Source organism: Clostridium sp. UBA7503 (assembly GCF_002477055.1).
In the GTDB taxonomy this organism is placed as follows: Bacteria; Bacillota; Clostridia; order Clostridiales; family Clostridiaceae; genus Clostridium_J; species Clostridium_J sulfidigenes.
This window is the reverse complement of sequence record NZ_DLNT01000043.1, coordinates 1-57,671: the sequence shown is the minus strand read 5'-3', so window position 1 is coordinate 57,671 and position 57,671 is coordinate 1. Positions and strand designations below refer to the sequence as shown.

The following is a 57,671-nucleotide window of genomic DNA, read 5'->3' as shown; positions in this document are numbered from 1 at the left end:
CCACTTCACACCCTCATTTTATGTGTAATGCTAAATATTTTGTTCATTAGGTATAATCCATCAATGAACTTTATCCAGTATGTGTAGCCTATTGCTCTATGTTTAAATAACATATTTATAATAAAATATCAGTACAGAATAGTGATATATTTTCATAAAAAAGTTTAATATAACATGAACTTGTATTCCTAATATACACTTGAAATAAAATATATAAGATTTATGAATAATTACTATATAATTATATGATGGTGTGGGTTATAATTTATAGCTAGGCAAGTTTTAAGTTTTTCTAGATTAATCAGGAATAACCTATAATCCTTAAATTAACTCTTAACAAATGTATAATATTTATTACAATAAATGTGCAATATTTACCACAATAAATGAAACATATATTGTTACAAAAATTGTTTCAATTATTGTAATTTAATTTTTACAATAATTGTTTCATTAATTGTTTCATTAATTGACTTATGAACTCTCCTTTCATTGTCTATAACGTCTTTAATACTCTTATTATCTTACCCTTTAGAGTTTCCTTGACTATATTATTAAATTTGAGTTTTGACACCTAAGGATTTAATACATATAATTACCATATGAGTTATATAAGATAGTGTCTTAATTTATATTTAAAAGTACAATGTAAAAACAAAATAAAAATATTTTATAATTACAGGTAGTGAAAATTTGAATATTATTTACTAGTAATTAATGATAATTTTTCATTGACAATAGAAATCTCAAATAATATTAATGAAAAAGTAGGTATTAAACCTGGAGCCATATATAGTCATTTTGAAAGTAAGGATGATATTATTAGGTTGGCCCTGGGTAACGAAATATATAAAAGGAGTGTTTTAAATGAAAACTATACGAGGAAGGCTAATATTAATTTTTACAATGATAATATTCATTGTAACAGGAACACTTGGTTTCATCACAGTTAGAATTGTAAGCAATAATTTAATTAAAGATGCCCATAAAGATTTGCAAGTAATTGCTGAGGAGAAAGCCAAATATATTAGTGCAACAAGGGATGCAGAACTTATGTACATAGAGGGACTTGCCCAAAATAGTATTATTCTTGATACAAAAATCCCTATAAAGGAAAAAATATCTTTTTTAGAAAAAGAAGCAGAAAGAACTGGTTATGATACTTTTGTTTTTGTAGATATGAATGGAAAAGGTCAAACATTAGATGATTCAGGAACAGCTGTAGATATTAGCGATAGAGATTACTTTAAACGAGCTTTAAAAGGTGAGCCTAATGCATCAGATGTTATAATAAGTCAGGTCACTGGAAAACCTGTTGTAATTTATGCAACTCCAATTTATTTAAACGGAAAACAATTAGGAGTCTTTTATGGTAGAAGAGATGGTACAGCATTGAGTGATATATCAAAGAATTTAACTTATGGTAAGACAGGCTATGGATATGTTATCAATAACCAAGGTACAATAGTAGGACATCCTAATACAGATTTTGTTCTAAACCAGTATAATTTTATAGAAGCTGCTAAGAAAGATTCAAAGGTACAATCAGTAGCTCAATTAGTAGAAAAACAAATGTTACTTAGAGAAGCTGGTAGCGGAGATTATTTTTTTGATGGTACAAATAAAATTGTAGGATTTGCACCATTAGAAGGTAGCCCTTGGATTATGGTGGTAGGCGTTGATGAAAATGAAATTCTAGCTGAAGTGACTACTATGAAAAATTTTCTAATTACTTTAATTTTGGGTGCAATCATAGTTGGTGCCATTGTTACATACTTTGTAAGTGTGTCCATTGCAAAACCAATTACTGCTGTTACTAAAAGAATTAATCAATTGGCTGCTCTTAATTTCACTGTAAATGAAAAGGTAGAAGCTACTAAAAACTTAAATCGGAAAGATGAAATAGGTAAAATAACCAGAGCTTTGAGAACTATGAGGGATAATGTAGCTGACTTCATAGCTAAAACCTCTGAATCCGCTGAACAAGTAGCAGCATCTTCACAAGAACTTACAGCTACCTCAGAGCAAGCAGCTACAGCATCAGAAGAGGTAGCTAAAACTATTGAAGAAATTGCAAGAGGGGCAAATGACCAAGCTAAAAATACTGAAAATACTGCCCATAATATTGAAGAATTAGGAAAACTCTTAGATGAAGATGCTCAACATATTAAGAAATTAAATGAAGCAGCAGTAAAAATTCACACTCAAAAAGAAGAAGGGTTTAAAATATTAGAGGAACTTGTTAATAAAACTGAAAAATCAAATGAAGCCACAACAAACATATTTGAGATTATTTTAAGTAACAATGAGAATACAGAAAAAATTGATAGTGCTAGTACTATGATTCAAAGCATAGCAGCCCAAACCAACTTACTTGCACTTAATGCAGCTATAGAAGCAGCAAGAGCTGGAGAAGCAGGTAGAGGATTTGCTGTGGTTGCTGAAGAAATAAGAAAACTTGCTGAGGATTCAAATCGCTTTACTAAAGATATAAAAGCTGTAATTGATGAGTTAAAATCTAAATCTCAACTAGCAGTAAATACCATGGATGAAGTTAAGGAAATTGTCAATGAACAAACTGAGAGTGTAAAAGAGACTGAAACAAAGTTTGAAGGAATAGCAGAGGCTACAGAGCTTGTAATGGATATTGTTGAACAATTAAATCATTCAACAGAACTTATGGAACAAAATAAAGATAATATTTTAGAGCTCGTTCAAAATCTATCAGCTATATCCGAAGAAAATGCAGCTGGAACCCAGGAAGCTTCAGCATCAATGGAAGAACAGGCAGCAACCATTGAAGAAATTGCAAATTCAGGCGAAAGTTTATCCTCTATCGCTGAGGACTTAAATTCATTAATCGAAAAATTTAAGATATAAGTGTTGTATATATTAAATTATAATAAACATGTAATTAAGTAAGTTAAATGCATTACGAAAAAATAGAAGGTTTTAAAGTCTTCAAAAAGTATTCTATAGGGCATATAATTTTAAAAATCTACCCTATAGAATATATATATTGAGATACATTTTACAATATTTTTAATCTATGTATATATCTTAAAATATTACTTACATCTAGGAGCCTTAATGTAAGTAATATCAATGGCTTAAGGGTTGAAGAACATAAAAACATAAAAAGCTAAAAATATGGCACAGGCTAAATTGTTACCTTTACTATTTTCATAAAGGTACGAAAATAAAATAGTTGTATAAATTTAAAGTTTAAAATAAATATTAAATATTTCTTATAGATGAAAGGATGGTATGTGTCATGAAAATCAATTTAAATAACCTTTCTATAACAAACTATGCAAATAAGAGAAAAAAACAAATTTCAGAAGATAAGCTTTTTAAAGTTACAGACAACATAAATTCTAGTAAAAGTGACCTTAATACGCCTGGAAAAAGAAAAATAGAATATATCCTTGAAGGTGGTATGATAAAAGTTTATGTTAGTGATGGTAAGAATCCTCCTAAGTGCATTAAAAGTGTTCCAGTAGAAAGTGCCCCTAAGGAATTATTAGCAAAAGTTAAATGCATAAATATAGCTGATGCTTTATACTTAAATGATTTAATGAGAGCTAAAGATGAGTCTAATAATGATTTACTGAAATGTAAAGATGAGTCTAATAAAGAAGTTGTGGAGAAAACCTCTGATAAAGATATAAATGAAAATGATTCTACTAATAAAAATGAAATATCCAATAACTTTAGCTTATTTGCTAATTTTGAAGATAACTATATATTTGATGATGAGGAATATGATAAGTTCAAGTAAATATATTTTTCACATGCTAAATCACAATAATTGTAACATTAGTTGTTACAATTATTGTGATTTTTAATTTACAAAACATGTATCATCCTATATATTTATTTTCATTTTATTATATTACTTATTAAAATATAAAACTAAATATTAGGTAAATATGGTTCAATTCCATCACTTAGAGGTTATGATATGTAAGGTGAGGAGCATAACAAAACTAAATAGATCTGACAGAAAGTATAAAAGAAATGTTGCTATAAAAGACCCCAAGCCTAGTAATTATCTCATAGTAACTGAAGGTATTGAATCTATATAATAAGTTATAAAATAATACCATCTTTAATTGTCAATATTTTTTTACAATAGTTCGCCACAGTATTATCATGGGTTATCAATATTATAGTGCATCCATTGCTATTCAACTTCGTAAATATATCCATTATTTCTTCAGCAGTTTTAGAATCCAAAGAACCGGTTGGCTCATCTGCAAGAATTATTTTAGGATTATTAATCATAGCTCTTGCTATAGCTACTCGCTGTCTTTGTCCCCCAGATAAATCACATGCTAAATTATATTTTTTATCTTCTAAGCCTAATTCTCTCAATACTTTTTCAATTTTATCTCTTTTTTCTTTTTTTGATATTTTTTGTTCTGAATACGTTAACGGAATTTCAACATTCTGTTCAACTGTATACTTCTCAACCAGTGCAAAATCCTGAACAACAAAACCAAATAGTGAATTTCTCAAATATGCCTTTTCCTTCATTGACATTGACTCAACTAATAGATTATTTAATGTATATATTCCACTTGTAGCTGCATCAAGTAGTCCGATAATATTAAGTAAAGTCGACTTTCCAGATCCTGAAGGTCCCATGATTGCAATCATTTCTCCATTATATACTTTTAGGTTTATATTTTGTAAAGCATTGACCATATTATCTTTTTCACCATAAACCTTTTTTATATTATTTAAATCTATAATTAAATTATCAGCACTCATTACTCACTTCTCCTTACTAGTTCTACTATGTTAGTTTTTTTAATTTTAACATATGGAATATACATAATTAGTGTTAAACATATACAAGCAACTAATATTGTATATAACAGATTAATAGTAAATTTAAAAACGATAATTGTAGGAATTAATGATATTATTAGTGAAATTATTACTTGCCATAAAATTCTATAAACAATAGAATTTATGGTTCCTCCACAAATAAGATGAATTGAGAATTCTCTCATTTTTTTAGAAATCATTGTAGTAAGGTTAAGTACCATACTTATTCCTGCAAAAATTAGAACTATTACTGCTATAAACACTTGATATTCCATCTTTTTCTTAAATGGTCCTAAAAAATCATATACTCGGTCTTGAATTGAAGTGTAATTCATTGAAAATAGTTCCAAGTCAACAGATTTCTTCTCAATAGACTTTAATAATTTCTCGTCCCCAGAAAACACAACAGTGGAACTTATAGCCATATCCATACTTGAAAAGCTATTCATAGAATTTATGTTTAAAGGCCTAAAAAAGGTATAATTTAAATCTAAATTTCTGCCAATATCAATAAGTGATGGATAATATGAATTATTTTCCAATACACCGATTACCTTATATTTAACATCTTTGCTTGTGGCAGAATCTTTTTCAGTATAGATTTCTCCAAGTTTATATTTCTCTTTTAAATTGTATCCTACCAAAATTGGAATTATTTCTGTATCATTGTTAAAATCTGAATCCTCAAAGTTACTGCCCTCAATAACTTTTATATCATAGAAATCAAAAAACATTTTATTCGCTGTTGATTCAATAATTGTTTTTCCATTTATGGAATAAGGTGTCTGATATTCGAATTTTGTATACTTTTCTATATTGTTATTCTCTACAATATAGTTATATAATATTTTTAGTTTTGGAACAGAATTTATCTCATCTGCAATTAATGCATCAATTTTCGCATTTGATGTACCATCTTCATTAACATAAGCTTTACTATTTTTTAGTTTATCTAATCTATTTATACCACTTAAGACTCTTCTACAATCTGTAATTGTAGAACATACTAGCAAAAAAACAATTATCATTTGAAGTAAAAATAGTATACTAACTCTTTTGGAACCTTTAATATCTAATAATGCATATTTTATTTGTTTTAACATTTTAATCATCTCCTAATATGTGCAACATCATTTTTGTAATAAGTAATCAGCATTAATATAGATGAAAGTAAACCGATAAAGATTACTACTATATATGATAAGATTGTAGTTTCAAGAGAAAATTTCATTTTAATAAAACTAATAAAATTAAATTTATAAATAAATGTACAGATCACTAAAACAATAAGATAACTAAAAGTTGAAATAGCCAAATAATCTCGTATTAGCATTGCTGTTATTTTTTTATTTGTACCTCCAACTAATCTTCGTACCAAAATTTCTATCTTTCTATTTTCTAACCAACTAGAAGAAATACTAACTGAATTTATAATAAGAAGAAAAATTATTAATAAAATAGGAAAAAGTGCTAGCCCTTGCGAAGATAGAGTTTTCTGTATTCTTTCTTGAAACCCATTATCAGTTGATCTTCTTAAAATATTTATAGTGCAATAATCATCCAGTTGATTAACTATTTCTAATGTTTTATTTCCAGCATCTATATTAAAATTCCCAAATATATAATTATCATACATTTGGTTTAAACTTTCCATTTTATTTGAATTTAAATTATAGTAAGCTTTTGCATCTTTATTTATAGAATTGTTGCTTGGCTCAAATATCCCTATTACCTCAAAATAATTAGCATCATATTGATAATATTTCTTATTATTTTCACTTATACAACCTTTTTCTAACTCTTTACTAATTATCATTGTATTTGTTCTATTTTCAAAATCGCTTTCTGAAAAATTTCTTCCTGATATTATATTAGGCTTAAATTTATCCCCTAATGAATATACTCCAAATATTTCGCTATCAGATTCCTTTAATAATAAAAAGTCCAAATTTTTATCTCTTAAAAAATTTAGCATGCTACTCAAATCTATTTTATTTTCAACTATTTTATCTCTATATTCTCCAACTGAAAAAGAATAATAATCATTTGTTAATCCATTTGATGGAATTGAGGCCATTTTATATGATTCTATTAAATCTGATAAACACAGTGTTACTAATATTCCAATACATATTGTAACAAAAACGATGCTTTTTGATTTAGATAATAAATATTTCATATTTATTTCCTCCATATATAATCTAGTAATAATATCTTACATGAAAAAGTTTTATTAATTTCTATTACTTAATATAATTATGAAGGTGATTCTGAAAAAGAATCACCTTCGTTCTAACCAACCCTAGATAACTTTTAATAACTTTTGATAACTTTTAAAAATAAATCCATCCATAATTGAATATTGTCTTATTTGCAAATGGATTTAATGTATCCCATGCATGACCTTCTGCAGAATATATTGTGCTCTGACTAGTTGATGAAGCTGTTCCTGTATACAGTCTTCCCCCATTAGTCGTAACACTTTTTCCATCTCGTGTATAGTTTACATAGGCTTGTTTAACATTTTTTCCTTCAGTTAAACTATATCCTGCATCTGATGGAATTTTATAATTTGGTCTAAATTGAATATAACCAGTATAGTATAACTGTACTGTTTCTTTTGACCATGCAATGTTAACATCTTGTGCAAATGCAGTTGTGCCGATTAAAGCACTTAATAACATTCCTGTAGCTATGGCTCTTTTAATTATTTTTTTTCTTTTCATTGGAAGTATCCCCTTTCTAATTGCAGTGCACCGTTTTGAAAATTTTGTAATATTACTATATATTTATAATATGTAATTTTTGTTATAATGTCAATATTTATTAAAATATATTTTTTTATGTAATTTAATACAATAATTTAACTGGAATAACAATTACATTTAATCCATTTAATTTATTAAATGGATTTTATTTTTTTTATTTAATTTTCTTTACTTTCAATATTTTTTTGTGTAATATATTTACATGGATGTATTTATTATAGTCAATTTCAACTTATTGGAGGTGAAGTATTAAAGTGGTTGATACAATGCCAATAGAATATATGAAATCTCAAAATACTGGAGTTAAATTAGAAAATGAAAATGAAAATAAAATTATTCAACCAATTACAGTAAATGACGATAACGAAGATTTAATAACAATTCAAAATATGTACTAATAAAAAGGATTTTCTTAATTTAATATAGTATGGAAATTTCTTCTTTTAAAATTTTGAATATTGTGATATTTCATTTAATTGCAAAGGACCCTACGATAAATAGGTTTTTTATAGGTTTATCATTGATTACAGTGACAGTGAGAACTTTTTATAATAGTTTTGTTCATTGTCTTTCTTTCCTTTCATTGGATATAATTAGTCTTTCGCAAACCTATTATATTTCTAAGGGTTGAGAAATACAATGTTCATATAACTTAACAAAACGTGTATTATTGGAAGGAGGTGGAAACATGAAAAAATATGAAGCTCCAATAGCTAAAGAGATAGCAATTCCTGCAGCATTAGCTGCAGATGTAGGAACTATGACTGCTAAATAGAAAACTTATTAACAGGCAAGCTATTATAGCTTGCCTGTTTCCCAAATATTAAATGAGATGAGGGTTTAAAATGAGTACCATAGAGATTAAACAGAGGGATATTATCATTAATACAGATGAGATATTGGAGATATTAGATTATGAAAATAAAGACCTCATATTTCTTGGAGGTTCATTAATTGAGGGAAGTATTAATAAACTTTCTAAGGGTATGGGTAATAAATTGTCTGATATTGATGCCTTTATACTATCAGACAACATAAATAAAGTGGAAAAATCTTCACAGGACTATGACTGGGAACATTTGAGGGTTAGATTTAAAAGGCTTCATGGCATAAGTGTAGACATTGAAATTTATTCAAAGCAGCTTATTTTAGACTTAATAAAACAGCTTAATGAATATAAATTCAACGATGAAGTAAGAACATTCAATATTTTAAATCTTCCTAGTAACTTTGGTATATTAAATTTTACTTCCTTTATCCATAGATTTTTAAATGGACAACCAATCCATAATGAGAAGCTCTATGATGAAATAAGAAATAATCTTAATGAAGATAATTATTATAAACTGCTTACTAGACTGGCGGTTAATAATGTTGATATAAAATATGAGGATGTTGTTGGAAATATTGAAAGTGGACAAATGGAAGTAGCGGTGACTACTGCAAGAGAAATATTGCTGGAAACCATAAAAGCGTATGTTTTTTATAAGAAGACTTCTTTGGATAGAGACAAATGGATTCCTTTAAAAATAAAAAATCTGGCTGAATATGATGAAGATTCACAGGAAGTATATAGGAAATTTAAAAAGTTATATTTTGAAGAAAAACTGGATAGTGATAAAAGTTTAAGGGCAAATGCTGAAAGAATAATTGACTTTTCTAATGAAATCATAAATAAAATTGGACAGGAAGGTGGAATTTAGCATGAATACTAAGGTGTATAGAAGGAATATTACATTCAGAGTAAGAACTATAAGCAAAAGGAATATATTGTTTGGAGAATCTAAGTGCTTTGAATTAAATCAGATTGCTTTAATGATTTGGAATGAACTTAATGGAGAAAATACCTTTGATGAAATAGTGTGTAAAATTTCCAAAGAATATAATATTGACAAGGATATCGTATCCAAGGATGCTAAAAATTTCATTTATGAAATGGTAGGCAAAGGTGTCATTTTAGAAGGTGAGTAGTTTACATGGAGAATAACTTTGTAATGAAGACAAATGAGCTTTCTTTATGGATCAGTACTGTTATGATAGCATTGCTGGCATATCTACTGGATATAAGGTATGCAGTAGTACTTATTTTCTGGATAGTAGTTATAATTTTTGTCGGAAATGCTAAAAGATTTTATTCTGACTCACACTATGTGGTTTCAACTATTATAAGAAGGAGTATGTATGTAGTACCATTCCTTTTGCCATTACTCACTGATTTCACCATAGATTTTAGGTGTGAATATCTGGTACTATGGTGTTTTCTTGGTATTATGGTAGGAATACTGATGATTTTACCCAAGAAAAGTCATTGGGAAATAATACTTTCCAAAGAAATAATTGAAACCATGGCAAAAAGACCAAAAAGTGATTATTATACCCAGATGTATATGCTCATAGGTGCTGCCATAGGTGAGGAGATTTTTTTTAGGAATTTTGTCATTGGCTACATAGATAACGTACCTTATGTGGTTGCCATATTCCTAAGCTGTGGACTGTTTTTTCTTAATCACTTTGGTGTTAAATGGAACACTTCATTCACGATGTATGACTATATTATTCAGATTGTATTTGCCATTATAAGTTCCATAATTTTTATTACATCAAAGTCAGTTTTACCCAGTATTGCTGTACATATAACATATAACTTTCCATCTATGTTACTGGTTATAAAAAGTTATATTTATCATTACAGTTCTCAATGATATTTCAGAATTCTAAAATGTAAATTTTATTACAATAATTATAATAATTAGAATATAAATGAGGGATTAAAATGCAAGCGATTATATTAGCAGCAGGTATGGGAAAACGTTTTAATGAGTTAACTGATAATTACCCAAAGTGCATGATAGAAGTTGATGGACAACCTTTAATATACCGTATGCTGTCACAGTTGGATGTTTTGGGCTTAAGCAGAATCATTATTGTGACAGGTTACAGTGGAGAGCAGTTAATAAATTATGTTAAGTCACTGGATATCAGGACTCCCATAGTATTTTTAAAAAATAATATGTATTTTAGTACAAATAATATTTATTCACTATATATTGCCAGAAAATTTATGACCAGGGATGATACATTACTTTTAGAATCAGATTTAATTTTCGAGCCGCTAGTGCTTCAGAAGCTAGTTTACAATAAAAATTCCAATGTGGCAGTACTTTCAAAATACGAGTCCTGGATGGATGGAACTGTTGTTAAGCTTAATGATGACAATTCCATAGTAGACTATTCTAATGCACAATACATTCTTGATTATGAGAAACACGAATACTTAAAAACAGTTAATATTTATAAACTAGATAAGGATTACTGCACAAATTATTATGTCCCCTATTTAGAAAAATATCACGAAGCAAAGGGTACTGGTGATTATTATGAACAGGTGTTTAAAACCATACCTATACTTGAAGAAACAAAAATTTACGGATATTGCTTGGTAGAAGAGTTGTGGTATGAAATTGATACTAGACAGGACATGGAAAATGCCAAGAAAATTTTCAAAAATACATCCCTGGATAGAATAATGAAAAGATACGGAGGTTATTGGGAATATAAGGATATTGTAGATTTCTGTTATCTGGTAAATCCATATTTCCCTAAAGACAACCTATTAAGTGAAATGAAAGATAATTTCCAACAGTTGATCTGTTCATATCCCTCAGGAATGAATGTAAACTGCCAGCTTGCAGTTAGATATTTCCCCTTAAGCAGTGATAAAATCTGTATTGGAAACGGGGCAGCTGAGTTAATACGCGTACTATTCAAATGTATTGACGGTAATGTTGGCATACAACTACCTACATTTGATGAATATGTAAGATGTTCAGAACATATTGTAGCCTTTCATATAAATGGTAATTTTACATATGATGAAAAATCCATTATGTCATTTTATGAACACAAACATATTAAAAACCTAGTTATAATCAATCCTGATAATCCCTCTGGAAATTATATTAAAAAGTCAGGAATAATAGCTCTTGCACAGTGGACTTATAAAAGAGACATACGCCTCATTATTGATGAATCTTTTATAGATTTTGTTGATGCTGAAGAAAATGTAACTATGATAGACAGAAATATACTTGAAAAATATCCCAACATTATTGTAATTAAAAGTATATCTAAATCTTATGGAGTACCAGGTCTTCGATTAGGGATTATGGCAAGTGGAGATGTTAATCTTATAAAAAAGATAAAATATGAACTGCCAATATGGAATATAAACTCTTTTGCCCAGTTCTTCCTACAGATATATGAAAAATATGACTCAGATCATAAAGAGGCAATAAGGAAGTTTTATAAAGTGAGACATGACTTTTATAAAGAATTAAGTAAAATTCCACAGTTAAGGCCTCTGTCATCACAGGCCAATTATATTATGTGTGAAGTACTAGAAAAGCATTCCTCAATAAATTTGGCAAGAATATTGCTTAACAAATATAAAATCCTTATTAAAAATTTGTCTGAAAAACAAGGAGTAGATGGAAGACAATTTATAAGACTGGCTATAAGGACACCCGATGAAAACAGAAAATTAATTGATGTTTTAAAGAAAATGCTGATGAGTAAGGAGGAAAATTACTGAAAACATCTAATATTTTTTAGTTTTCAGTAACTATGAATAATAATGAAGGAAACATGGAAACAGATATGGCTAAGAAAAGGAATGGCAGAAGGAAGCATTGAGGATATGCTTGCCTTTGATGGATATGAAAAGACCAAAATTGACATGAAACAGGTGGCTATGAGCATAATAAAGGAACTGGATATAAAAAAAGATGACAGGGTTTTGGAAGTAGGCTGTGGTGCAGGGGCTCTGGCACAGTATCTTCAATGTGATTATGTAGGAGTGGATTATTCTCCAACCTTAGTAAAAAAGCATATTAAGTTTCTTGAAAATTCAGTATTGACTGGTGAAGCTGATAATCTGATTTTTAAAGACAAGACCTTTGACAAGGTAATTGCCTATGGAATATTTATGTATTTTAATGATAAAGAATATGCCCAAAGAGCCATAAGTGAATTCAAGCGTGTTGCCAAAAAGGGAATTTTACTTGGTGATTTACCTATGAAATCTCATAACAGTGATCATCTGCTGTTTTCAAAGGAAGAGTTTGAAGGATGGAAAATTACAGAAGGATTTTATGATCCTTACAGGGATAAACGCTTTAATGCTACCATGCTCATGGAAAGTTTTGAATAAAGGAGTATAAAGTAAACTTTATGTATAATAAAAGTGTTGATAATAAGATAATGGAACTTGCTGAAAAATATAGGGAAATTGAGTATGAAGTTCCCCACAGATTAAAGGATAAGTTAGCTACATTACCTAATATGGGATTTATAATTATTACTCCTGATTCCATAAAAAGAGGTATAACAAAAGACATAATTGAGTATTTAGGAGAAGGACTTCATATAAAGTTTTGTGCTGCAAAGGTAAAAACCTTGACATCAAGAGATATAGAGATCTTATATAAGTATTCATTTAAAAGAAAAATTCTTGAAGGTCAGCCATCTTATTGGTGGCTTATGGATGAATGTCTTCAGATAGGTCCAAGTATGGGGCTTATTTTATATTCAGATGACTTTAAGGGAAAGTTTTTCAGTAATGAAATGGTAAAACTTAAAGGTGAATATGGTGAAAATAATAAAGATAGTCTTACCATACGTGGGAAATTTCAGTCTTTTAGTAGGTTACTTAATGTTATGCACTGTTCTGATGATATTTTTAACGTACTTAGGGAATCATCAATTTTTTTTAATGAAGAAGAAATAGAAAAAATTATGGTACAGTGTCAGAATAAAAAATTTTATGAACCTTCAGTTATCAGTAGTCTGGTAGATGGAAGTGAATCAATTCCTGAGAGTCTGGTGAAAGTTAAAAATAACATTGTAACAAGAATTCATGCTATTAACATCATCAATGGTAATGATATTATTAAAATAAATAATGCAAGACTTATGAACTTAAGTTTTAAGGATTTTAAAATTGAGATTCAGAGCTATGGAAATGAAATTAATAGACAATGTTTAAGCTCCCTGTATTTATTATATATTCTCAATGGCAGGGAAAATATCAATATGGATATAGTTGAATACTGTATAAAAACTTCAAATATATGCCTAAATGATTTTGAAAAGGTAATTATTAAAAATATTTCAACCTTTAAAAAATGGAAACAATATGAAGTATGTGATCATGAAGAGTAAATGCTTCAAAATCATAAAGAACTTAATGGTGATACTATGGAAAATATGAAAAATCTTATTATTATCCATTTGGAGAGTTTGAGTAATATATTATACTTTAAAAATAAAATGCTTTTTAATCACATAAATAAGATATCCAATATATGCATTAATTATAATAACTTTTATGCATCAAGCACATCTACTATAATGAATATTGCCGATTTATTTTTTGGTGATATGAGGCAGTACGAGTCCTCTTCAAGTATAAATAGTCTTTCCAACAGTAATATTGTGTGTGAATCACTGTTTACAGTAATGGACAGGGCAGGATATTCAATAAAAACTATTTTATACCCTCCTTGGAATAAGGAGGATTTAAACAACCTGGAATATATCACTGGAACTGCATCCTATACTAAAACCTATGAGGAATTTAAGAACTTGATATCAGGAAGTATTATTAATGACAATCCCTTTGCATTGTATATTTACAATGGTTTAAGTGGGATTTCTTTCTTAAATCAGGATAAGACAAAGGATTGGTCAGATTGCTGGGATGAGGGATATGTCAGTTGTGATGATACTGTAGGATATATATTTAAATTACTAAATGATAAAAAACTCATGGATCATACTGTAGTTATAATGTTTGGAGATCATGGAGATGATTTCTGGACCCATTCATTTAATTCAGGTTTCTGCCATTGCATAGAACCTTATGCCAGCATGATTCATACTCCGTTATTTGTATACAGTCCAGACATTCCAACAGCATATGTAAATGACATCGTTAGTACCAGTGATATTAGAAACCTTGTACTTTCCATGCTCCCTATAGAATATGATAATTGTTGTGAAAATTATATTTATGACAGGTATAGAAGCAGTAGAAAATATTCACTATCTAGGAACCTGTTTGTAAATCAGGAGGACTGTAGCGCACTGTTAAAAAAAAGCTATTCATTGTCCAATGGGTATTATAATTTACTGGTTTCCAAGGATGGTCTGGAATTTTACTTTGAACCCTGTGATATGACAAACCATTGTAATTTACTATGCTTTTACAATATGAATAAGCAGGGTACCCTTAGTTTTAAAGAAGATTTTATTAAAATGCCCAGTAACCATTTTAATAAAGCCATGGACTGCAGGCGTAAAAAGGAAATAGAACTTGTCTTTTATGAAATGAGAAGACAGCTCATTGCTGAAGTTGTAAGAATGTATAAAACTGTTAGTAATAAAGAACTGAGCTGGCAGAAAGAACTAAACTTTAATGAAATTAATTACTCAGATTTCACACATTAAATTTATAGTATGAAGATAAAAAATATGTGAAATTTGAGGTCATTTAAATAATTATAAATGTAATCAGAAGGGATGTGTAAATTTTGAATAATTGTGAAATTCCCCAGCACATAGGTATACTCATGGATGGAAATAGAAAGTGGGCTACAGCAAGAGGCTTATCTAAAAAGGAAGGGCATTCTACAGGAGCAGAGGTTTTTAAAAAGATAGCGGTTGACTGTGCGAATTTAAATATTAAATATCTTACCACTTATATGTTTTCACTAGAAAACTGGAACAGAAGTAAGGAAGAAGTCAATAACCTTTTAGAAATACTACTAGACATCTTTTATGACTATGAATACTTCGTAAAAAATAATATAAGGGTAAGGATTATCGGTTCAAGGAAGGGTTTGGACAGCAGTATTATTTCCTGTATTAAAACCATAGAGTCAGAAACTTCAGCCTGTAGTAGAATGAATTTAAGCATTGCATTTAATTATGGTGGAAGAAATGAAATTGTGGAAGCCTTAGATTCAATTCTCATGAACATGAAAAAACAAAACATGTACAGAAGTGTGACAGAGAAAATTATTAATCAACATATGCAGTCAAAAGAACTGCCGGAAGTTGACCTGATTATAAGAACTAGTGGAGTTAAAAGATTAAGTACATTCCTTTTATGGAAAACATCCTATTCAGAAATAATATTCATTGATAAGTACTGGCCTGATTTTACTAAAGAAGATTTAATTGACTGTATTTCTGTTTACAATAAAAAGAAAAGAAGATGTGAACGATAAACTGTTATAAGTAATATTTACAATGAGGGAGGAAAATTATAAATGGAGTTGTATGAACATTTCAAAAATTACTATAATAAAAATGAAGAAAAGCTGCATCACTGTGTTTATGATATTGTAAAAGAAAATATACAAAGGTCATTTTTAGGACATACTAAATTACTTCAATACCTTAAGGAGCCATACTTAAATTCATTTTTCGGAGGAAAGCACCTTAGGGGAATACTAGTTTGCATTGGTTTTCAAATGTTTGGAGGAAACATTAATAAGGATGTAATATCAGCTGGGGCTGCCTATGAAGTATTTCAGACATCCATACTGTTACATGATGATATTATTGATAACAGTGATGAGAGGCGGGGAAAGCCTTCCTTACATAAATCCATAGAAAATCTGGGCAATAGCAGGGAAAAAGCAGCAGCAATGACCATATGTCTCGGGGATTATGGCCTGGAGATGGTTTATAAAATAATTATGGAAACTGGCTTTAGCTGTAAGACAAAACTGGATGCCATGGCTAGTCTCAATGAAAATGTAAGTAATACCATAATTGGACAGATGATTGATATTGAACTGGCTGATTACTACCATGAGGACAAAATTGACATTGAAGAGAGAATACTTGAAGTAGCTAAATATAAAACTGCTTATTACACTGTTACAGGTCCAATGACCTTAGGTGCTGTACTTGCAGGTGCAGATCATAAAAGTAGTGAACTTTTACAGAACTTTGGACAATATCTGGGAATAGCCTTTCAAGTACAGGATGACATAATTGGAATTTATGGTGAAGATACCGGAAAGCCTACTGATTCCGATATAAAGGAAAATAAGATAACAGTTTTATTTCATTATGCAATGAAAAATAGTAGTGAATGTTCAAAGAAAACACTTATTTCATTATATGGTAATAAAAATATAACTAGTAATGAAATAGAAGAGGTGAAAAGAATATTTATACAGTGCGGTGCACTAGAATATGCCTGTAATATAAGAGATGAGTATAAGAATAAGGCAATAGATATACTGAATCAAATTACAGTATGCAAAGAAATAAAGGATGTGCTACTGGATACTATTGAGTTTTTAATAAACAGACAGAAATAAAATTGAAAGTGAGATGGATTATATGGAAAATAGTTCTATTATACAGAAACTGCCTAATCATATAGGAATTATTATGGATGGAAATAGAAGATGGGCTTCTGAAAATGGTACATCTTTACTTGAAGCATACAAAATGAGTATAAAAAGGGCCAAAGAAATCTGTCTGGCTTGCATGAAGCTTCATATTAATGAGTTAACCATTTTTGCACTATCATCAGACAACTTGAAAAAAAGTTCTTGTCAGATGAACCTTCTGTTACAGCTATTTAGAAATACATTTGTTGAAGACAGTGAGTTTCTTAATGACAACATAAGGATTAAATTTTATGGCTCTAGGAAAAATCTTGATGATGATATTGGGGAAATCATGGATAAAGTTGAAGAAAGAACAAGCCTATATAATGGCTTAAAACTGTCAATTGCATTTAACTACGGCGGTAAGGATGAAATAGTTGATGGATTTAATTCAATCATTGAAAAGGTAAATAATAATGAACTTCAATATGATGAAATGAACGAGGACACCTTTGAAGGTTTCTTATGGACAAAGGATATGAAGGATCCGGATATGATTATAAGTACAAGTGGGGAGCAAAGGACCAGTGGCTTTTTATTATGGAAAGCTTCATATTCTGAATTGTTTTTTTTAGACAAATACTGGCCGGATTTTATTGAAGAAGACCTTATAGAATGTTTAAGTGAATATGATAAAAGGGATATAAACAGAGGGCGCTAGCCTGTAGTTTGGGAGGAATAAATGGTAATTAATATTTTAGGAACAGATGGGGTGGGAAAGACAACCCATATTTATAGGCTGAGAAATGATATTGAAGAAAGTTTTGGTATAAAAACTAGGGTCATATGCAAATCAGACATGCTTAATACAGATAATTTTCCTGAAAGCCAGTTTGTAGGAGTGTCGTATGAGACACTGGCAGTGGAATGTCTACCAAGGATGAAAGGCTACAGCAGGGCCATGTGGTTAATGTATATGTTTTCTGTTATGCTAGGAAGATATAAGCCACAGGATGATGAAATAATTCTTATGGATGGTTTCTGGCAGAAGCATTATGGAACTGAAAAGGCACTAGGCGTTGACGGAGAGTGGATTAAAAAAACTGCATCCATGTTTCCAAAAACTGATTTCATCCTGTTTCTGGATATGGAGCCTGAGAGAATCATTGAACGTGGTGGCAAGAAAATAAAACCTTATGAATGTGGGCTTGATTTGCAATGTAGCCTAGAATCCTTTTTAAGACATCAAAATAAAGTACGTGAAAACCTGAAGGAATTAATTAAAGGATGTAATTCTGTGACCATTGATGCAGACAATGATAGGGAGTGTATATATCAATGTATAAAAAAAGAAGTTTTTTCTCAAGTTATAAAAAAATTTCCTGACGCCGGTGAAAAATTCAATAAGTGTGTACAACCATTATAATTTACTAAATATGAAAGGAGAAATCTATATTGGAAATTAAAAGAATATTGTTGGTAGAACCCATGAAAGGGAGCAAGCATAATAATTTAATTATCAGGGAAGGTAGCTGTGTTACAAGTGGCAGTCCTATTGTCCTTCGTGAACCAATTGCCATAGAATATTTAGGAGGATATCTTAAAAATAAAGGGTATGAAGTTATAATAATCCAGCAGGGAAATCTGTCTGATGAACAGATGGTAGATAAAATCATAGAATGTAAACCAGATGTGGTTGGAATGTCAGTACATGCTACATACATTCACAATTATTCATTAAATATAGCCAAAAGAATTAAAAAGGCTGATGATAGAATATACATTGTATTTGGAGGAAATCACCCTACAGGAAATCCATATCTCTTAGAAGATAATAATGTGGACTATGTAATTATGGGAGAAGGAGAAGAAGTATTCTATCAGTTATTGTTAAGATTATCTGATAACGGGGATGTTTCAGATCTTAAAGGCATTGCCTGGAGGGATGGAAGTGGAAAAGTCATGGTAAACAATGTAGCCAATCGTCTGGATTTTTCTAAGATACCATGGCCATTAAGAAATCAAGAAATCATAAGTGATTGTAAATGTGGTCCGTTATGTTATCCTACACCTGATAGGCAGACAGGGGCTGCACAAGTAAGTTATTCAAGGGGCTGCTCTGGCGGATGTGAATTTTGTGTTTCCAACTATTTATGGGGTAAGAAGTTAGCCTATAGAAGGATTGAAGATGTCATGGCAGAATTAAAATATCTGAAGGATGAATATAATGTGAATTTTTTCTATCTTACAGACCTAACCTTTAACTCCAATAAGAAAAAAGCCATGGAATTTTGTAATGCAATGATAGAAAGTGGGCTAAATTTATCATGGTTTGCATACTGTAATGTACATTTGGACAAGGAACTAGCTGAACTTATGAAGGCTGCAGGATGCACAAGAATAGGATTCGGACTTGAATCTGTTGTGGACAGCGGACTGGAAAAGATTAAGCCTAATCAGAACTTTGATGCCATGGCTGAGACTCTAAAAATCACCAGTGATTTAGGCATATTTAACAGATGCTATTTAATGATTGGGTTTCCATGGGAGACAGAAGAGTATATTGAGAAAACAAAAGAGGCAATAAAGCATCTTTATATAGATCAGATAAGGGTAGGTTTTGTAGTACCATTTCCCGGCACTAAGATATTTGATGACTGGGAGGATATAAGGGATAAGGATTTATCAAAGTATACAGGGGACATGCCTGTTGTTAAAAATAATAATATATCACCGAAAAGATACCTTGAAATCAGGGACAATATGTTCGAGGAATTCTATGGTAATAAAGCCTATTGGGAGAGATGTGAGAAAAAAATACACAGACATCAGTATCTGAAGGAAAGCTATGAATACTTCTCTAAATACTTAAAGGATAATAGAGTAATTTCTGGGTAACTGTGTGCAAAATGAATGTGGAGTATGAAAATATATTTTTAGGAACGAGTAACACTACAAAAATAATTGAAATAAAGAAGTTCTTTCAGCTTAATAGCAGAAAATATAAGATTCATGGTGATATATTAAAAATGTCTGTTGAAGAATATGGGAATACCTTTACTGAAATATCCCAGTGGAAGGCTGTAAAATATTCTGAAAATTTCTTAAATAAATTGATTATATGCGATGATTCAGGACTGTGCATTGACTGTATCGGAGGGAAACCTGGAATATTTTCAGCCAGATTTCCTTATGATGGAGTTTCAAAGGAAGAACGGTTAAAGGCTATGATAAGACTTTTAAAATCAGAAGGGGATACACAGAGAACGGCAACCTTTTATTCAGCAATATCTTTAGGATTAAGTGGGAAAATACTTTTCAGTGCATTAGGAACCTGTAGTGGAAATGTAATACTTGAAAGCCGTGGGAAAAATGGATTTGGTTTTGATTCCATATTCATTCCTTATAATTGTGGCAAGACCTTTGCTGAAATGTCAGTTGTTGAAAAATTAAATGTGTCCCACAGGGGAAAAGCCTTAAAAAAATTATTATCATGTCTGGAGGTATAGTATATGAAGAACTTAGTTTTTCTAATTGATCCGGTTGAATGTCATAATGAAAAAGACTATCAAAGAATAAATATTAGTACAAACTACAGCGGAACTTCTATAGGTATAAGGGATCCTTTAGGATTAGAATATATTTCATCATATTTAAAAATAAATGGTATCAATACAAGAATTATTGTTAAAAATGACCAGAGTGATGATGATATTCTTAATATGATTAGTAAAGAGAGACCATATATTGTAGCATTTTCAGTATGGAGCTATATGTTTAAAAAGGTAGTAAGTCTATCAGAAAAAATCAAGGCAAGTTTCCCTGAAATATATATAGTTCTTGGCGGTTATCATCCATCATTTAATCCCGATGTTGTAAAGCACTGGTCAATTGATTTTACATCTATAGGTGAAGGAGAAGAAACCATGGTGGAACTTGCAAGCGTTTTAAGTAAAGAGTATACAGAAGAAGATTTAAACATGATTAAAGGAATTTCTTTTTTAAATTCAAAGGGACAGGTAATCGTAACACCTCAAAGACCAAGGTTAAATTTCTCCATTCTGCCTTTTCCTGACAGACCTAAGGAAATTGTCAATTTATCAAAGATAACTGGGCTTACCAATCCTTCAGCAGGTGCCCAGGTAAGTCCTTTACAGATAAGCTATTCAAGGGGATGTCCACAAAATTGTGACTTCTGTCCTTCAAGTAAACTATGGCAGAAGAAAGTTGAATATAGAAATGTAGATGATGTTATTGATGAAATTTTATATCTTCAAGAAAAATATAATACCAATTATATATATTTTTCTGACCTTACATTTAATCTTAATCCACGAAAAGTATATGATCTGTGTCACAGGATTATTGAAAGAAAGGTTAAAATATCCTGGAGTGCAATGGTGAAGGTAGATGAGAACATAGAAGAAAATAAAGAAATTTTTAAGATAATGAAAGAATCAGGATGTTCAAGATTGGCATTTGGTGTGGAAGGTTTTGATGACAATAATAAGCTTAAGGAATGGACATCCATTGAAGCAGTAAAGAAGAACATTATGTATGTTGATTCTCTTGGAATAATTACACGTGCATTTCTGTTAATGGGATTTCCTTTTGAAAGTAAAAAGTATTATGTCAATATGATTAACTATTTGAAGGAACTTCCAATAGATAACATCAGACTAGCATTTGTTGTGCCATTTTCAGGCACAGCACTCCATGAAAAGTATAAGTATGAGCTTGATAATGATTTATCCAAGTATACAGGAGAGTATCCACTGCTTAATACAGAACATATGACAAAAGAGGAATTAATTGAAAAGCGTAAAGAAATTGTCAGGGAGTTTTATAACAGTGATGAATATATCCATAGAGTAATTAATAAAGTAAAAAAACATCCCGGTCTCCATGATTCTTTTAAATACTTCTTTTCCCAAAGCCTATATAGTGAAGGAATCTTAAAGGAATCCACACTAAAAATGTTTTTGGATGGTGTAGCAGATGGAAAATATTGTTATAATTAAATTGGGAGGTTCATTAATTACAAAAAAGAACATTCCCTTCTGTATTAATGAACAACACATAGACAATGTGATAAAGGAAATTAAACAGATATATGATAACTGTAACTACAAATTAATTATAGGTCATGGCGGTGGATCTTTTCCACATGTGTATGCAGAAGAATATAACATAAACAAGGGATTTGTTTCAGAAAACAGCTATATGGGGTTTTGTAAGGTACAAAATGCAGCAAGAAAACTTAATTCAATACTGTTAGATAAATTTATTGATGCAGGACTTCCAGTTGCATCATTTCAGCTATCAGACCAGTGCATACAGGCAGACAGTGTTATTAAAAGTGCAGATATGACAACCCTTTATAAGATGTTGGATTATAATATGATACCCCTTGTTTATGGGGATGTTGCCCTTGATGTAAATAAAGGGTGTAGTGTTATCTCCACTGAAGAAATTTTCAGATTCATATGCAAGGATATTGAATGCAGGAAAGAGTTCTCATATTATAAGGTAAACAAAATTATTCTCTGTGGAGTAGTTGAGGGTGTTTTAACAGCCGACCCTAACTATAAAAAAGATGCCACGCTCATTCCTGTGGTTGATGCATCAAATTATGGGAATATAGGAAACTGCCTGAGTAAAGCATATGGCTTTGATGTAACGGGAGGAATGAAACATAAGGTTGATACAATGATTAAGATTAATAATGGAGCTGATATTAGAATTATTGATGGAAGTCATTATGGTAATCTCATTAATGCCGTTAAGGGTATGAAAATAGGTACATTAATTAAGTAGATATAACTATTGTTCATAAAAGCTTACTTAAATGTATATATTAATAATGGAGGAAAAATGGAAACTATTGAACGTGAATTGAAGTATGAGATTGATAGTGCAGGCTATACGAAAATGCTGGAGTACCTTAATAAAAATTGCATCAGAATAAAGACTATAATTCAGAAAAATTATTACATTGATGATGAAAACTTTATATTTAATAAGATGGGTATTACTGCCCGTATAAGAGAAAAGAATAATGGCAGCATCAAATTTACGCTGAAAATACCAGAAAAGCATGGAAATATCAGTGAACACAGGTCAGTGAAAAAGGAAATTTCTATTGATTTACAAATCCCTGAACATGGCAATATTGATAATACAATCATAGACTCCAGAATTCGCAGCTTACTAAGTGAAAGTCTCAATATTTCTTTTAACCAGAGTCAGCTATCCATTATCGGCACACTGGAAACTGAAAGAATATTATACAAAATTAATGGAGTTGAAGATCCCATAATTATTGACAGAAGTTCATATTTTCAGGCTGAAGATTATGAAATTGAATGGGAAACTTCTGATCTTGAAAGGAATAATGAAATTCTTATGGACATATTTAATAAGGCTGGAATTGAATATTTAAAATCTAATAAAAGTAAAAGCAAAAGATTTGTTGATGCATTGATATCAGGAAATCATAATATTTTTAAATAAAGAAGGGTGCAAAATGAAGGTTCATAAGTCGAAATACTTAAATTATTGTGTTGGTGTCAATAGGGCAATGGAAATGGCAATTGACATTACTGAAAAAACTGATGATGAAGTGTACATGTTGGGAGAAATTGTGCACAATCCTAATGCTTCCAAAATAATATGTGACAAGGGCGTAAAAATAGTGGATGATATTGATGAAATTCCCAATAAAAGTATAATTATTATTAGAGCCCATGGTACAACTAATGAAACTTATAAAAGGGCCATAGAAAAAGAATTATCAGTTATTGATGCAACATGTAAAATGGTGCAGTATAACCAACAGCTAGTTAAGGTGGCAGAAAGTGAAGGCTATACTGTTGTACTTATTGGTGACAAGAATCATGATGAAGTTAAAAGTATAATGAGTTATGCAGAAAATCCCATTATTGTGAGTAGCAGCGAAGAAGTATATGAAAACAGGGATAAACTAAAGAAAATAACAGTAATTATACAGACTACAGAAATAATCTATAATGTGAAGGAAATAATAGCAGAACTGGCTCTTTACTGTGAGACTATGAAGTTTATCAATACGATTTGTTATCCATGCAGGAACAAACAGGAAGAAGTTATTAAAATGGCACAGGACAATGATGCAGTTCTTGTTATTGGTTCACACGCAAGTAAGAATACCATGAATTTGTATTTGCTTGCCCAAAAATATAATTCAAAATCCTTTCTTGTAGAGAATAGGGACATGATAGATTTTAATGCACTGAAAGGTGTTAATACCATTGGCGTTGTTTCAGGAACTTCAAGCCCAGAATCAGTTATCAATGAGGTTATAGACTGCCTTGAGCATAACCAAGTGCGTTAGCTTGTGACCAAGACTATGATTTAAAAAAGGAGATATTAAACTGTGGAGAAGGTAATAGTTGTAAACAATCTTACAAGAGAATACAAGTCCGTCAGCGGGTGGTTAAGAAAGAAAAAAACTACGGTAAACGCCCTCAATGGAATCTCATTTGACGTTGAGAAGGGCGAGATTTTTGGACTGTTAGGACCTAATGGTGCAGGAAAAACTACTACCATTAAAATTTTGACAACATTATTAATTCCAACTTCAGGTGAAAGTAAGGTATTAGGACACAATACCTATGGTGGTGAAAAGAATATAAGAAAACATATTAACTTTATCTTTGGTGGAGAGCTGGGTGTATATAGGAGACTATCAGCAAGGGATAATCTAGGATATTTTGCCAATCTATATAAGATTCCTAAAAAAATCAGAAGTGAACGTATAGATGAGCTGCTAAAACTGGTGGGACTTTATGAAAAAGCTGATTTAAAAGTGGAAACATATTCAAAGGGTATGACTCAGAGACTTCAGATTGCCAGGGGACTTATTAATGATCCTGATATAATTTTTCTGGATGAACCTACCATAGGTTTGGACCCTGTAGGAGCAAGACAGTTAAGGGAAATTGTTAAAAAACTTTCCATGGCAGGAAAAACAATTTTATTAACCACACATTATATGCATGAAGCAGATGAACTTTGCGACAGAATTGCCATATTAAGCAAGGGTAAAATTGTAGCACTGGATACACCTAAAAATCTCAAAAAGGATGGAGAAAAAATATCAGTACTTGAAATCAATGTTGCAGAAATAGGACAGAATAAAGTTGATTCCCTAATGGAAATTTCAGGAGTAAAGACAGTAGTTGTGAATAAAGAAGATCAGTGCCAGAAAATTCAGATTCACTATGCTAATGTAAGCAATATTATTCAGAACGTAGTAGGCATATTAAATGATACCAGAATAATTTCAATTAATGAAAGAGAAACGGAACTTGAGGATGTTTATGTAAGATTGGTTGGTGAAAATATATGATGGATATCCTTGAAACAGTATATAATAATCTGATTTTACAGATGAAGAATTCTTTTGCAAGGCCAATGTATAAATATTGTCTTTTAGCACAGCCAATACTTTATTCAATAATATATTATATGATGTTTAAAAATTCTGGACAGGATAACTTCATGTCCTTTGTAATTTTGGGAACAGGAATACTTTCCCTATGGAGCTGTATATGCTTTTCATCAGCAGGAGACATAGAAAGGGAAAGGTTTATGGGTACCTTACAGGTAATATTCAATACACCTACAAGTTTTAAAGTGATAATGTTTGGGAAAATATTAGGCAATACAATTTTGGGACTGTTTCCTTTTGTTATATCATATCTTTCAGTTAAGATATTCTTTCATGGAAATGTGTATATTAAGGAACCATTATACTTTTTAATATCCATGATTTTGATAATAATATCATTTATGGGAATATCCCTTATATTTTCTTCATTTTTTACTTTATCAAGAAGTGCAAGGGTATTAATGAATTGTATAGAATATCCAATTTTTATATTATGTGGAGTTATTTTCCCTATTGAAATACTTCCTAAGTGGACAATCCCCTTTAGCTATATACTGTCCCCAACCTGGGCATCAAAACTATTAAGAATGTGTCTAGATGGTATAAGTGACAAGGGTGAATTTTACAGATGCATGGGAATATTAATAGGAATAACTTGTATCTATTTTGTCTTATCTTACATTTTATACAATATCATTGATAAGAGGACAAGGATAAATGCTACTTTGGAGGTAAGTTAATTATTATGATGGAAAGTATAGAGAGATTTTTTCAGCAGTCATTGTACTCATTTAAGGCACTTTTTGCCTGGGTTGATGCAAAGGTATATTTTTTAGTTAAAATATTAAATCCGATACTTCAGCTATTATTTTTCTGCCTTTTGGCAAAGTATTGTTATAATGCCAAGGATTTAACCCAGTGGGTTGTGGGAAATTCATTTTTACTTTGTGTTTATAACTGTCTCTTTGGCATAGGGAATGTATTTTGTGTTGAAAGATATTTTGGAACCTTAAAAATGATCATAGCTTCACCTGCAAATAAGTTTATTACTTTTTTTGAAAGAGGTTTTGTCCATATTCTTGACTCCTGCTTTACAGTAACTATTGGCTTAATTGCAGGAGGTCTCATATTTAACATTGATTTTCATAATGTTAATATTCCAGTACTCATATTTGTTACAGTCATTGCAATGTTTTCAGCAGTGGGATTTGGACTTTTTATTGGAAGTTTTGGTATGGTTGCAAGTAACATGAATTTGATAATGAATATTTTATCCATGGTACTTTTAGCCCTCAGCGGAGCAAATATACCTCTAGAATATTTCCCAGTCACTATACAAAAAATATCTTACTGTCTGCCCATTACTAGAAGCATACAGGCAGCAAACCTGGCAATGAAAAATCAAGAAATTTCCAAAATAATACATCTTATGGGTGAAGAAATTTTATTAGGCATTATTTATATTATCCTGGGATATACATTTATGATATTAATGGAAAAGGTTGCCCAAAAGAGAGCATCATTTGACATATATTAATATAAAATAAAATATTATAAAAAACCCTGTTTCAGAAGAAAGTGATACTTCTGTGACAGGGCTTGTTTTGGCATTATATAAATATTTACAAATATTATTTTAACTATTGTAATTTTATTTTTACAAAACTTGTTTCATTTTTATAGAATCATTAACAAGTTAGTATTAAGTTTAATATAATGTAATATTAATTTGAGGAGAAAATTATAATGGATAGTAGTATAAAAAAAGATTATACACCAATAAAACCAACTAATTTATATTCTTACTTTATTGGAGAAAACCCTCCTACTTCATTTAATCCTATAAGTGTATATCCTAAAATAAGTGAAAGTGCATTTATAGGACCATTTTCCAGTATAATAGGAGATGTAGTAATAGAAAATAATGTGTTTTTAGGTGCTAATGTAGTGCTAAGAGCAGATGAGGGAACACCATTCTATATAGATTATAATTCTAACATACAAGATGGAGTAATATTTCATGGGTTAAAAGATGCTAAATACTATGTAAATGATATAGGGTATTCAATATATATTGGTAATGAAGTAAGTATAGCTCATGGAGCATTAATTCATGGACCAGCTATTGTAGGAAATAACACCTTTGTTGGATTTAATTCAATAGTATTTAACGCTATAGTAGAAGACAATTGCTATATTGATACTGGAGCAATAGTAACAGGTGGAATTAGAATAGCTGCGAATAAATATGTTCCAATTGGTGCAATTATAAATACACAAGCTAAGGCAGATAATCTTTTAGAAGTCCCAAAGGAACAATCAGATTTTGCAGAAAAGGTTATTAACATAAATGTAGAACTGGCAGAAGTTTATGACTTAAAATTTGGTGATATACGTTGCAGTTGCGGTCTTTGTTGTAATCATAATACCTTAATTCAAAATCAGAGTTAATAATTTATTTTATTATAAATATAATCAATAGGATAGACACTGAAAATATAGAATTAAGTAAGAATGATCAGCTAAGAAACATAAAGTCAATAAAGCTTCAAATAAATGATATTTCAGTAGAAGAATTAGTTAAATATATTAAATAAAAACACAATAGTTGTAACTTATATGTTACAACTATTGTGTTTTTATTGTTACAAATTATGTTCAAAATTTATTTTTGGTTCTGCGCAAATAATTCTGTTTAACTACTAAATTAAGTAACGTTAATAAAAATAATAAACTTTATATTTATTAAAATCTTTTACTTAATTCATATTTATTCTATAATCCTTCTCATATTCTTAACTTCTTATATTCCACACTTCCAATATTTCACCCTATTTAAAACTTTGATACAACTATCATTAGCCCTCCTCGAACAAATATTCATTTTTATAAATACATATATTTAACTTTAAAATTAACAAATATCAAATGCTTTAATATTATATTATAAAGTATTTGATTGTGAGGAAATATGAATAAGAAAGATAAAGTAGTCATTGATTCAAAGATGGGAAATGTGATAGATAAAATGTCACTAGATAAGGTTATATTACGTGGAGAATATTTTAGTCCTGATAGTAGTTTTGCAGATAATTTGCAGATTTCTATTATTTCAGGTAACGATGGCAAAGAAATAATATTTCCAGTTAACTACAGCGGTTATTATTTAAAATTATTTTTAGGAGACTTTAATGGTGATGGTAAATCTGAGATAATGCTGAGAGGAGAATTTGGTGGCTCGGGTGGCTATGGGATTGCTTCAATTTATGAGTATACAGATGAAAAAATAAAAGAGATATTTAGTCCAGATATGTTCAGTGAAAAATATAAATTTGAGGCAAAGTATTTAAATAATTATAAGGTAAGAGTAGATGCTGTAACCTTAAATAAAAAATGGATTATCGATATATCATCTACCCCTAAAGTTTATTTAGATTTTACTTATGATAATAAAGGAAATGTTATAAATGAAGGAGTATCATCAGTATCGTCAATCAATAGCGCTTATCCAATTAATGATGTATTTCTAGATTACTATAACCTATTTATAAGACAAAGAATTATTGGAGTATCTAATGCAGATACAATAGGTGTTGTTGAAAGTTTTGTTAGCTTAAAAGATAATAATCTAACTATATACAGTATAGGAGTCTTTACCTATGGTAATGATATCACTAATACGCAAAATATAACTAGACGAATGATAGAGAATCAAAATGACCTGTTGTAAAATGAAATTAAACTAATAAAAAATCCATAATGATTATTCCGTTTTATGATTTAATCACTAAACAAAAACATAGAAGGAAGATAATTATTATGGAATACCCAAATAATAACACCGAGCCATGTAAAAATAAACACTTGGATTTTAAGAGCACATGACCATTGAACTTCGCCTCAAAGATTGGTTAATTACCAGTCTTTTTATTTGCTCATTAGCTTTGTTTTATATCAAAATTAATGGGTATATTCTCCGATTATAAAAAAATCGTGAGGAAGTGGACCTCCATTTGGCATTCTTATTTTTAATATAATACTTCAATAAATGTGAAAAATCAAACTGCATTTTGGTTACAAAAACTGCATCTAATTTACAAAGCATGCATTTGGAATACAAAAGTGGCGTTTCGTTTACAAATATTTAGTTGTCAGTTATAAAGATTGCTTTTCAATTTACAAAGTGGCATCTTGTGTTACTATTGAATACCCTTCCGATCCCAACTAGGTTGTATTAATAATAAATATCTTTTGGAAATAAATTTTTATTGACAAACAATAAAAATTTATTTATTATAACGTTAAAGGAGAGATTGATAAAATGAAAAAAAGTTTAAATTACAAAATTTTAAATTTTCTTGTATTCCTAGGTCTGTTTATTACTATTTTAATGATTTTTGCAACCCCACTTATTACAACTGCTTTTTTAAAAAGTAGATTTGCTTTACTCGATACTAATTTAGTTGCAAAAATTTCCATTTGTATTAACATATGTGCTATTCCATATGTTATAGCTATACTAAATCTAAAGAAAATTTGTAAGTTAATTACAGAAAATAATACTTTCTCACTTAATATTGTAAGCTATTTAAAAGTAATTTCTTTCTGTTCATTTAGTGAAATAATTATTTTTATCATCAGTGCAATATACTTAAAGCATTCAACTGTTTTTTTAAACGATGCTCTTTTATTAGGTCCTATTTTTATAATTATTTTTATCGGAATAACTATAGGCTTTTTATTCTTAGTACTATCACAACTATTTAAAATTTTTATAGAAATTAAAGATGAAAATGATAAGACAATATAGAAAGGAGTATCTCAATGCCTATTATAGTAAATCTAGATGTGATTATGGCAAAACGAAAAATTAACTCTACAAAGCTTTCGGAAAAGATTGATATAACCATGTCTAATATTTCGATTTTGAAAAATAACAAAACTAAAGCTATTCGTTTTTCTACATTAAATTCATTGTGTAAAACTTTAGATTGTCAACCAGGAGCTATCTTGGAGTGCATATGTGAAGGTGATCATCAATTAAAATAAAAAATTTATAACTAAGGAGAGATAAGTAATGATAAGTATTAAAAATTTAAGTAAGATTTATAATATTGGTAGCGAGAAACTTACTGTGTTAGACGATGTCAGTTTAACTATAGAAAAAGGGGAATTTGTTTCTATAGTTGGGGCATCGGGTTCAGGTAAATCCACCCTAATGAATATGATAGGGGGATTAGATAGACCTTCGATAGGTTCAGTAATTATTGAAGGTGAGGATATTAGTAAGTTTAAAGATAAGAAAATGTCCAAGTTTAGAAATGAAAAAATTGGATTTGTATTTCAATCCTTTAATCTAGATAATACTCTTACAGCACTGGAAAATGTTATGATGCCTCTCATGATAGCAGGAATGTCTGATAAAGAAATGAAGGGCAAAGCTAAATCAGTACTTGAAACCTTGGGCATGGGAGATCGAATTAAGCATAAACCTACGGAGCTTTCAGGTGGTCAAAGACAGAGAGTAAGCATAGCTAGAGCTTTAGTAAATAATCCTAAAATAATTTTAGCGGACGAACCAACTGGAAATTTAGATTCTAAATCAGGAGCAGCAGCTATGGATATTCTCGCTAATTTTAAAAAGAAAGGATATACCATCGTTATGGTAACACACAACATGGAAGAAGCAATGTGTGCAGATAGAGTTATAAAAATTAAAGACGGAAAAGTGGAGGTATAATATGAAACTGAAAAATAGTATAAAAACAGCATTTAGAAATCTACGTAGAAGAAAAATGAGAACTTTTCTTACTTCTTTTGCGGTTTCCATAGGAACTATGTTAATAATACTTATGGTAAGTCTTGGAGTAGGGGTACAAAAAATTATAGAGGATAATTTGAAAGCTAATGCTTCCGCTAATGTTATTAATGTAACCCCTTATAAAACAGAAGTAGATAGTTTAAAATTAGAAATTAATAATGAAGGAGAAAAACCTTCTGAGCAATCCAAATCAAAACCTAAGATTTTAGATAAAAATGAATTAGAAAAAATTAAAGAAATTAAAGAAGTTGAAGATATAAGCGTTTATACATATATACCATCTATCGAAAAAAAGCTTATGGATAAGGAGATAGAGGATACAGCTATTTTAGCCTATGATTTAAATTATCCGATATTTACTGAGAATAGCATAGAAACTGTAAGAATTAAAGAAAAGAATGAAGATTTAAAACCAATTATCTATGGTGAAATGCTTAAAAAGGAAGATAAAAACTCAATATTAGTAGGGAAAAAATTATTAGATAAGTTAGGTATTGAAGATGCTGAATCTGTTGTTGGAAAGGAAATCACTCTAACAGCTAATTTACACGATATATCAGGAATGCCTAATATTGATCCTTTAGCTAAGAATTTTAAAATTGTAGGTGTAATAGGAGAGAAATTTCCAAATAGTGAGCAGATAATATCTTCTATTAATGATACAAAAGACTTACTAGGTTATAAAAATTTAAATAAGAATTATTATGAAGAAAATGGAGCAGACAAGGTAGAAGTTACATTAAAAAATATATCTGATGTTTCAACAGTTTCAGATGAAATTACTAAAATGGGTTATGAAACTACAAGTATAGAATCAATGATTAAAGGAGTTAAATCCATGTTCACTATGGTTAACGCCGTACTAGCAGTAATAGGTATAATAATAGTTTTTGTTGCTTCTATAGGTGTAATTAATACTATGACTATGGCCATATATGAAAGAACAAGATCTATTGGTATAATGAAAGCTTTAGGATGTTCTAGAGGTGACATAAGAAGGCTGTTTATTGTAGAATCAGCTGCAATTGGATTTATAGGAGGATTAATTGGTTTAGTTTTTAGTTTAATAAATACTCAAATTATAAAAATAGTCTTAGATAATTTATTGAAATCAAAAGGAATTAATGATGTTCCTAATATTTTCTCTACTCCTATTTGGTTAGTTCTTGGAACTATAGGATTTGCTATATTAATTGCAGTCATTGCAGGCTTATATCCAGCTAATAAAGCTTCAAAGCTTGATCCTGTAGAATCATTAAGATACGAATAAGGTTAGTTTAATATTATTTCCTTCTTAGTTAGAGGCTATTGCACTTGGTGCAATAGCCTTATTTTACAATAAATATATTAAAGGTCTAAGTAGATACTGCAAAATTACTCATATTAATTAAGCCTGTAAATATTTTTTTGTATTCTGATTAATCTTCTATTCTATCTCTAAATCTTACTTCCTACCAAAACCTACCCTAGTTCATTTCTTATCCTACAATTAATTAAGTATACTTACAATTAATATTATATACATACAGTTTATCGAAAAAAATAACCTCACTTAAACCCTTGGTATAAGTGAGGTTTATCTATATTTAAAGTTAAATAAAAATTATACATTTATTTATAAAGATACTAACAAATTTAATAACTATAAAATTAAATTTTATAACTTTACATAAAACTTAATTTTTAAACTAAAAATTAGTTAAAAAACCTGAATAATAATTAAATATTTAACTGTAATTACATGGTTATAATGAAATATATGCTTTGAATCTTATATTAATCATAAAAAAAGATAGAAAATTAAATTTCCTATCTTCTTTATATATAAACTTTTAAATTTAACTAAGTACCAATAGACCTATTGATTTATAAAATTTAAATCAATGGGCCTTTTAAAATAGTGATAAATTATCTTTAGCCAAAGCCAGTAAGTCATCCATGGAAGCCTGGGTATGCTTTTCAAAGTGTTCTCCAAATTCATAATTAGCTATACCTTTTGGAGTTATGTTAGCTTTAAAGCTAGTGTATTCATCTATAACGCTTTTAACCACCGCTGCAGCATAAGCAGGTAAGGATTTAATGTTTTCTCTACTTTTATGGACTTGGATTGCTCTATATTTATTAATTATTAGCTGAACCACTCTCTCCTTTAAGAACCACTCCTTAAGGTTTGATATGGCTCTTATTAGGTGCATTATAAGCTTTTTACTTAGGGTAACCTGTGCAAAATTAGCCTTACTTACAATGAGGTTGTATTCATTTTTATTATTATCTATAACTAAATCTATGGCCTGATTTTCTAAGTCCTTTTTATTAGTTATAGAAGGACAATAAAAGGAGAATTTAAACCTTTTATTTTGCTTTGGTGCTAGATCTTCAGCTCTAAGATTTTCAGAATTGTCCTTAAAGAGCTCTTTATACTTATTAAGCATCTTTTCTATGGTGTATTTAGCATAATATTTACACTTGGTTTTTAAAACCTTTAGCCAAGAGCTTCCAGGTTTTATTAAATTCATAGAGAAACCTTCATGAAAATTTGAAGATTTAGAATCTGTTAACTGGGTCATATATATAATAAGGCGTTTTTCTCGTGCCTTCATAGTTCCAAATTCATGGGTAAAGAAGAAATTTCTAATATGGGTATAACCAGTTAGTTTAGATAAGGAATCAACATCAGTAGAAGCCTCACCTTTAGCCCTAGTCATATTCTCCATATCAACTAAAACCCAGCTATTTAACTTCTCATCATAGGCTAGAATATTTTTATCTATTAGCTTTTCTACGCAGTTATATACTGTTTTGTAGGATGCATTAACATGTTTTCTTATTAATGATATAAGATTAGCCTTAGAATCACTATAGGTTTGTATTAAATATCTTGAATTAACTTCACTGGATATATGTACAAGTGAAATATAGGTATCAAGGATATAGTACTCATTGCACTGAAATAATAAGGTAGATAAATGAGAGTTATATAGTTTTGTAGCCATTTCTTCTTCACCTCCTTTAATTAATCTAAAGCTAGATAATATAAGGGTTTAAGCTCTAGTCAATATGTATAATGATATTTTAATTTATATTATATTTAATTGCAAAAGTCATAATTATGCCAGATATGACGATAGTTTTCTTACGATTTCAAAAAAAAATTTACGGTAGAATGCGGGTTTCAGGGTTTTTTGCCAGATATGACGAGGATTTTCCTACGATTTTTGTTAAGCCTTGATATAACTAGGTTTCAGATACCTGACTAAGTAGTCAGTGTTAAAAATCACGATTTTAATTTTTTTTATGCCAGATATGACGATAGTTTTCTTACGATTTCAGAAATTTCAAGAATAAAATCGTAAGTTATGTCAGATATGACGATACCAAACCCACGATTTCACAAAATAAGTAAAGGCTCGTTCATAAAAAGTTTACAAAATAAAGGGGTATTTTTAGTAATAAAAAGTAAAAATATTACACTAAATGGTAATATTTTTGATTATTTTACCATTTAGTGTAATATGATTTACTGTATCTATTAAATTGTGTCAGTTAAGATGAGAATTAATAAATAAAATGACACTTATGACGAGGATCTATAGTATAAAGAATGTCAGATATGACGAGGCTATGATTTTCAAAATATCGGATGTAGCTAGGAGAGATTTAAACTGACACTTATGACGAGGTAGTTAATTTTAATTATGCAACATATAGCGAGGGTATAAATTAAAATGTCAGATGTACAGTTTCGTTAATAAGAATATGCTTTAACTAAAGTTAAAGACTATTTTTATTTTATAATATGTCTGTTTTTAATTTTTCTAAATACTTCAACCAAAACTAAAATAAATGCTATTAATATACTAATGCCATAAACATAGTGGTCAGATTTTATATTCAATATTCCAACTATAAGGCAAATTATAGCAGATATCATAAGTGATATAATTCCTTGTCCTTCGTATTCTTTTTTCATAAATGTACTCCTAATATAAATAATTCATTCTAATATATATTGTATCACTATTTTTAAATAGTTTATATTCTTATAAAATAATATATAAATTTATCTAATTTTAAAATGTCACTTATGACGATATTTTTCTTAGGATGTGTAAGTAATAACCAGATTTTAGATGTAGTAAGGTAAATTATAAGGATTGAGAAGTCCATATTGGATAAGGATTGATTTGTTGGTTAGGGTATGTATAGGTAAGACTAACTACTAAATAGTATCTTTAAAATCAGTAAAGTACAGTGTTTAAGCTATATGATATAATCAAGTAATAATAATTTTTAAAGGTCAAGTAATTTTGTATTAATTAAATTGGGGGATTTGACAAATGAGTTCCGAAAAAGAAATAAAAAAAAGATTATATATAAAATATACATTGAAAGAAATTAGGAAAATACTTAAGAAAAAGCAATGGAAGAAGATAAGAATAGAAGAACTTGAACATGACATTATAAAATACATTGCAAAATTGGAAAAGGAGGCTGATTACGGAGAAAATAATTATAAGAAGCATGCATTATGTAATGCTATATTCCCTGGTATTGCTGCATATAAGATTTTACAGAAGTATGGTTTTACAAAGGATGAGGCTTATTATTTATTAGAAAGTGTATTTGAATCAATTGCAAAACTTGCTGGAATGATTTATAACACACTAGATTTGCTTCCTAATGGATATAAACTAATTAGGAAATCTTTGTGGACTGATATGAAAGGTAAAAACAAAAAATGCTGGGAGACTGATTTTATACAAGATAATGATAACGGATTTTCATATAGAGTAAATAAATGTATTTTTGTAGATGTTCCAGCAGAAAATGATTGTTCTGAGATTTCGAAACTTTATTGTAAGAATGATGTTTATTGTTTTAGAGGACTCCACAGACACGTTAAATGGGAGCGAACACAGACATTAGGAGAAGGGGGAAGTTGTTGCGATTTTGTTTTTAAAAAAGTAAAGTGAAGAGAATATGTAAACAGAGAAACTAAAGATGCACTACCTAAAAGTGCTTTAGGCAAATCTCTAGAGGATGCTAGAAAGTTATTGACAGATATGAAAACAGTTCTAGAAGACGGGATACTAGATATAGATAATAATGCCTTGGTCGGTAGACCTTCCAGAGGATGTTAAAATTTCAAAAGTTGAAAATAACTAAGTTTAAAAACCCCAGTATTTCCATATGAATGTCCTTACTGGGGTTAATTATATAATCATTGAAATCAAGATACAAGACATCTATTTTTTGACGCTTACGGAGAATTATAAGGATGAAGCAGTTCATATTGGATAAGGGGTAATTTGTAGGGTACGTGAAAATCTCCTGAATTGAGAAATAAAAAATACCGCATATTTTTTTGCATAGTACGGCATTTCCAATAATTTAATATAAAAATTTTCTACTTAATATTTTAAAAGTATTACTATAAAATTACCTTAATCTATTAATAAATTAATATTTATTTGTTTATTAATTCTTGCAACTCATTCACAAAGCGACATACATGAAATCCATCACATACTGCATGATGAACTTGTATAGCTAAAGGCAAAATATATTTATTTTTTTCTTCATAATATTTTCCCATTGTAAAAATAGGCAGTAGGTAATTATATCCTTTTTGCAGATTTAAATTAAATCCTTCAAATGTTGCCCAAGGTATCATTGATACTGAAAATATATTAATAGGTATATTGGGCTTTGACATCATTCCTTTTACTGAGCCAAACTCCTTAATATCCTTTTTATACAACTCACAAAAAACCTCATAATCCTCAGAGTATTCTGTCCATATATTAGAAAATGTTTCAGTATCATTATTAAATACTGTATAACAAGGCAGCATTTCATTAAAAATTCCCAATTGTCCATTCATATCAAAAGATGTTCTAAATTCACTGTGTCTGTTAACTACTTTTGTAATATAATAAAGCATTGTTGGATATAACTTTTTATTTGAGTTTTTAATTTTTGTAATATCTATTTTAACTGTCATACTATATGTACATTGAGTTTCTGAAAAATAATGTTCAAAATATTCTTTTCTATCCCAAGTTTCTTTGTTAATAATTCTAAACTCCATTGATATATCGTCCTTTCAACTGCTATTAACTCATTTGTTTATTAAATATAAACTATTTCTTAATCTAATTTAATTAATTATAGCATATTTTCATAATACTACATTATTCAAATTGCAAAGAACAAATTTTCTATTTACTTAGCAATTTCTACAAAGTGTATAATATACTTGAATTGTGAAATAAAAAATACCGCATATTCTTTTGAATAATACGGTATTTAAAAGCTATAATATTTTCTTATAACTTTATTCTTTTCATTACTATTTAATTAACTTACATTTTTACTATACATCTATAATTAGCCCTAACTGCAACTAATTTATTTTTCTTAAAATTTCACATTTTATTTATATTGATAATATCTATAAGTCTATTCAGAGTTAAAATTTGCTTAAAATTATATCACTACCACCTTTATTTCCTGCGAAATCATCCGTATTAGAATTCACATACCCACCAGCAATAAACCCTCCGTCTTTTGTTTGATCTAAACAGTTAATATAATCCTCACTGTTACCTTTATAATTTTTAGTCCATTGTATGGATGCATCACTAGACAATTTTATGATAACCCCATCTGTTCTCCAATTTGGGAAATTGATAAAATCATGATCTTTAGATGAAGTTGTACCTGCAACAGCATACCCTCCATCTGATGTTGATATAATTTCTTCAAAATCTTCACTACTTGATCCACCAATATTTTTGATCCACTCTATATTACCGTCCATACTCATTTTGCAAATAATAGCGTCTACATTTCCATAATTCTTAGACTGTAAATCACCATCATTAGACAAAGAATTTCCTGCCATAATATATCCTTGATTTTCAATAAACTTTATAGAATTTATATGATCATCTGATTTACCACCAACATTTTTAATCCACTCAGTATTGCCACTCGCATCTAATTTGATCACAACACCATCATAGTTTTGTGCTGTTCCATTATGTTTTCCTGTAAAATCATAATCTAATGATTTTGAATGTCCAGCAATAATACACCCACCATCAGAAGTCTTATCTACACTACTTAAAATATCGTCGTAACTACCTCCTATATTTTTTTCCCATAAAACATTTCCTTGTATATCAAATTTTACTACTACTCCATCTTGATATGAAGTACTTCCATAGTGTTTATCTTTTAGTTGAACATCATTAGAATTACTTGTACCAACTGCTACATAATTTCCATCTGAAGTCTGTGTAATTTTCTCTAGATAATCATTTTTAGTTCCTCCAATATTTTTTATCCATTCAACATTTCCATTGGAATCAAGTTTTACTATAGTTCCATCATATCTGCCAATATTTTTTCCCTCATACATACCATCTCTAGAGCCTGCTTTACCCACAGCGATATATCCACCATCTGGAGTTTCTACTACTGATTTAAATCCTTCAGGACTTTCTATTCCACCAATATTTTTTATCCATATAATATTCCCAAGCTTGTCTACTTTCATTATAATTGCGTCCCAGCTTCCCATATTATGCCCTTGCAAATCACCATCAGCAGAGGAAGATTCACCTACTGCAATATAGTTTCCATCTTTTGTTTCTTTAATTTGATATATCCTATCAAGGTTATTTCCACCATATAGCTTTAGCCATTCTGTATCTGGTTGTAAGTTGTTTTCTACAGCCTTAACTGTATGTATATTAAATAATAATATCGAACTAATAATTAAGCAGAACTTTAATAACCTTCTCTTTAATTTCATTTTTTCATTCATTTAATTCACCTCTTATTTTTTCTTTAAACATAATTATAAAACAAAATAATGCTAATAAAATACTATAATATAACTAAATTTTTGATAGTAACCTATAACAAATAATTTAAGTTAATATTTCATGTTTTAGAATATTATAGAATAATACTCAAATTTTATTCTATAATATGTTTTATTATTTTATACTATGACTTAAAACTCTACTGTTATACTATACCTCATCTACTTTTCTCTATTACAAAAATAGGATAATTTTTAATACTATATTATTCAATTTTGAAAGCACATATTTAAACACTTATTTCACTTTACAACTTAAATTTCGTTTCCCATCCTATCTCATTTAAATGCTATAAGTGGATTCATGCCTATATTAGAGTTTAATTTGAAATAGGTGGTTTAACAATACTGTTTTTTTATACACTGTGTAAATGAATCAATATTACACGTTCTTAGATTTCCAGTAAAATCGTTATAAGTAACTTTTGTAGTATTTTCATGCTGAAAAATATTTAATACAACTCTCTCATACCCTTTAAAATTTTTATAAGACTTACCTATAATAATCTCTAAAGGTTTGGACTTTACTTTTGACATAATATCCTCCTTTTTCATGTTTTCTGTATTGGATATAGAACTGAATATGAGAACATTTCATTTTTATTTATACTTGTTTCTTAAAAATAAGACAATAGCAACTATTAAAATTCCTAGCTGTATAAACGTAATCCCTATGTAAAATAATTATGTAAGAAAGTAATCGATTTGTAAAATTTTAAAATTTAATCTTACTTATATACAAATTATATGCTAGAGTTTCTATTAAATCAAATAATTTACAAAGAACAAATTTTCTATTTACTTAGCAATTTCTGCAAAGTGTATAATATCCTTGAATTGCGAAATAGAAAATACCGTAAAATTCAATTGAATAATACGGCATTTTTAAGAGATTATTAGGTTTTAATAGTTGTGACGCATAATAAGAATGATTTTCATTAACTTTTGACGTATTCTCTTCATCAAAAAAACTTGGGGCTGAAATGCAATTTAAATCTTAACCTTGTTTGTCTATAATCTCAAAATTAAATGCAGAGTAGAAAGGCTTTGAATATTGTAATCACTTAACGTTCTTTCATCTTCTAGTTGTTTTCCTGCATAAATAAGCCTTTGATAGTGTGGGGGAATCCCTTCTTTATCTTGAATTTTGGTTTTAACATTCGCAATTGTATCACTTAATTGAACTTCTAAAGTTATTATTTTTCCTGTTAAACACCTCACATATATTTGCACACTATTCAAAGATTGTCCATAGATAGTCGCTTCAGCAGATATCCCACCAGTAGTTGTAGCTATATTGGGATCGATGCTTTTAGCTAAAGCAGTATTACTTGATAAAACAGTACCTAATAATAAAGTTGCAAGTAGTTTGAAAATTTTTCTTGATTTCATATAAATTACATCATTTACTTTTTATTTTTTAAAATCATTATTCTGTAAAAGAATTAAATTACCTTCTTTTTTAAAAAAATAAATTATATTTAAATTCAGAGCCGTATTATTCAATTTTCAAAGAACATTTTTAAATTTTCACTTCGCACTATCTACAAATTGCATAATATAAGTTGGCTTCATTGCAATGTTGAAAGTTAAAAATGGATCATAAATCAAGTTATAACTAGAAGTTAAATCATAGTAAGTCTTAATTATATTTTGAATTATACTAGAATAAGGTGTCAACTTTATTTATATAACATCAATCACAAAATTTTTATGTTTTGAATATGATAATAATAATATATTTTTATCTTAATTATTAGAATTTGTAGGAAGAGTCTAATACAGTTGAAGATATATGAAGTCCTAAAGTCTAAAAGCTAAGTAAATTAATGATTACAGAATTGTGAAATGGACTAAAAGATTTATATAATCAAAAGGAGGATTTAAATTATGAATTCAACATCAAAAAATTATTATGTTCCTTGCATAAAGGAACATAAAGAAGAGGAGAAACTGTGCGCAACTATTGTAAAATGTGGAAATTCTAGTTCTGTTCAAATTCCTAACGGTAGCCCAATAGGAGAGAAATTTCTGGTAGCTTCACTTACTTTAGATACTTCTTGCTTATGTAATCCAATTATTAAGCTAGAGTATGAAGCTAATATAACTACTATAAATGCTTATGGAACTGTAAGTTTCCAAGTATATAAACAATGCGGCAATCAGTTTACACCAGTTCCTGTTGGATCTCAATGGGTTTTATCAATACCCCAGATAGATCAAGTCGGAGTCACTGCTAGTACAGCATTCTCATTCTTTGTTTGTGACTGCGATTGTTTTTTAGAAGACTGTTGCACATATACTGTAGTTGCAACTAATATTGGTGAAACTATTAATACTATTTTTATCAATAATTCAACCCTTGGAGCAATAGGAACATGTAGTGAAAATAAATGTTGTAGAAATAACTGTTGATAAAAATTAAATATATTTATATTCGAAATAAATTATTTTTATTAATTTTTAAATTTATATACCAACTTATGCAAATAAATTTAGTAAAATCTCGATAGAAGTATCTTTAATATCGAGGTTTTTTTATATATAAATGAGAAAGGTATTTTCCTTTTCAAGATCAAATGTAAGTTTCTTCAATGGTTTAATATCTTCATGAACACAAGGATATATTTTATTATCACATTCAATATATTCTTTTGTTGAGTAATAAGGTTAAAGTAGAGATTAAATATAGGGTATTTTTATTTAATATTTGTCTTATACTTATTTCTTAAAAATAAGGCAATAGCAGCTATTAAAATTCCTAGCTGTATAAACGTAATCATTGTAGTAATATGAGAAGGTAAGTAAAAGTATTTATCCAATAAAATTAATCTTAATAAATCACTTATGAAAAATATGCAAAACAGTAAGTTATAAATCTTTCTTTTCTTATAAAATAATTGAAAAGTCCACAATGCAAGTATAGTCTTAGAAACAATGCTGATAATATAACTAAGCATAAAATCACTCCTATGTAAAATATTTATGTAAGTAAGTAGTTAAGTTATAAAATTTTACAATCTTATCTCACTTATATACAAATTATATGCTAGAGTTTCTATTAAATCAAATAATTTACAATGTCCTGGTATTCACCTCTTACCATTTTTGGTTTATAATTATTGAGTATATGAAAACATAAGGTGGTGATACTATGAATACTATGATGGTAGAATTTAAAGATTTTATTGGAACTGAGTTTATAGAGAGGTATGAAAAAAGCATAAATGAGGATTTTAATATAATGCTAAGGCATTTAAATGATGAGTTTTATGAAATGACTAATAAGTATCAAAGAGAAGAGAAGATGATACTTATAAAGCGTAGATGCATAGATACCAGGAAAAGATGGATGAAGTCTTTAGATGATAATCACCAGGAGGCAATGAGTATGGAGATCCACACGGTTTTTCATGAGTATGAGAAGGTGTTAAATGGGGAGAGAAGTAAGAAGGATTTTAAGGAGTACTTTGGGGCCAATAGTCCTAACGATTATAAAAAGAAGATGGTAAAGAAAATAGAGAAGTGGAAGGAAAATCAAAGCTGTTTACTAACAGACTTTCCTTATGCTCATCTAATTCCTAAGAGGTCTTTAAAGGCTGCTTATAAAAATGATATTTTAACACTGTTTTCCGGATACATATGTGATTATGAGGAAAAAAGCGAGTTAACTAAGGTACCTACTATATTTTCTAATATTTTAGTAGATACAACTAACAGAGCTACTATTTACTCTAAGGGGGATATAAAAACTCTGGAGAAGTGTACTGATATAGGGGCTATAAAGCCTATAGAAATGGAGATAATGGCAGAACCTGAGGCCATAGATAAGGTAATTTTAGAACTGGAGCAAAAATCTTATTTAGAACTTAAAAATGGTAATCCCATAGAGGCTATTAACTTTGCTACGGAATTAGCTCTTATTAAAGCGTTGAGATATATGAATGCTTTAGATGTGGCTCTTTGTGTTTATTACTACAACTTTAGAAACGTAGTAAATGATGAGGAAATCATTACAAGTGTCTATGCAGTGGCAGAGGAAATGGGGCTATCTCATAGTGAAAAATCCCACAATGATCTTATAGAATCCCATATAAAACTAAGTAGTTCTAATTTAAAAGGGACAATTTCAGGTATAGGGGATGAGAAGTTTTCCATCAATGGATCTCTTTTAGAGTGTGCTATATATGAAGAAAATAAAGTTAAGATGGTAAAGGTAAAGCTAGGTGGACTGCTTAAAGAAATGGTAATGAAAAGAAGTGCCTTTGAATATAGCAAGGAACTTTATAACTATTTTAGTAAGGATGCAAAACAAATATCAACTTGGCTTCAAATGAGAAGATATAAAGCCTACCTTAACAATGAACCTTTAGAAACTAGTTGTAATTTAGCTAGTACCACCTTTGGAATCTACTGGAGGGGTAGCAGGATAGATAGAAAAAGAAAGCGTGTAGTAGACGCTCTAGAAGAAATGAAAGCTAAGCATCATATCGTAGAGGATTATGTTTATAATAAAAGGAATCAAGAGCTTATAATATACTTTATGGAGTTAAATGAAAATGATAAAAAGATTTTAAAGAGTAACGGTGTAAGTATAGAAAACCAAGTATTAAACTTGAAATAAATATATAAAAAGAGCAGCTTTAACAATTAACTTTTTAAGTTAGTTGTTAAAGCTGCTCTTTTATACCACTTTGAAGAAGATGGGAGGATTAGAGCTGGTAGTCATCGGATAAACTTTTCCATAAACATTTCTGTAGCATTGCTAAATACACAACACTTTATAACATAATCTGTCACAGTCATATCAAGTAATTCAGCTTTTTCTTTGATAACCTTTTTCTCTAGCTCAGTAAGTCTTACCTGTAGAACCTCAGATTTTGAATTTTTCATAAGAACACCTCTTTGTAATGACAGTTTATAACTTATATTATACTGGAAAATTATGTAATTACAAGAGGGGTTATTAAAATAGTCATGAATTTATCACTAATTAGATTATTAAATTCTTTACTACTATGTTATATGATATAGGAGTTGATTCATATTAGTAATAAGTCATTAAATATTCTATTAATTTTAATAGAATTGATAATTTTTCTTGGACTTTTATATATTTCAACGCAAGTGGAGTATCCTTTCAATATTTCATTGCTTGGTATTACTTCACTGTTGGTAGTCGTAAAATTTATGATTAGGATTGATAAAAGATTATATTAAATATCATCTTTTTTTAATCTTTTATACTACTCTAATTTCACCTGTTGGAACCCAGCCTTGCTTATTTTCATATCTATATTCATATTGAATAGTAACAGATACACCCACTTTAATCCGGTTTATTATTTTCTCTAACGGGGCTTTCTTCTTCATTGCATATGCAGCATTTCCCATACTAAAAGCAAAATAAAGTAAACCTAATGGTGTAAGTTTATTTATTTATTCTTCATTACATATTGTTTTATATCTTCTACATATTTTTTTACTTCATCTACTATGTCAAATTTATCTGTAAGTTTTGTTATTATATCTTGGTAATTTTTTTCTCTTTCTTCCTGCTTCATATCTCGTTTCTCTTGAGCTTTTAATATATAAAACAATAAAAATATACTAAGCACTGCCCAAATACCTTGGGATAGTGCAGCTTTCAGAATTTCACTCTCCATATTTTATTTCACCTACATTCATTAAATTTAGATATTTCCTTAAGCTATCAATAGCTTTTCTATGAATCTTATTTACAGCTTGTCTACTTATACAAAGTGCTACTGATATTTCTTCATCAGCACAGTGATAGTAGTATTTTTTTAATAAAACATACATTTGTTTTTCGTTAAGTATTTTCTTCATTACTAGTTCATCTAGAAATATTTCATATTCAATTTGTACATAATCATTAGTAGTGACAGTAAAAATATTACTAAATTCAACACTAACAATAGGGTTTACCTTATTTAGTTTATAATATTCTTTATATAATCCTTGTTTAATATAATTTACTAAAGCTCCATCTGATGAATTTTTTAGATTTGTTAGCCTAATTTCGTATATCATCCTTATAAAGAATATAGTTAGTTCACTTTTAGCATCTTCGTTTTTAAGTTTTCTTGATAAACTAGTTATTATAGGATCAAATCTAGTTATTAATAATTCCATACTTTCTTTATCAAAGCTTTTAGCTCTTTTTATTAAATTGCATATTGATTCCATCACATATTCCTCCTTAGAAGTTTTGCCTATATTTATTAAAAAGTGTTAAATTTGCTAATTGTAAACTCATCAAAGTACATATAGCATTTTTCTTTTAAAGAGGAAAAATAATAGTATATTTATAAAAGTTATAAATATACTACATGGAATTTTCATTTATATTTACTTATAAAGGTATAAATAATTTTAAAATAAGAAACTTAAGTTAAGATTTAGACTTTTCAAGCATCTTTTATTCAATTAAAAGTTTATTTTGATATACTTTCAAGGTAACCATTTTAATATTTGATTTCTGTAATCAAATAAATAAATAAATATGTATAAATTTACATAAGTTAACGATATAAATATCTAAAATTTGTTATTTAATTAAATATATGATAATATAGTAAAAAATATACTAAAACGATTTATTAGAATTGAAGGTGAGATTTTGAAAAATAAACTTATAAAGATTGAATTGAGTAGAGCAATTAAAAGTAAAACTATGGCTCTTATACTTTTTTTAGGACTATTAATTACAGTGTCACAAATTTTTACATATGTTATCCCAATAGCCAATTTTAATGAAAGTGTTGTGGTGGATAATTATCCAATGGCGTCCCCAACCACCGTATTTCAGGCGTGGATTGGTAATATTAATATACTTCCACAGAGCTATATATTTTTTGCCTTATTGCCATTGTTAGCGGCAATACCATTTGCAGATACCTTTTTTACTGACAGAAAAAGTGGATATATAAAAAATGTTCTTACTAGAACGAAAAAGAAGGATTATTTTTTAGCAAAGTATATAGCTACCTTCATTTCAGGTGGACTAGCTATAACTATACCACTGCTTGTTAATTTGATTATTGCAGCTATGCTTTTACCATCATTTTTACCAGAAGTAACTAAAAGTTTTGCAATAGGGCCAGCACATTTGTGGAGTAAACTATTTTTTACACATCCTTATATATATTTAATTGGATTTTTAATGATAGATTTTATTTTTAGTGGATTGATAGCTACTATTGGATTATCAGTGAGTTTCTTCATTGAATATAGGTTCATGGCATTAATTACACCATTTATAGTATATATATTTGTTTACACAGTACTAGGTTCTTTTAATTTAGCTAAATATATTCCCTTCTATTTTTTGCAGCCAGGATTTGAAGTATGTAATGGATATGTAGTTTTAGGAGAAATTATTGGATTATCAATCATTACATTTGGTATGTTTTTCTTCAAGGGAGTGAAAGATGATATATACTAATTTAAAAAATTGGACAAAAGAGTTTTTAAGAAATATAAAATGTAACTATCTAATAATCATGGGATATATGATTATTTTAGCTATAATAATTTTATTTCATATTAGAAGTGGAGTATTTACTCATAACATTCAAAGTGTGGCAGATGCATTTATATTCGTATCAGCATATTGGTTTTTTGGAATTGAAATTATGATTTTAGCAAATTTTATGCTTTTTAACATTATTAAAGATGATCTAAGGATAAATAGTATTATAAAACAAAAAAATAGGACTTTATTATGGATAAAGCAGGTATATAAAATAAGCTTATTATCTATATTTTCTTCAATATGGATTTCCATTTGCACTTATTTCTTTGGGGGATTAATGACTACACACTTTATAAACTGGAATAATGTCAATAGTATTTACTTTAAAGTAAACAAAACTATATGTAGCTCTATAAGTTTAAACTATGTAATTGCAATGTTTTTATTATGTTCCTTTATCAGAATTATTCTAATATTAACTATTTCATTATTAATATATTGGGTAACAAATAAGAAGATTATAAGCTGTCTGTTTGTTGTAACCTTGGGATTTTTAGAAATTTCAGTACCAATTGTATGTAAAGTGATAAATATTGATTACACAGCAATTAATAGCACCTATAAATTAATTGTTGGGTTTTCATATGGCATAGTTCTTATATTAATAGCAATATTTTTAGGAGTTATTCTGGGAAAAAGAAAGGAATTTTATTATGAATAATATAAAATTTGGTGATGAAAAGAAAAAAGGAAATTTCTTTTTACAGATTAAACATGATTTTTATAAAGGTACTATAGAGGGGTGGAAAAAATATGCAATAGCTCTATGTATATTTATATTTTTATGTTTTGTATTTCAAATAAGAGCTAAAAAAATTATGCAATTTAATAATATTAGTAAAGAAATCTCTTTTTCAGATTTTATATTATTTATGTTTAGAGGAATGAATGTTTTTGCTGGAAATGCAGTTGAATTACAAGATATGTTGCCTCAATGGTTTTTAGTAAATATATATTTAAGTATTATAATTGGATATTTTCCATTAAAGGATTTAAGCGAATCAGGAATTCAGGTGTTAATTAGAACTAAAAGTAGAGTTTCATGGTGGCTTTCTAAGTGTCTATGGGTCATATATAATGTTCTAATCTATTATGGAATTTCTATCATTGTCATAACAGTTTTTTCACTTTTCCATGGAGGATTATCACTGGAACCATCAAAGGAGCTAAATGTGATATTATCAAATCTAGACATTTCGAAGTTTAATTTTAAAGGAATACTCTTAGTCGGAATAATACTTCCAGTTATTACATCCATTACTTTTTCATTAATACAATTATTAATTTCACTTTTTACTAATTCAATTATAAGTAACATGTTTATCATTACTGTTTTAACTCTAACGCCATTTTATTGTAATTCATTTTTTATAGGCAATTATTTAATGATATTACGTAGTAATTTAAACATTGGAGACAGTGGAGTAAGTATAGTATATGGAATAGTTATATGTGTAGTATTATCAATAGCAACCATATTTATAGGAGCAAATAAAATTAAAAGGTATGATATTTTAGAAAAGTAATCATTTAAATGAAAAAATAAGGAGCATGAATATGGAGATAGAAGTAAGAAACTTAACAAAAAGAATTTCAGGAAATTTAATTCTTGATAATATAAATATAAAAATGACTGATGGTAAAATATATGGATTAAAAGGGAAAAATGGTTCAGGGAAAACTATGTTAATGAGAGCTATTTGCGGTCTTATTTTACCAACTGAAGGTCAAGTTATAATTGATGGACAAGTTCTTGGAAAGGATATTTCTTTTCCAAATAGTTTAGGAGCCTTAATTGAGAGTCCGGGTTTTATTGCTAATTATTCCGGATTTAAAAATCTTAAAATATTATCAGAAATACAAGATAAAATAGATGACAATAAAATTAATGAAGTATTAGCTATGGTTGGACTTGATCCAAAGGAAAAAAAGAAGTTTAAAAAGTATTCGTTAGGTATGAAACAAAAGCTAGGAATAGCAGCTGCAATAATGGAAGAGCCTGAGATAATTATTCTAGATGAACCAACTAATGCTCTTGATGAAAGTAGTGTAATATCCTTAAGAAAAACATTACAAAAATATCGTGATGCAGGAGCATTAATAATTATTTCATGTCATGATAGTGAGGAACTAGAATTTTTATCTGATGAAATTTTCTTTATGGAAAATGGAAGATTAAAACCATATAATAAACGCCAAAAGGAAGGTGATAGTTATGAAGAAGAAAAGTAAAGTAATATCACTGGCTATTATTTTTATTTTAGTTATAGTAATTGGACTAAGATATAATTACATAAACAATAAGTATCCTCAGGCACCTGTAGAAGCGTATAACATAGGAGATACCTTTGAATATAGAGGAATTACAGTAAAGGTAGAAAAAGCTAAGTTTATATCTGACAATGAAATAAAAAATATGAATCTGCAGGAATCTACTTTTTTTGAGAATGATGAAAGAAAAGCTATTGTAGCAACAGTTAATTTCAAGAATACAGGCAGTGAAACTCAAAACATAGAATGTGATTTTTTTGAAGCAGAATCTATTGATTGGCATAACGGTTTAAATTATGAAATGTTTATTGTAATGAATGGAGAAGGAGCAAGTCCAAACTTAACTTTAGCTCCAAATGAAGAAATCACATTAGATTTACCATATGAAATGTTTGACTTTCAATATGATAAAAGTAGTTGGAAAAGAATTGAAGAAGTACAATTTCGTTTAACAGTAGATATATATCCAGTAAAAAAGTGTGTTAAACTTGAGATTTAATAATATGCAAGCTTTAGGTAATGAGTGTTAAGATTGATAATAAGAAAATTATGGAAGTTAATTTTGCAAACGCTTTTATCGATTTAGATTAAAAATATAAAAAATAAAATAAAGTGGATAGAACTTAAATGATTAATCAAATTATATTTTAAAAGTTTAAGATAGGGTTAACGTACCCTATTAAATAAGGGGGAATACAATTGAAAATTAAAAAAAATATTTTTAAAGGAATTATGTTAGGAATGACACTTATGACCATTATGTCAGCTAAATTACATATTGCTGAAGCGAATAACTATAAAGACTCTACGTTCGGAGGCTTTTACTCAGGGTATAACATGGTGAATACAGAGTACAGAGCTAAAGAAGATGACTCTTCGTCATATATAAATAATTCAGGATCACCTTGTGGTGTTTATGTTGATGTATGGGGTGCTAGAGGTAAATTTGAAATTGCTAGAGATGGCAGAGGAATGGTTTTTTATAAATATGACGGACAAGAAGCTTCTTGTAATGTTAGTCAGTCTAATGTATTAGTAGGAAAAGGACAATCTAAAAAGCTACCTAACTATGTATATGAAAGAAATTATAATGCTGGATCCATTAAGATGACAGGAACTCAATTAAGAGTAAATTTATCAGGGTTATGGAGTCCAGATAGTATATAATAAAATATCGAAAAGAAAATAGTATACATATGATTTGATTGATTATTTGAGTTGTATTTATAAAAATTTATCAAGATAGGATTAAAGGACATCCTATTCTTAGAGGGGGAAGACAATTGAAAATTAAAAATAATATTTTTAAAGGGATTATATTAGGAATGGTACTCATGACAATAATGACAGTAAAAGTACCTATTGCTGAAGCAAATAACTATGAAGATACTGATTTTAAAGAGTTTTATTCTGGATACAATATAGTGGAAACAAAATATAGATATAAGTCAGATGACTCATCAGCATATATATTTAATTCAGGTTCACCTTGTAGTGTTTACGTTGATGTATGGGGTGGCTATGCTGTCTTTGACGATGCTGGTAATGCTTCTGTTAGACCAACACAACAAGAATGCTGCAATTACAATGGAAATGTATTAGTAGGTAAGGGGCAAGCTAAAAAGTTACTTAATAATGTAAATGAAAGAAAATGGAATGCTGCACAACTTCGTATGACAGGAACTCAATTAAGGGTATATTTATCTGGAAAATGGAGTCCAGACAGCATATAATTTAAGGATAAATTTAGAAAAGAAGATTGTAAGATATATATTTGTATTTTACAATCTTCTTTAACGAAATTTAAAAGTATTTAATTAATGATTTTTAGTATATATATTTTAATATATTAAAACTTAATTTTATATTAGTGTCATGTTGGGGGGGGAAAAAGTGAGAAACAAGATGGGAAAATTAATTTTAAAAATTATTATAATAGCTATGTTTATTTGCAGTGTCTATATACTTATAGTTAAAGGTATGCCTATTCCAGGAAAAAATGTTTGGAATAATGAAGAAATAGCGGAGGAAGATGTAGGAAATCTTGAAAAAGAAGAAAGAAAAGAAGAAAGTGAATTAAAGCTATACCAAATAGGAGAAGAGGTTACTTTTGGACCCTATACATATAAGGTGAATTCGGCAATGGAATCAAAAGAAAAAGGAAACTTTCCTGCACCTACAGATTATTCAAAACGATATACATTTGATGAAAATGGCAACATAACAGGAGATAATTCTTATGTAGTAGTTAATATAACTATTGTTAATAATACAAAAAAAGATAAGGTACTCTACTTAAACAGCATGGGATTAGCAGTATATAAAAATAATAATACTAATGAATGTGATTATAGTGAATGTTTATCTTCAAGTAAATTAGAAGGTTATAGGAGAAAAGATTATTTTAGTACACAGCTTGAACCATCAGTAGAATATACTTATGATCTTGTATTTATAATTCCAGATGAATCATTAAAAACCAATGAAGGGCAGCTTGTAATTAGAAGACAAGACGCCTCAACAGAAAAGGAAAACGAAGATAAGATGAGATGTGTAGAAGTAAAATTTCATTAAATGAATATTTATATAAGGAGGTAAAAAGTGAAAGGAAAAATGGGCAAAGTAATTTGTATAATAATTATAGTAGCCATGTTTATTTGCAGTATCTATATACTTATAGTTAAAGGTATGCCTCTTCCAGGAGAAAATGTTTGGAATAATGAAGAAATAGCAGAAAAAGATGTGGACAATAGGGAGGAAGAAGAAAAAAAAGAAGAAAGTGAAAAAAAGGTTTTTCAAGTAGGGGAAGAGTTTACCTTTGGACCTTATACATATAAGGTGAATTCGGCAATGGAATCAAAAGAAAAAGGAAACTTTCCTGCACCTACAAATTGGAGTGAACGATATACGTTTGATGAAAGTGGAAACATAACTGGAGAGAATTCTTATGTAGTAGTTAATTTAACTATTGTGAATAGTACAAAAGAAGTTAAGGAGCTCTACTTAAATAGTATGAGAGTAGTAATATATAAAAATACTACTACTAATGAATGTGATTATAGTGAATGTGTCTCTTCAAGCAAACTAGAAGGTTATGGGAGAAAAGATTATTTTAGAATAGAGTTTGAGCCATCAGTAGAATATACCTATGATCTTGTATTCATAATTCCAGATGAATCATTAAAAACTAATAAAGGGCGGCTTGTAATTAGTAGACAAGATGCCACAACCAGAAAAGAAGACGAGGATAAGACAAGACTTGTAGAAGTAAATTTTTAATTTTAATATTAAGCCCTTGAATAGAAAGATAAGAAAAAAAGAAAATAAATCCAATGTTGAATTATTTACAAAATAGTGTATATTCAACTATATAAGGAGGTGATTTATATAGAATTTATTACAAAATTTTTTTTGAAGTTCCAGCAGCTATAATTCTTTTAGTAATTAACATAATTTGTATAGTTGGTAGCTTAGTGGCATTTCCGTTGATACAAAAGAGTAGCATGTTAGAAAAAGAAAAAAAATTAGCTACTATTTTAGATACAGCATTTTTAATTTTAAGTATGTTTGCCCTAGTTGTATTATTTGCAATAAGTATATTTTTTTCTACTTTTATTTTTTAATGTTTTATAAGGAAAAAGAGAATTATTAATTAAGTTCTCTTTTTCCTTATAAAATAAGAATCAGTATACTTGATATGTTACATTTGCCATAATAAATTCCTTCTTTCATTTATATTTCTAACTTCTTAATCGATTAAGTTATTACATATATAAAAGAGTGAGTTAAATTAGATTTGTAAACCTAATTTAACTAAAATTTATATTTTTTAATTAAGAGTTGATCTATTTCAATTAAAATTTTTAGATAAAAGTGTTATAATTTTACTTACTATTACAGTCTTTTATATATTTATAACTGAATTATTGCGGAAAGGTGATTTGATAAGAAAAATTGAATAGTAGCTACAACTCAGTTTAAAAAATTCATACTGTATATAAAACCCTATCTGCAAAATCCATAAACATTTCAATATATATATGTAACAAGGGTATTTCTAAGAAATGCTGTGTAGAGAAGTCTACACCATATATATTAAGGAGTGGATATTTTGAAAGAAAGATACTTTAACCAGGATATAGATGGTAAAAAGTTTTATCATTCTATACTAAAAAATTGTACAGATAGAATAGAAAATCAGGGTGTTATATTTCCAATAACAATTGATGAAGGAAAAGGAGAGTTAAATCAGGTAATAGTGGAGACTGTATGGGATATGTTTTATAGTTATAGGCCTGAGCCTGAGATGCAGCTAAAATCTACGGAAGTGGCAGAAGAGTTTTATAAAATGATACTGGATGCACAGGATGTTGAAGTAGCTCTTCAAAGGATCTGTGAAGAGAAGAAATTAGATGTAGTAATAATTACAGAAATGTCTTTATAATTTCCTAAATATGTAATATAATATAGATATGAAATTCCAACATGTCTAAGGGAGGGTAGCTGCATCCTAGCTATTCTCTTTTTTATACTATTATAGTTATTTAAAATCTACTATTTCTAAAAAATAGTAGATTTTATTACTTTAAATGAAAATCCATTTTCTTTGAAATTGTCTATAATATATGGTAAAGACTCAACTGTGCTTTCTTTACCATAGGTATCGTGCATTAATAATATTGACTGTTCATAACCTTCAGTACCATTTTTTACGTTATCAATAAGTTGTTGGACTGAATAATCTTTTCCTTCTGAGTCACCATTCATAGAATTCCAGTCTATACTTATTATACCTCTTTCATTTAAAATATTATTAAAATTAGGTAAATTAGGATCATTATAATATTTTCTACTCATATATCCCCCGGGCATTCTTAATATTTTACAATTAAATTCGCTACCCAAAATTTCCTTAAGTATATTGTTAGTCTTGTCAAACTCCTTCATAAAAGTATCTATATCTAGTTTATTATTTGGATATAATTGGCGTAATGAATGAGTATAGCTATGATTTCCTATAGCGTGACCTTCGTTAATAGTTCTTTTTAAATATTCCTGGGCGCTAGTATTATTAAGCATATCACCTTTAATAAAGAATGTAGCATGTACTCCTTTTTCTTTTAATATATCCAATATATATTTTGTATTAGGACTTGGGCCATCATCAAAAGTTAAAAACACAGTTTTTTCCTGGCCAGCATATTGATTTTCAACCATTTGTTTTACTTCATTAGCATCAACTGCATATTCTTCTGCACTTTTTATTATGTTGGAGCCTACCAGTATATTAGGGATTAGTATATTCGATTTTATTTCTTTTGTTTTTATATTACTTGATTGCATATAAACACTATTACTTCTTGATTGAAATATTTTAAATATAGTAACTGTTTTATATCCTTGTATATCCAAACATAAAAGACTAGTTAAAGATAAAGCTAGAATATTCATTTTTAAGAATACACTTTTATATGTTTTAACCTTCATTATTCTTTTATTTCTTTTGTTATACATTTAAATCCTCCCATATTCTTATTATAAATTAATATAACTATAAATATCATAAATTTTAAGTTTTAATCCGTTTCAGATAATTATAAAATAGATGTAATATTTTAATTACAAGATTATTTTACCCAATATATAAATAGTTATTAAATATGTGAAGAGAAAAAATTAGATGTAGTGATAATTACAGAATTGTCTTTATAATTTCCTAAATATGTAATACAATATAGATATGAAATTCCAATATGTCTAAGGGAGGATAGCTGTAGCCGAGCTATTCTCTTTTTTATGTTATCCTTCTATGTCACCTTGTAATGAGGTCATGAGTATATTTAAGGCTTTAGTTTTCCTTCGATATATGGTTGTATAGCTAACATTTTGGTTTTCTGCAACTTCTTTAATTGTAGCTCCATGAAAATATAGCTGAGATATTAACTCTGCATCTTTAGAAGTTAACTTTTTAAGAGCTTTATGAAGTTTAGCAGCTTCAATGGATTTGAGTACATTATCTTCCGTGTTACTACTGTCTGATATTTCACTTAAAACTTCATCTGATGTGTTTTTTCCATGCTTCCTTTTTTCCCTTAATAAAAGGTCTAAATAATTATTTTTTATGGCCTTAGTAACATAGCTAGTAAAGTTTTTATTTTTATTTTCATCAAAAGTGTCAATGGATTTTAATATTGTAAAGGTTCCAATTTGAATCATATCCTCTAAGTCAAAGTTATAAATCTTTATCTTTAGTGCTTCTTTATAAACAAAGTTTTTATATCTCTCAATGATTTTTTCCTTTGCCTTTACATACCCCTTTTTAGCTTGATATATATCACCTTGTAATCCTTTGAATTCCTCACTTTTCATTAACATCACCCCTTAAAATAATTATATATTAAATTACAAATAATGTATATAAAGATATGATTATTTTCCTATAAAAGTAAAATATTAAGGAATTTGTTGTTACAATAAATGAAACATTATTTGAAACAATTATTGCAACTTTATATGTACTAAAATTCAAACAATTATTGTGTATTTATTTGTACATATATTATAATGGATATTTAGCATAAAAAATCACTGTAGGTAAATAGAATAAACCGCGGCGGAACAATCTTCCTATAATAAAAAGCCTATTTGAAAAATTTAATATTCATCTAGGCTTTTTTGTATTGGCCAAAAAAACTTTTATATGTATTCCCCCCTTGGGGGGAGAATATAGGTGAATTTTTTTATTCCATAATTTGTAAAATATATGGAATAGTCCATTTTATAGAGTTTATTCATAGTAGATAATCTATTTTAAAAAGCTTATTAAGAAGTTAATAGTCTAACTTACAATATTTTCCTAGGAAATGAATCATTGTTGTCTTAGCAATCCTAGTACTAGTAGCCCCTGCTAACCAATCCTTATTTAATTAATCTTTTTATAGGGTTTTATCGTATTTACCCAAGAATATCTTTAAAACTAAATAGATATTTTGGTTTTTAATTAAAATTTTAGGAGATAACTTTTTATTAAATAGAATAATAGTTTTTACAATTATGACAATCTTTTATGTGATTGATATTTATTCCATTCATAGGAATAGTAGGTGTTTTGCTTCTTGTAGCTGCTTTAATTCCTAGGTATATTGCATAGGCTATAGCCCTAGGACCTACTTTATGATAAAGGTCCGTATCAGCTTTACTATTACAGAAGAAATATTCAATTATGACCGCTGTCATATTAGTGTTTGATAGCTCTGTAAACTCATCTGATGATTCTAGGTCCCCTTATTAATATTATTATTATTTATTGCTATAACAAGAGAATTGATACTATCATCTAACTTCTCTAATTTAGTTTCAAATCTCATCATAAGATAAGCAGTAATTGCTATAGGAAATCCCACATTTGATACTAGATTTATTAATTCTTCCATTGCTTTTAACCTCCTTTAAAAGTATATAAAGAGGCTCAAAAGAGCCCCTTTAACTAGTTAATCTCATAAGCTGTTTCACTGGTGTCTACAGCTATAGCACTAAGCTTTTCAACAAGCTTACCATTCTTAGAGTTAAATATACTTTCTGCTCCGATGCAGTTATCCATTAAATTAACTATATCTTGGTCCTGAACTACTTCCTTTCCATCAGAGATAGTTAAATTGAACTTAGACTCTGCAGAATCTCTGAATGCTAGCACATATTTTCTAGATGTCATTTATTATTCCTCCCTTCTTAGAATTTTTTTGATCCTATGCCTGATTAAGACCGAATTCTTCAATTTTTCTAACTTCAGTAGGCTCATTAACAGTTAAATTACCAATAAGCACTGCAGTATTAAACAGCTGATCATCTGTAGCTAGTCCACTAACTGAAAACTTTTGAGAATCAACCTTTGGAGAACCATCTTCCTTTTGTCCATTCACATACTTAATTACCATTGATGACTTCATTTTTGTAGATGTTATTGCCACAAAACTCACTCCTTTCTTAACTTCTTAAATATATATATGTGTTTTCATTAATTTTTTCCTTTATCAAGTTTCATGCACTGATAGTAGTGTCTTATAGCCTCATTTATTAACTCATTGTACTGAACAACTTCGTCAGAATATAAAAATACTTTTATCTCTTCAAGTCTTTTTATGTTCTCAACCTCTATTAAATAAGTACGTCTTAAGGATTCCTTTCCACTTGAATTTAAAAGGGTTTCTTGCCTACCCATCTTCTTTTTAATCCCATTAATCTTACTAGATGCTCTGCTATGATTTGTTAACCCATGGTAGTTATCCTGAAAACTATTTTTCTTTATTGCCTTAGATTTATTACTACCTTTCTTTTTCTTGGCCTCCAGGTTTTTAATATCTTCTATATCCATATAAGTGTATGGATCCTCTATATCTTCTTCATGTTTTACCACATTCCTTGAGGCATCCTCTTCCTCTTTGGATAATACATAATTATCAATAGTTTTAATTGTTCCATCATTACTAAAAATTAATTTTTGATTTGCCATTTTAAAATCCTCCTTACCATGTTTTTAGCTTTTTATGTTTTTATGTTCTTACACCCTTAAAGCATTGATATAACTAACATTAAGCCTCCTAGGTATAAATAGAATTTTATAAATATATATATTTAATTTTTTCAAATATAGTTCTTACTTAAATTTCGGCTATAACCTTTTGA

Annotated in this window: 63 protein-coding genes; 42 read left to right on the top strand and 21 right to left on the bottom strand. The window is 28.7% G+C overall.

Annotated features, from left to right (window positions below):
* Positions 1-867: 867 nt before the first annotated feature.
* The gene (locus B3630_RS11775) at positions 868-2,880 is read left to right on the top strand and encodes a methyl-accepting chemotaxis protein (RefSeq protein ID WP_346898372.1); all 2,013 of its coding nucleotides are present in this window, start codon (positions 868-870) and stop codon (positions 2,878-2,880) included.
* Positions 2,881-3,274: 394 nt separating this feature from the next.
* Entirely contained in the window at positions 3,275-3,781 is a 507-nt protein-coding gene (locus B3630_RS11770; RefSeq protein ID WP_346898370.1) for a hypothetical protein, read from the top strand.
* Positions 3,782-4,092: 311 nt separating this feature from the next.
* Here the strand turns inward: B3630_RS11770 and B3630_RS11765 are convergent, their stop codons facing one another.
* From B3630_RS11765 to B3630_RS11750, 4 genes are all read right to left on the bottom strand, one after another.
* Entirely contained in the window at positions 4,093-4,776 is a 684-nt protein-coding gene (locus B3630_RS11765) for an ABC transporter ATP-binding protein (protein WP_346898368.1), read from the bottom strand.
* Positions 4,776-5,939: an ABC transporter permease gene (locus tag B3630_RS11760; RefSeq protein WP_346898366.1), complete on the bottom strand. Its 1,164-nt coding sequence runs from the start codon at positions 5,937-5,939 to the stop codon at positions 4,776-4,778. Before B3630_RS11760 ends, B3630_RS11765 begins: the two co-directional genes overlap by 1 nt.
* A 5-nt stretch (positions 5,940-5,944) precedes the next feature.
* Positions 5,945-7,015: an ABC transporter permease gene (locus B3630_RS11755; protein WP_346898364.1), complete on the bottom strand. Its 1,071-nt coding sequence runs from the start codon at positions 7,013-7,015 to the stop codon at positions 5,945-5,947.
* Between the two features lie 154 nt (positions 7,016-7,169).
* Entirely contained in the window at positions 7,170-7,562 is a 393-nt protein-coding gene (locus B3630_RS11750; RefSeq protein ID WP_346898362.1) for a hypothetical protein, read from the bottom strand.
* 296 nt (positions 7,563-7,858) lie between these two features.
* On the opposite strand from B3630_RS11750, the gene B3630_RS11745 reads away from it, so the two are divergent.
* The 27 genes from B3630_RS11745 to B3630_RS11615 all read left to right on the top strand — a co-directional run bounded on the left by B3630_RS11745 (position 7,859) and on the right by B3630_RS11615 (position 32,536).
* Entirely contained in the window at positions 7,859-8,002 is a 144-nt protein-coding gene (locus B3630_RS11745) for a hypothetical protein (protein ID WP_346898360.1), read from the top strand.
* A 447-nt stretch (positions 8,003-8,449) separates the two neighbouring features.
* Positions 8,450-9,307 (top strand): hypothetical protein, encoded by an 858-nt coding sequence (locus tag B3630_RS11740; protein ID WP_346898358.1) that lies wholly within the window; start codon positions 8,450-8,452, stop codon positions 9,305-9,307.
* A 1-nt stretch (position 9,308) separates the two neighbouring features.
* A complete protein-coding gene (locus B3630_RS11735) occupies positions 9,309-9,575 on the top strand; it encodes a PqqD family protein (RefSeq protein ID WP_346898356.1) in 267 nt (88 codons plus the stop codon).
* A 5-nt stretch (positions 9,576-9,580) separates the two neighbouring features.
* Positions 9,581-10,306, top strand: coding sequence for a type II CAAX prenyl endopeptidase Rce1 family protein (locus tag B3630_RS11730; RefSeq protein WP_346898354.1), 726 nt, complete (start codon positions 9,581-9,583; stop codon positions 10,304-10,306).
* 71 nt (positions 10,307-10,377) lie between these two features.
* The gene (locus tag B3630_RS11725; RefSeq protein ID WP_346898352.1) at positions 10,378-12,195 is read left to right on the top strand and encodes an aminotransferase class I/II-fold pyridoxal phosphate-dependent enzyme; all 1,818 of its coding nucleotides are present in this window, start codon (positions 10,378-10,380) and stop codon (positions 12,193-12,195) included.
* Positions 12,196-12,237: 42 nt separating this feature from the next.
* A complete protein-coding gene (locus tag B3630_RS11720) occupies positions 12,238-12,813 on the top strand; it encodes a class I SAM-dependent methyltransferase (RefSeq protein WP_346898350.1) in 576 nt (191 codons plus the stop codon).
* Positions 12,814-12,833: 20 nt separating this feature from the next.
* Positions 12,834-13,823: a nucleoside-diphosphate kinase gene (locus tag B3630_RS11715; protein ID WP_346898348.1), complete on the top strand. Its 990-nt coding sequence runs from the start codon at positions 12,834-12,836 to the stop codon at positions 13,821-13,823.
* The gene (locus tag B3630_RS11710; RefSeq protein ID WP_346898346.1) at positions 13,824-15,110 is read left to right on the top strand and encodes a sulfatase-like hydrolase/transferase; all 1,287 of its coding nucleotides are present in this window, start codon (positions 13,824-13,826) and stop codon (positions 15,108-15,110) included.
* 83 nt (positions 15,111-15,193) lie between these two features.
* Positions 15,194-15,892 carry a polyprenyl diphosphate synthase gene (gene uppS, locus B3630_RS11705; protein WP_346898344.1) on the top strand — a complete coding sequence of 233 codons (699 nt, stop codon included), beginning with the start codon at positions 15,194-15,196 and terminating at the stop codon, positions 15,890-15,892.
* A 42-nt stretch (positions 15,893-15,934) separates the two neighbouring features.
* Entirely contained in the window at positions 15,935-16,999 is a 1,065-nt protein-coding gene (locus B3630_RS11700; RefSeq protein WP_346898342.1) for a polyprenyl synthetase family protein, read from the top strand.
* Between the two features lie 22 nt (positions 17,000-17,021).
* Positions 17,022-17,735: a polyprenyl diphosphate synthase gene (gene uppS, locus B3630_RS11695; protein ID WP_346898340.1), complete on the top strand. Its 714-nt coding sequence runs from the start codon at positions 17,022-17,024 to the stop codon at positions 17,733-17,735.
* Positions 17,736-17,915: 180 nt separating this feature from the next.
* Positions 17,916-18,440 carry a hypothetical protein gene (locus tag B3630_RS11690; protein WP_346898338.1) on the top strand — a complete coding sequence of 175 codons (525 nt, stop codon included), beginning with the start codon at positions 17,916-17,918 and terminating at the stop codon, positions 18,438-18,440.
* A gap of 62 nt (positions 18,441-18,502) precedes the next feature.
* A complete protein-coding gene (locus B3630_RS11685; RefSeq protein ID WP_346898336.1) occupies positions 18,503-19,912 on the top strand; it encodes a B12-binding domain-containing radical SAM protein in 1,410 nt (469 codons plus the stop codon).
* A gap of 11 nt (positions 19,913-19,923) precedes the next feature.
* Positions 19,924-20,523 carry an RdgB/HAM1 family non-canonical purine NTP pyrophosphatase gene (gene rdgB / locus B3630_RS11680; RefSeq protein WP_346898448.1) on the top strand — a complete coding sequence of 200 codons (600 nt, stop codon included), beginning with the start codon at positions 19,924-19,926 and terminating at the stop codon, positions 20,521-20,523.
* Positions 20,524-20,526: 3 nt separating this feature from the next.
* Complete coding sequence (locus B3630_RS11675; RefSeq protein WP_346898334.1) at positions 20,527-22,035, top strand: B12-binding domain-containing radical SAM protein; 1,509 nt, start codon at positions 20,527-20,529, stop codon at positions 22,033-22,035.
* The gene (locus B3630_RS11670) at positions 22,013-22,831 is read left to right on the top strand and encodes an isopentenyl phosphate kinase (protein ID WP_346898332.1); all 819 of its coding nucleotides are present in this window, start codon (positions 22,013-22,015) and stop codon (positions 22,829-22,831) included. The genes B3630_RS11675 and B3630_RS11670 overlap by 23 nt, the downstream gene beginning before the upstream one ends.
* Before the next feature lie 57 nt (positions 22,832-22,888).
* Positions 22,889-23,527 carry a CYTH domain-containing protein gene (locus B3630_RS11665; RefSeq protein ID WP_346898330.1) on the top strand — a complete coding sequence of 213 codons (639 nt, stop codon included), beginning with the start codon at positions 22,889-22,891 and terminating at the stop codon, positions 23,525-23,527.
* A gap of 13 nt (positions 23,528-23,540) precedes the next feature.
* Positions 23,541-24,386: a 4-hydroxy-3-methylbut-2-enyl diphosphate reductase gene (gene ispH, locus B3630_RS11660; RefSeq protein WP_346898328.1), complete on the top strand. Its 846-nt coding sequence runs from the start codon at positions 23,541-23,543 to the stop codon at positions 24,384-24,386.
* Between the two features lie 42 nt (positions 24,387-24,428).
* Positions 24,429-25,403 (top strand): ABC transporter ATP-binding protein, encoded by a 975-nt coding sequence (locus B3630_RS11655; protein ID WP_346898326.1) that lies wholly within the window; start codon positions 24,429-24,431, stop codon positions 25,401-25,403.
* Positions 25,400-26,185: an ABC transporter permease gene (locus B3630_RS11650; protein ID WP_346898324.1), complete on the top strand. Its 786-nt coding sequence runs from the start codon at positions 25,400-25,402 to the stop codon at positions 26,183-26,185. Before B3630_RS11655 ends, B3630_RS11650 begins: the two co-directional genes overlap by 4 nt.
* A gap of 5 nt (positions 26,186-26,190) precedes the next feature.
* Positions 26,191-26,982, top strand: coding sequence for an ABC transporter permease (locus tag B3630_RS11645; protein WP_346898322.1), 792 nt, complete (start codon positions 26,191-26,193; stop codon positions 26,980-26,982).
* A gap of 209 nt (positions 26,983-27,191) precedes the next feature.
* Positions 27,192-27,896: a DapH/DapD/GlmU-related protein gene (locus tag B3630_RS11640; RefSeq protein ID WP_346898320.1), complete on the top strand. Its 705-nt coding sequence runs from the start codon at positions 27,192-27,194 to the stop codon at positions 27,894-27,896.
* Between the two features lie 520 nt (positions 27,897-28,416).
* Positions 28,417-29,175 carry a hypothetical protein gene (locus tag B3630_RS11635; protein ID WP_346898318.1) on the top strand — a complete coding sequence of 253 codons (759 nt, stop codon included), beginning with the start codon at positions 28,417-28,419 and terminating at the stop codon, positions 29,173-29,175.
* A 591-nt stretch (positions 29,176-29,766) separates the two neighbouring features.
* Positions 29,767-30,255, top strand: a complete 489-nt coding sequence (locus B3630_RS11630; RefSeq protein WP_346898316.1) for a DUF2975 domain-containing protein — start codon at positions 29,767-29,769, stop codon at positions 30,253-30,255.
* Between the two features lie 14 nt (positions 30,256-30,269).
* Positions 30,270-30,494, top strand: coding sequence for a helix-turn-helix transcriptional regulator (locus tag B3630_RS11625; RefSeq protein ID WP_346898314.1), 225 nt, complete (start codon positions 30,270-30,272; stop codon positions 30,492-30,494).
* Between the two features lie 28 nt (positions 30,495-30,522).
* Complete coding sequence (locus tag B3630_RS11620; RefSeq protein WP_346898312.1) at positions 30,523-31,185, top strand: ABC transporter ATP-binding protein; 663 nt, start codon at positions 30,523-30,525, stop codon at positions 31,183-31,185.
* Position 31,186: 1 nt separating this feature from the next.
* Positions 31,187-32,536 carry an ABC transporter permease gene (locus tag B3630_RS11615; RefSeq protein ID WP_346898310.1) on the top strand — a complete coding sequence of 450 codons (1,350 nt, stop codon included), beginning with the start codon at positions 31,187-31,189 and terminating at the stop codon, positions 32,534-32,536.
* 622 nt (positions 32,537-33,158) lie between these two features.
* Here the strand turns inward: B3630_RS11615 and B3630_RS11610 are convergent.
* Complete coding sequence (locus B3630_RS11610) at positions 33,159-34,259, bottom strand: hypothetical protein (protein WP_346898308.1); 1,101 nt, start codon at positions 34,257-34,259, stop codon at positions 33,159-33,161.
* A 791-nt stretch (positions 34,260-35,050) separates the two neighbouring features.
* Positions 35,051-35,236 carry a hypothetical protein gene (locus B3630_RS11605; RefSeq protein ID WP_346898306.1) on the bottom strand — a complete coding sequence of 62 codons (186 nt, stop codon included), beginning with the start codon at positions 35,234-35,236 and terminating at the stop codon, positions 35,051-35,053.
* 367 nt (positions 35,237-35,603) lie between these two features.
* On the opposite strand from B3630_RS11605, the gene B3630_RS11600 reads away from it, so the two are divergent.
* Positions 35,604-36,239 (top strand): L-2-amino-thiazoline-4-carboxylic acid hydrolase, encoded by a 636-nt coding sequence (locus tag B3630_RS11600; RefSeq protein ID WP_346898304.1) that lies wholly within the window; start codon positions 35,604-35,606, stop codon positions 36,237-36,239.
* A 494-nt stretch (positions 36,240-36,733) separates the two neighbouring features.
* Here B3630_RS11600 and catA read toward each other — a convergent pair whose 3' ends face one another.
* From catA to B3630_RS11580, 4 genes are all read right to left on the bottom strand, one after another.
* Positions 36,734-37,357 carry a type A chloramphenicol O-acetyltransferase gene (gene catA, locus B3630_RS11595; RefSeq protein WP_346898302.1) on the bottom strand — a complete coding sequence of 208 codons (624 nt, stop codon included), beginning with the start codon at positions 37,355-37,357 and terminating at the stop codon, positions 36,734-36,736.
* A gap of 381 nt (positions 37,358-37,738) precedes the next feature.
* Entirely contained in the window at positions 37,739-39,100 is a 1,362-nt protein-coding gene (locus B3630_RS11590) for a hypothetical protein (protein WP_346898300.1), read from the bottom strand.
* A 399-nt stretch (positions 39,101-39,499) separates the two neighbouring features.
* Entirely contained in the window at positions 39,500-39,697 is a 198-nt protein-coding gene (locus B3630_RS11585; protein ID WP_346898298.1) for a hypothetical protein, read from the bottom strand.
* Between the two features lie 474 nt (positions 39,698-40,171).
* Positions 40,172-40,552, bottom strand: a complete 381-nt coding sequence (locus B3630_RS11580; RefSeq protein ID WP_346898296.1) for a ubiquitin-like protein — start codon at positions 40,550-40,552, stop codon at positions 40,172-40,174.
* 498 nt (positions 40,553-41,050) lie between these two features.
* Between B3630_RS11580 and B3630_RS11575 the strand changes: the two genes are divergently transcribed.
* Together B3630_RS11575 and B3630_RS11570 are read left to right on the top strand one after the other, a co-directional pair.
* The gene (locus B3630_RS11575) at positions 41,051-41,575 is read left to right on the top strand and encodes a DUF4489 domain-containing protein (RefSeq protein WP_346898293.1); all 525 of its coding nucleotides are present in this window, start codon (positions 41,051-41,053) and stop codon (positions 41,573-41,575) included.
* Positions 41,576-42,314: 739 nt separating this feature from the next.
* Positions 42,315-43,784 carry a hypothetical protein gene (locus B3630_RS11570; RefSeq protein ID WP_346898291.1) on the top strand — a complete coding sequence of 490 codons (1,470 nt, stop codon included), beginning with the start codon at positions 42,315-42,317 and terminating at the stop codon, positions 43,782-43,784.
* 101 nt (positions 43,785-43,885) lie between these two features.
* On the opposite strand, the gene B3630_RS11565 is transcribed toward B3630_RS11570, so the two are convergent.
* The 4 genes from B3630_RS11565 to B3630_RS11550 form a co-directional block, all read right to left on the bottom strand.
* The gene (locus tag B3630_RS11565; RefSeq protein ID WP_346898289.1) at positions 43,886-44,053 is read right to left on the bottom strand and encodes a plasmid mobilization protein; all 168 of its coding nucleotides are present in this window, start codon (positions 44,051-44,053) and stop codon (positions 43,886-43,888) included.
* Between the two features lie 348 nt (positions 44,054-44,401).
* Positions 44,402-44,533 carry a hypothetical protein gene (locus B3630_RS11560; RefSeq protein WP_346898287.1) on the bottom strand — a complete coding sequence of 44 codons (132 nt, stop codon included), beginning with the start codon at positions 44,531-44,533 and terminating at the stop codon, positions 44,402-44,404.
* 62 nt (positions 44,534-44,595) lie between these two features.
* Positions 44,596-44,826, bottom strand: coding sequence for a BhlA/UviB family holin-like peptide (locus tag B3630_RS11555; RefSeq protein ID WP_346898285.1), 231 nt, complete (start codon positions 44,824-44,826; stop codon positions 44,596-44,598).
* On the bottom strand, positions 44,816-45,370 hold the full coding sequence (locus B3630_RS11550; protein WP_346898283.1) for a helix-turn-helix domain-containing protein: 555 nt from the start codon (positions 45,368-45,370) through the stop codon (positions 44,816-44,818). Before B3630_RS11550 ends, B3630_RS11555 begins: the two co-directional genes overlap by 11 nt.
* Before the next feature lie 433 nt (positions 45,371-45,803).
* Between B3630_RS11550 and B3630_RS11545 the strand changes: the two genes are divergently transcribed.
* From B3630_RS11545 to B3630_RS11500, 10 genes are all read left to right on the top strand, one after another.
* Entirely contained in the window at positions 45,804-46,628 is an 825-nt protein-coding gene (locus B3630_RS11545) for a hypothetical protein (RefSeq protein WP_346898281.1), read from the top strand.
* A complete protein-coding gene (locus tag B3630_RS11540) occupies positions 46,615-47,379 on the top strand; it encodes a hypothetical protein (RefSeq protein WP_346898279.1) in 765 nt (254 codons plus the stop codon). The genes B3630_RS11545 and B3630_RS11540 overlap by 14 nt, the downstream gene beginning before the upstream one ends.
* The gene (locus B3630_RS11535) at positions 47,372-48,244 is read left to right on the top strand and encodes a hypothetical protein (RefSeq protein ID WP_346898277.1); all 873 of its coding nucleotides are present in this window, start codon (positions 47,372-47,374) and stop codon (positions 48,242-48,244) included. The genes B3630_RS11540 and B3630_RS11535 overlap by 8 nt, the downstream gene beginning before the upstream one ends.
* A 31-nt stretch (positions 48,245-48,275) precedes the next feature.
* Positions 48,276-48,950, top strand: a complete 675-nt coding sequence (locus B3630_RS11530; RefSeq protein WP_346898275.1) for an ATP-binding cassette domain-containing protein — start codon at positions 48,276-48,278, stop codon at positions 48,948-48,950.
* Positions 48,934-49,488, top strand: a complete 555-nt coding sequence (locus B3630_RS11525) for a hypothetical protein (RefSeq protein WP_346898273.1) — start codon at positions 48,934-48,936, stop codon at positions 49,486-49,488. The genes B3630_RS11530 and B3630_RS11525 overlap by 17 nt, the downstream gene beginning before the upstream one ends.
* A gap of 200 nt (positions 49,489-49,688) precedes the next feature.
* The gene (locus B3630_RS11520; RefSeq protein WP_346898271.1) at positions 49,689-50,156 is read left to right on the top strand and encodes a hypothetical protein; all 468 of its coding nucleotides are present in this window, start codon (positions 49,689-49,691) and stop codon (positions 50,154-50,156) included.
* A 116-nt stretch (positions 50,157-50,272) separates the two neighbouring features.
* On the top strand, positions 50,273-50,722 hold the full coding sequence (locus B3630_RS11515) for a hypothetical protein (protein ID WP_346898269.1): 450 nt from the start codon (positions 50,273-50,275) through the stop codon (positions 50,720-50,722).
* Between the two features lie 160 nt (positions 50,723-50,882).
* A complete protein-coding gene (locus B3630_RS11510) occupies positions 50,883-51,563 on the top strand; it encodes a DUF4352 domain-containing protein (RefSeq protein WP_346898267.1) in 681 nt (226 codons plus the stop codon).
* A gap of 27 nt (positions 51,564-51,590) precedes the next feature.
* The gene (locus tag B3630_RS11505) at positions 51,591-52,268 is read left to right on the top strand and encodes a hypothetical protein (protein ID WP_346898265.1); all 678 of its coding nucleotides are present in this window, start codon (positions 51,591-51,593) and stop codon (positions 52,266-52,268) included.
* 832 nt (positions 52,269-53,100) lie between these two features.
* Positions 53,101-53,433 (top strand): hypothetical protein, encoded by a 333-nt coding sequence (locus tag B3630_RS11500; RefSeq protein WP_346898263.1) that lies wholly within the window; start codon positions 53,101-53,103, stop codon positions 53,431-53,433.
* A 116-nt stretch (positions 53,434-53,549) separates the two neighbouring features.
* Here the strand turns inward: B3630_RS11500 and B3630_RS11495 are convergent, their stop codons facing one another.
* From B3630_RS11495 to B3630_RS11465, 7 genes are all read right to left on the bottom strand, one after another.
* Positions 53,550-54,503, bottom strand: a complete 954-nt coding sequence (locus B3630_RS11495; protein ID WP_346898261.1) for a polysaccharide deacetylase family protein — start codon at positions 54,501-54,503, stop codon at positions 53,550-53,552.
* A 285-nt stretch (positions 54,504-54,788) separates the two neighbouring features.
* A complete protein-coding gene (locus B3630_RS11490; protein WP_346898259.1) occupies positions 54,789-55,358 on the bottom strand; it encodes a sigma-70 family RNA polymerase sigma factor in 570 nt (189 codons plus the stop codon).
* A 657-nt stretch (positions 55,359-56,015) separates the two neighbouring features.
* Positions 56,016-56,225 carry a hypothetical protein gene (locus B3630_RS11485; protein ID WP_346898257.1) on the bottom strand — a complete coding sequence of 70 codons (210 nt, stop codon included), beginning with the start codon at positions 56,223-56,225 and terminating at the stop codon, positions 56,016-56,018.
* Between the two features lie 38 nt (positions 56,226-56,263).
* Complete coding sequence (locus B3630_RS11480; protein ID WP_346898255.1) at positions 56,264-56,422, bottom strand: YvrJ family protein; 159 nt, start codon at positions 56,420-56,422, stop codon at positions 56,264-56,266.
* Between the two features lie 53 nt (positions 56,423-56,475).
* On the bottom strand, positions 56,476-56,700 hold the full coding sequence (locus B3630_RS11475; RefSeq protein ID WP_346898253.1) for a DUF2922 domain-containing protein: 225 nt from the start codon (positions 56,698-56,700) through the stop codon (positions 56,476-56,478).
* 34 nt (positions 56,701-56,734) lie between these two features.
* Positions 56,735-56,956: a DUF1659 domain-containing protein gene (locus tag B3630_RS11470; RefSeq protein ID WP_346898251.1), complete on the bottom strand. Its 222-nt coding sequence runs from the start codon at positions 56,954-56,956 to the stop codon at positions 56,735-56,737.
* Between the two features lie 47 nt (positions 56,957-57,003).
* A complete protein-coding gene (locus tag B3630_RS11465) occupies positions 57,004-57,498 on the bottom strand; it encodes a hypothetical protein (RefSeq protein WP_346898249.1) in 495 nt (164 codons plus the stop codon).
* Positions 57,499-57,671 lie beyond the last annotated feature (173 nt).

Bases quoted from the DNA above. Each gene is read 5' to 3' on its own strand.
- B3630_RS11775 (WP_346898372.1), top strand. From the start codon at position 868: ATGAAAACTATACGAGGAAGGCTAATATTAATTTTTACAATGATAATA.
- B3630_RS11605 (WP_346898306.1), bottom strand. From the start codon at position 35,236: ATGAAAAAAGAATACGAAGGACAAGGAATTATATCACTTATGATATCT.
- B3630_RS11715 (WP_346898348.1), top strand. From the start codon at position 12,834: ATGTATAATAAAAGTGTTGATAATAAGATAATGGAACTTGCTGAAAAA.
- B3630_RS11670 (WP_346898332.1), top strand. From the start codon at position 22,013: ATGGAAAATATTGTTATAATTAAATTGGGAGGTTCATTAATTACAAAA.
- B3630_RS11495 (WP_346898261.1), bottom strand. From the start codon at position 54,503: ATGTATAACAAAAGAAATAAAAGAATAATGAAGGTTAAAACATATAAA.
- rdgB (WP_346898448.1), top strand. From the start codon at position 19,924: ATGAATGTGGAGTATGAAAATATATTTTTAGGAACGAGTAACACTACA.
- B3630_RS11710 (WP_346898346.1), top strand. From the start codon at position 13,824: ATGCTTCAAAATCATAAAGAACTTAATGGTGATACTATGGAAAATATG.
- uppS (WP_346898340.1), top strand. From the start codon at position 17,022: ATGGAAAATAGTTCTATTATACAGAAACTGCCTAATCATATAGGAATT.
- B3630_RS11650 (WP_346898324.1), top strand. From the start codon at position 25,400: ATGATGGATATCCTTGAAACAGTATATAATAATCTGATTTTACAGATG.
- B3630_RS11735 (WP_346898356.1), top strand. From the start codon at position 9,309: ATGAATACTAAGGTGTATAGAAGGAATATTACATTCAGAGTAAGAACT.
- B3630_RS11475 (WP_346898253.1), bottom strand. From the start codon at position 56,700: ATGACATCTAGAAAATATGTGCTAGCATTCAGAGATTCTGCAGAGTCT.
- B3630_RS11610 (WP_346898308.1), bottom strand. From the start codon at position 34,259: ATGGCTACAAAACTATATAACTCTCATTTATCTACCTTATTATTTCAG.
- B3630_RS11570 (WP_346898291.1), top strand. From the start codon at position 42,315: ATGAATACTATGATGGTAGAATTTAAAGATTTTATTGGAACTGAGTTT.
- B3630_RS11580 (WP_346898296.1), bottom strand. From the start codon at position 40,552: ATGAAATCAAGAAAAATTTTCAAACTACTTGCAACTTTATTATTAGGT.
- B3630_RS11550 (WP_346898283.1), bottom strand. From the start codon at position 45,370: ATGGAATCAATATGCAATTTAATAAAAAGAGCTAAAAGCTTTGATAAA.
- B3630_RS11625 (WP_346898314.1), top strand. From the start codon at position 30,270: ATGCCTATTATAGTAAATCTAGATGTGATTATGGCAAAACGAAAAATT.
- B3630_RS11640 (WP_346898320.1), top strand. From the start codon at position 27,192: ATGGATAGTAGTATAAAAAAAGATTATACACCAATAAAACCAACTAAT.
- B3630_RS11565 (WP_346898289.1), bottom strand. From the start codon at position 44,053: ATGAAAAATTCAAAATCTGAGGTTCTACAGGTAAGACTTACTGAGCTA.
- B3630_RS11755 (WP_346898364.1), bottom strand. From the start codon at position 7,015: ATGAAATATTTATTATCTAAATCAAAAAGCATCGTTTTTGTTACAATA.
- B3630_RS11490 (WP_346898259.1), bottom strand. From the start codon at position 55,358: ATGAAAAGTGAGGAATTCAAAGGATTACAAGGTGATATATATCAAGCT.
- B3630_RS11600 (WP_346898304.1), top strand. From the start codon at position 35,604: ATGAGTTCCGAAAAAGAAATAAAAAAAAGATTATATATAAAATATACA.
- B3630_RS11685 (WP_346898336.1), top strand. From the start codon at position 18,503: ATGAAAGGGAGCAAGCATAATAATTTAATTATCAGGGAAGGTAGCTGT.
- B3630_RS11630 (WP_346898316.1), top strand. From the start codon at position 29,767: ATGAAAAAAAGTTTAAATTACAAAATTTTAAATTTTCTTGTATTCCTA.
- B3630_RS11615 (WP_346898310.1), top strand. From the start codon at position 31,187: ATGAAACTGAAAAATAGTATAAAAACAGCATTTAGAAATCTACGTAGA.
- B3630_RS11730 (WP_346898354.1), top strand. From the start codon at position 9,581: ATGGAGAATAACTTTGTAATGAAGACAAATGAGCTTTCTTTATGGATC.
- B3630_RS11620 (WP_346898312.1), top strand. From the start codon at position 30,523: ATGATAAGTATTAAAAATTTAAGTAAGATTTATAATATTGGTAGCGAG.
- B3630_RS11555 (WP_346898285.1), bottom strand. From the start codon at position 44,826: ATGGAGAGTGAAATTCTGAAAGCTGCACTATCCCAAGGTATTTGGGCA.
- B3630_RS11540 (WP_346898279.1), top strand. From the start codon at position 46,615: ATGATATATACTAATTTAAAAAATTGGACAAAAGAGTTTTTAAGAAAT.
- catA (WP_346898302.1), bottom strand. From the start codon at position 37,357: ATGGAGTTTAGAATTATTAACAAAGAAACTTGGGATAGAAAAGAATAT.
- B3630_RS11725 (WP_346898352.1), top strand. From the start codon at position 10,378: ATGCAAGCGATTATATTAGCAGCAGGTATGGGAAAACGTTTTAATGAG.
- B3630_RS11760 (WP_346898366.1), bottom strand. From the start codon at position 5,939: ATGTTAAAACAAATAAAATATGCATTATTAGATATTAAAGGTTCCAAA.
- B3630_RS11480 (WP_346898255.1), bottom strand. From the start codon at position 56,422: ATGGAAGAATTAATAAATCTAGTATCAAATGTGGGATTTCCTATAGCA.
- B3630_RS11675 (WP_346898334.1), top strand. From the start codon at position 20,527: ATGAAGAACTTAGTTTTTCTAATTGATCCGGTTGAATGTCATAATGAA.
- B3630_RS11535 (WP_346898277.1), top strand. From the start codon at position 47,372: ATGAATAATATAAAATTTGGTGATGAAAAGAAAAAAGGAAATTTCTTT.
- B3630_RS11720 (WP_346898350.1), top strand. From the start codon at position 12,238: ATGAAGGAAACATGGAAACAGATATGGCTAAGAAAAGGAATGGCAGAA.
- B3630_RS11560 (WP_346898287.1), bottom strand. From the start codon at position 44,533: ATGAAGAAGAAAGCCCCGTTAGAGAAAATAATAAACCGGATTAAAGTG.
- B3630_RS11530 (WP_346898275.1), top strand. From the start codon at position 48,276: ATGGAGATAGAAGTAAGAAACTTAACAAAAAGAATTTCAGGAAATTTA.
- B3630_RS11645 (WP_346898322.1), top strand. From the start codon at position 26,191: ATGATGGAAAGTATAGAGAGATTTTTTCAGCAGTCATTGTACTCATTT.
- B3630_RS11485 (WP_346898257.1), bottom strand. From the start codon at position 56,225: ATGACAGCGGTCATAATTGAATATTTCTTCTGTAATAGTAAAGCTGAT.
- B3630_RS11765 (WP_346898368.1), bottom strand. From the start codon at position 4,776: ATGAGTGCTGATAATTTAATTATAGATTTAAATAATATAAAAAAGGTT.
- B3630_RS11740 (WP_346898358.1), top strand. From the start codon at position 8,450: ATGAGTACCATAGAGATTAAACAGAGGGATATTATCATTAATACAGAT.
- B3630_RS11465 (WP_346898249.1), bottom strand. From the start codon at position 57,498: ATGGCAAATCAAAAATTAATTTTTAGTAATGATGGAACAATTAAAACT.
- B3630_RS11665 (WP_346898330.1), top strand. From the start codon at position 22,889: ATGGAAACTATTGAACGTGAATTGAAGTATGAGATTGATAGTGCAGGC.
- B3630_RS11585 (WP_346898298.1), bottom strand. From the start codon at position 39,697: ATGTCAAAAGTAAAGTCCAAACCTTTAGAGATTATTATAGGTAAGTCT.
- B3630_RS11590 (WP_346898300.1), bottom strand. From the start codon at position 39,100: ATGAATGAAAAAATGAAATTAAAGAGAAGGTTATTAAAGTTCTGCTTA.
- ispH (WP_346898328.1), top strand. From the start codon at position 23,541: ATGAAGGTTCATAAGTCGAAATACTTAAATTATTGTGTTGGTGTCAAT.
- B3630_RS11525 (WP_346898273.1), top strand. From the start codon at position 48,934: ATGAAGAAGAAAAGTAAAGTAATATCACTGGCTATTATTTTTATTTTA.
- B3630_RS11750 (WP_346898362.1), bottom strand. From the start codon at position 7,562: ATGAAAAGAAAAAAAATAATTAAAAGAGCCATAGCTACAGGAATGTTA.
- B3630_RS11700 (WP_346898342.1), top strand. From the start codon at position 15,935: ATGGAGTTGTATGAACATTTCAAAAATTACTATAATAAAAATGAAGAA.
- B3630_RS11770 (WP_346898370.1), top strand. From the start codon at position 3,275: ATGAAAATCAATTTAAATAACCTTTCTATAACAAACTATGCAAATAAG.
- B3630_RS11575 (WP_346898293.1), top strand. From the start codon at position 41,051: ATGAATTCAACATCAAAAAATTATTATGTTCCTTGCATAAAGGAACAT.
- B3630_RS11635 (WP_346898318.1), top strand. From the start codon at position 28,417: ATGAATAAGAAAGATAAAGTAGTCATTGATTCAAAGATGGGAAATGTG.